Annotated in this window: 54 protein-coding genes (1 of these 54 cut by a window edge); 25 read left to right on the plus strand and 29 right to left on the minus strand. The window is 64.2% G+C overall.

What is annotated here, in order from left to right; translation table 11 throughout:
* The first annotated feature begins 178 nt into the window (after positions 1-178).
* A complete protein-coding gene (locus tag AC0L3H_RS13820) occupies positions 179-985 on the plus strand; it encodes an exodeoxyribonuclease III (protein WP_027155918.1) in 807 nt (268 codons plus the stop codon).
* Positions 986-1,184: 199 nt separating this feature from the next.
* Here AC0L3H_RS13820 and AC0L3H_RS13825 read toward each other — a convergent pair whose 3' ends face one another.
* Positions 1,185-1,640: a cyclic nucleotide-binding domain-containing protein gene (locus tag AC0L3H_RS13825; RefSeq protein WP_023800566.1), complete on the minus strand. Its 456-nt coding sequence runs from the start codon at positions 1,638-1,640 to the stop codon at positions 1,185-1,187.
* Between the two features lie 232 nt (positions 1,641-1,872).
* The gene (locus AC0L3H_RS13830) at positions 1,873-2,556 is read right to left on the minus strand and encodes a response regulator transcription factor (protein ID WP_027155919.1); all 684 of its coding nucleotides are present in this window, start codon (positions 2,554-2,556) and stop codon (positions 1,873-1,875) included.
* An 84-nt stretch (positions 2,557-2,640) separates the two neighbouring features.
* Between AC0L3H_RS13830 and AC0L3H_RS13835 the strand changes: the two genes are divergently transcribed.
* The gene (locus tag AC0L3H_RS13835; RefSeq protein WP_027155920.1) at positions 2,641-3,237 is read left to right on the plus strand and encodes a L,D-transpeptidase family protein; all 597 of its coding nucleotides are present in this window, start codon (positions 2,641-2,643) and stop codon (positions 3,235-3,237) included.
* Positions 3,238-3,354: 117 nt separating this feature from the next.
* Here AC0L3H_RS13835 and AC0L3H_RS13840 read toward each other — a convergent pair whose 3' ends face one another.
* Complete coding sequence (locus tag AC0L3H_RS13840; RefSeq protein WP_473585822.1) at positions 3,355-3,606, minus strand: hypothetical protein; 252 nt, start codon at positions 3,604-3,606, stop codon at positions 3,355-3,357.
* A 164-nt stretch (positions 3,607-3,770) separates the two neighbouring features.
* On the opposite strand from AC0L3H_RS13840, the gene gcvA reads away from it, so the two are divergent.
* On the plus strand, positions 3,771-4,706 hold the full coding sequence (gene gcvA, locus AC0L3H_RS13845; RefSeq protein WP_287218903.1) for a transcriptional regulator GcvA: 936 nt from the start codon (positions 3,771-3,773) through the stop codon (positions 4,704-4,706).
* A gap of 60 nt (positions 4,707-4,766) precedes the next feature.
* Here the strand turns inward: gcvA and AC0L3H_RS13850 are convergent, their stop codons facing one another.
* The 6 genes from AC0L3H_RS13850 to tsaD form a co-directional block, all read right to left on the minus strand.
* Entirely contained in the window at positions 4,767-5,189 is a 423-nt protein-coding gene (locus tag AC0L3H_RS13850; protein ID WP_473492581.1) for a DUF1761 domain-containing protein, read from the minus strand.
* Between the two features lie 134 nt (positions 5,190-5,323).
* The gene (locus AC0L3H_RS13855; RefSeq protein ID WP_287059049.1) at positions 5,324-5,923 is read right to left on the minus strand and encodes a class I SAM-dependent methyltransferase; all 600 of its coding nucleotides are present in this window, start codon (positions 5,921-5,923) and stop codon (positions 5,324-5,326) included.
* Positions 5,924-5,976: 53 nt separating this feature from the next.
* Positions 5,977-6,402 (minus strand): EVE domain-containing protein, encoded by a 426-nt coding sequence (locus AC0L3H_RS13860; RefSeq protein ID WP_027154811.1) that lies wholly within the window; start codon positions 6,400-6,402, stop codon positions 5,977-5,979.
* Positions 6,403-6,526: 124 nt separating this feature from the next.
* Entirely contained in the window at positions 6,527-6,823 is a 297-nt protein-coding gene (locus AC0L3H_RS13865; RefSeq protein WP_128168672.1) for a YciI-like protein, read from the minus strand.
* Between the two features lie 25 nt (positions 6,824-6,848).
* Complete coding sequence (locus tag AC0L3H_RS13870; protein ID WP_473585823.1) at positions 6,849-7,859, minus strand: NAD(P)H-dependent glycerol-3-phosphate dehydrogenase; 1,011 nt, start codon at positions 7,857-7,859, stop codon at positions 6,849-6,851.
* Positions 7,856-8,941: a tRNA (adenosine(37)-N6)-threonylcarbamoyltransferase complex transferase subunit TsaD gene (gene tsaD / locus AC0L3H_RS13875; RefSeq protein WP_473585884.1), complete on the minus strand. Its 1,086-nt coding sequence runs from the start codon at positions 8,939-8,941 to the stop codon at positions 7,856-7,858. Before tsaD ends, AC0L3H_RS13870 begins: the two co-directional genes overlap by 4 nt.
* Positions 8,942-9,173: 232 nt before the next feature.
* Here tsaD and hemC point away from each other — a divergent pair, with 232 nt between their 5' ends.
* The 6 genes from hemC to AC0L3H_RS13905 all read left to right on the plus strand — a co-directional run bounded on the left by hemC (position 9,174) and on the right by AC0L3H_RS13905 (position 15,288).
* The gene (gene hemC, locus AC0L3H_RS13880; protein WP_473585824.1) at positions 9,174-10,100 is read left to right on the plus strand and encodes a hydroxymethylbilane synthase; all 927 of its coding nucleotides are present in this window, start codon (positions 9,174-9,176) and stop codon (positions 10,098-10,100) included.
* Between the two features lies 1 nt (position 10,101).
* Positions 10,102-10,818, plus strand: coding sequence for a uroporphyrinogen-III synthase (locus tag AC0L3H_RS13885; protein WP_473585825.1), 717 nt, complete (start codon positions 10,102-10,104; stop codon positions 10,816-10,818).
* A 91-nt stretch (positions 10,819-10,909) separates the two neighbouring features.
* Positions 10,910-12,403 carry a COG4223 family protein gene (locus AC0L3H_RS13890; RefSeq protein ID WP_473585826.1) on the plus strand — a complete coding sequence of 498 codons (1,494 nt, stop codon included), beginning with the start codon at positions 10,910-10,912 and terminating at the stop codon, positions 12,401-12,403.
* 10 nt (positions 12,404-12,413) lie between these two features.
* Positions 12,414-14,015 (plus strand): heme biosynthesis HemY N-terminal domain-containing protein, encoded by a 1,602-nt coding sequence (locus tag AC0L3H_RS13895; RefSeq protein ID WP_473585827.1) that lies wholly within the window; start codon positions 12,414-12,416, stop codon positions 14,013-14,015.
* Positions 14,016-14,079: 64 nt separating this feature from the next.
* Positions 14,080-14,559 (plus strand): tellurite resistance TerB family protein, encoded by a 480-nt coding sequence (locus AC0L3H_RS13900; RefSeq protein WP_287218885.1) that lies wholly within the window; start codon positions 14,080-14,082, stop codon positions 14,557-14,559.
* Positions 14,560-14,571: 12 nt separating this feature from the next.
* Entirely contained in the window at positions 14,572-15,288 is a 717-nt protein-coding gene (locus AC0L3H_RS13905) for a glutamine amidotransferase (RefSeq protein WP_287218882.1), read from the plus strand.
* 37 nt (positions 15,289-15,325) lie between these two features.
* Here the strand turns inward: AC0L3H_RS13905 and AC0L3H_RS13910 are convergent, their stop codons facing one another.
* From AC0L3H_RS13910 to AC0L3H_RS13935, 6 genes are all read right to left on the minus strand, one after another.
* Positions 15,326-16,567 carry an MFS transporter gene (locus AC0L3H_RS13910; RefSeq protein ID WP_091592269.1) on the minus strand — a complete coding sequence of 414 codons (1,242 nt, stop codon included), beginning with the start codon at positions 16,565-16,567 and terminating at the stop codon, positions 15,326-15,328.
* A 300-nt stretch (positions 16,568-16,867) separates the two neighbouring features.
* Positions 16,868-17,329 carry a Ros/MucR family transcriptional regulator gene (locus tag AC0L3H_RS13915; RefSeq protein WP_023800548.1) on the minus strand — a complete coding sequence of 154 codons (462 nt, stop codon included), beginning with the start codon at positions 17,327-17,329 and terminating at the stop codon, positions 16,868-16,870.
* 147 nt (positions 17,330-17,476) lie between these two features.
* Positions 17,477-18,181 carry an ROK family protein gene (locus AC0L3H_RS13920; RefSeq protein WP_473585828.1) on the minus strand — a complete coding sequence of 235 codons (705 nt, stop codon included), beginning with the start codon at positions 18,179-18,181 and terminating at the stop codon, positions 17,477-17,479.
* 16 nt (positions 18,182-18,197) lie between these two features.
* The gene (gene zwf, locus AC0L3H_RS13925; RefSeq protein WP_473585829.1) at positions 18,198-19,574 is read right to left on the minus strand and encodes a glucose-6-phosphate dehydrogenase; all 1,377 of its coding nucleotides are present in this window, start codon (positions 19,572-19,574) and stop codon (positions 18,198-18,200) included.
* 16 nt (positions 19,575-19,590) lie between these two features.
* The gene (gene gnd / locus AC0L3H_RS13930) at positions 19,591-20,607 is read right to left on the minus strand and encodes a phosphogluconate dehydrogenase (NAD(+)-dependent, decarboxylating) (protein ID WP_473585830.1); all 1,017 of its coding nucleotides are present in this window, start codon (positions 20,605-20,607) and stop codon (positions 19,591-19,593) included.
* 120 nt (positions 20,608-20,727) lie between these two features.
* Positions 20,728-23,124: a glucan 1,4-alpha-glucosidase gene (locus AC0L3H_RS13935; RefSeq protein WP_473585831.1), complete on the minus strand. Its 2,397-nt coding sequence runs from the start codon at positions 23,122-23,124 to the stop codon at positions 20,728-20,730.
* 201 nt (positions 23,125-23,325) lie between these two features.
* On the opposite strand from AC0L3H_RS13935, the gene AC0L3H_RS13940 reads away from it, so the two are divergent.
* Genes AC0L3H_RS13940 through AC0L3H_RS13955 form a run of 4 tightly spaced genes read left to right on the plus strand, consistent with a single transcriptional unit; the run spans position 23,326 to position 27,791 of the window.
* Positions 23,326-24,339, plus strand: a complete 1,014-nt coding sequence (locus tag AC0L3H_RS13940) for a substrate-binding domain-containing protein (RefSeq protein ID WP_091592281.1) — start codon at positions 23,326-23,328, stop codon at positions 24,337-24,339.
* Between the two features lie 49 nt (positions 24,340-24,388).
* A complete protein-coding gene (locus tag AC0L3H_RS13945) occupies positions 24,389-25,858 on the plus strand; it encodes a sugar ABC transporter ATP-binding protein (protein ID WP_473585832.1) in 1,470 nt (489 codons plus the stop codon).
* Position 25,859: 1 nt separating this feature from the next.
* On the plus strand, positions 25,860-26,840 hold the full coding sequence (locus tag AC0L3H_RS13950; protein ID WP_473585833.1) for an ABC transporter permease: 981 nt from the start codon (positions 25,860-25,862) through the stop codon (positions 26,838-26,840).
* 3 nt (positions 26,841-26,843) lie between these two features.
* Positions 26,844-27,791 (plus strand): ABC transporter permease, encoded by a 948-nt coding sequence (locus tag AC0L3H_RS13955; protein WP_128181260.1) that lies wholly within the window; start codon positions 26,844-26,846, stop codon positions 27,789-27,791.
* A gap of 37 nt (positions 27,792-27,828) precedes the next feature.
* On the opposite strand, the gene AC0L3H_RS13960 is transcribed toward AC0L3H_RS13955, so the two are convergent.
* The 8 genes from AC0L3H_RS13960 to AC0L3H_RS13995 all read right to left on the minus strand — a co-directional run bounded on the left by AC0L3H_RS13960 (position 27,829) and on the right by AC0L3H_RS13995 (position 35,923).
* Positions 27,829-29,337, minus strand: a complete 1,509-nt coding sequence (locus tag AC0L3H_RS13960; RefSeq protein WP_473585834.1) for an aldehyde dehydrogenase family protein — start codon at positions 29,335-29,337, stop codon at positions 27,829-27,831.
* A gap of 19 nt (positions 29,338-29,356) precedes the next feature.
* The gene (locus tag AC0L3H_RS13965) at positions 29,357-29,701 is read right to left on the minus strand and encodes a cupin domain-containing protein (protein ID WP_023800538.1); all 345 of its coding nucleotides are present in this window, start codon (positions 29,699-29,701) and stop codon (positions 29,357-29,359) included.
* Positions 29,702-29,725: 24 nt separating this feature from the next.
* Positions 29,726-30,076: a cupin domain-containing protein gene (locus AC0L3H_RS13970; protein WP_473585835.1), complete on the minus strand. Its 351-nt coding sequence runs from the start codon at positions 30,074-30,076 to the stop codon at positions 29,726-29,728.
* 238 nt (positions 30,077-30,314) lie between these two features.
* A complete protein-coding gene (locus AC0L3H_RS13975) occupies positions 30,315-31,589 on the minus strand; it encodes a glycosyltransferase (RefSeq protein WP_473585836.1) in 1,275 nt (424 codons plus the stop codon).
* Positions 31,590-31,605: 16 nt separating this feature from the next.
* Complete coding sequence (locus AC0L3H_RS13980) at positions 31,606-32,679, minus strand: ABC transporter ATP-binding protein (RefSeq protein WP_473585837.1); 1,074 nt, start codon at positions 32,677-32,679, stop codon at positions 31,606-31,608.
* Positions 32,676-33,467 (minus strand): ABC transporter permease, encoded by a 792-nt coding sequence (locus tag AC0L3H_RS13985; RefSeq protein ID WP_473585838.1) that lies wholly within the window; start codon positions 33,465-33,467, stop codon positions 32,676-32,678. Before AC0L3H_RS13985 ends, AC0L3H_RS13980 begins: the two co-directional genes overlap by 4 nt.
* Before the next feature lie 183 nt (positions 33,468-33,650).
* Positions 33,651-34,493: an ABC transporter permease gene (locus AC0L3H_RS13990; RefSeq protein ID WP_473585885.1), complete on the minus strand. Its 843-nt coding sequence runs from the start codon at positions 34,491-34,493 to the stop codon at positions 33,651-33,653.
* A 365-nt stretch (positions 34,494-34,858) separates the two neighbouring features.
* The gene (locus tag AC0L3H_RS13995) at positions 34,859-35,923 is read right to left on the minus strand and encodes a polyamine ABC transporter substrate-binding protein (RefSeq protein ID WP_473585839.1); all 1,065 of its coding nucleotides are present in this window, start codon (positions 35,921-35,923) and stop codon (positions 34,859-34,861) included.
* A 240-nt stretch (positions 35,924-36,163) separates the two neighbouring features.
* Between AC0L3H_RS13995 and AC0L3H_RS14000 the strand changes: the two genes are divergently transcribed.
* The 8 genes from AC0L3H_RS14000 (at position 36,164) to AC0L3H_RS14035 (ending at position 46,033) form a co-directional block, all read left to right on the plus strand.
* Positions 36,164-37,102, plus strand: coding sequence for a GntR family transcriptional regulator (locus tag AC0L3H_RS14000; RefSeq protein WP_473585840.1), 939 nt, complete (start codon positions 36,164-36,166; stop codon positions 37,100-37,102).
* Between the two features lie 17 nt (positions 37,103-37,119).
* On the plus strand, positions 37,120-38,403 hold the full coding sequence (locus AC0L3H_RS14005; protein WP_473585841.1) for a glycosyltransferase: 1,284 nt from the start codon (positions 37,120-37,122) through the stop codon (positions 38,401-38,403).
* A 37-nt stretch (positions 38,404-38,440) separates the two neighbouring features.
* Positions 38,441-39,793: a glutamine synthetase family protein gene (locus tag AC0L3H_RS14010; protein WP_473492544.1), complete on the plus strand. Its 1,353-nt coding sequence runs from the start codon at positions 38,441-38,443 to the stop codon at positions 39,791-39,793.
* A 2-nt stretch (positions 39,794-39,795) separates the two neighbouring features.
* The gene (locus tag AC0L3H_RS14015; RefSeq protein ID WP_473585842.1) at positions 39,796-41,097 is read left to right on the plus strand and encodes an NAD(P)/FAD-dependent oxidoreductase; all 1,302 of its coding nucleotides are present in this window, start codon (positions 39,796-39,798) and stop codon (positions 41,095-41,097) included.
* 163 nt (positions 41,098-41,260) lie between these two features.
* Complete coding sequence (locus AC0L3H_RS14020; protein WP_473517136.1) at positions 41,261-42,292, plus strand: BMP family protein; 1,032 nt, start codon at positions 41,261-41,263, stop codon at positions 42,290-42,292.
* 233 nt (positions 42,293-42,525) lie between these two features.
* Positions 42,526-44,037 carry an ABC transporter ATP-binding protein gene (locus tag AC0L3H_RS14025; RefSeq protein WP_473585843.1) on the plus strand — a complete coding sequence of 504 codons (1,512 nt, stop codon included), beginning with the start codon at positions 42,526-42,528 and terminating at the stop codon, positions 44,035-44,037.
* Positions 44,037-45,089 (plus strand): ABC transporter permease, encoded by a 1,053-nt coding sequence (locus tag AC0L3H_RS14030; protein WP_128245863.1) that lies wholly within the window; start codon positions 44,037-44,039, stop codon positions 45,087-45,089. Before AC0L3H_RS14025 ends, AC0L3H_RS14030 begins: the two co-directional genes overlap by 1 nt.
* Positions 45,089-46,033, plus strand: a complete 945-nt coding sequence (locus AC0L3H_RS14035) for an ABC transporter permease (RefSeq protein ID WP_023800524.1) — start codon at positions 45,089-45,091, stop codon at positions 46,031-46,033. The genes AC0L3H_RS14030 and AC0L3H_RS14035 overlap by 1 nt, the downstream gene beginning before the upstream one ends.
* 20 nt (positions 46,034-46,053) lie before the next feature.
* Here the strand turns inward: AC0L3H_RS14035 and AC0L3H_RS14040 are convergent, their stop codons facing one another.
* The 4 genes from AC0L3H_RS14040 to AC0L3H_RS14055 all read right to left on the minus strand — a co-directional run bounded on the left by AC0L3H_RS14040 (position 46,054) and on the right by AC0L3H_RS14055 (position 48,930).
* Positions 46,054-46,374, minus strand: a complete 321-nt coding sequence (locus AC0L3H_RS14040) for a hypothetical protein (RefSeq protein WP_292483273.1) — start codon at positions 46,372-46,374, stop codon at positions 46,054-46,056.
* A 4-nt stretch (positions 46,375-46,378) separates the two neighbouring features.
* Positions 46,379-46,687 carry a YggT family protein gene (locus tag AC0L3H_RS14045; RefSeq protein ID WP_473585844.1) on the minus strand — a complete coding sequence of 103 codons (309 nt, stop codon included), beginning with the start codon at positions 46,685-46,687 and terminating at the stop codon, positions 46,379-46,381.
* Positions 46,688-46,795: 108 nt separating this feature from the next.
* Positions 46,796-48,661: a sodium:solute symporter family protein gene (locus AC0L3H_RS14050; RefSeq protein WP_473585845.1), complete on the minus strand. Its 1,866-nt coding sequence runs from the start codon at positions 48,659-48,661 to the stop codon at positions 46,796-46,798.
* 14 nt (positions 48,662-48,675) lie between these two features.
* Positions 48,676-48,930: a DUF4212 domain-containing protein gene (locus AC0L3H_RS14055; RefSeq protein ID WP_473517142.1), complete on the minus strand. Its 255-nt coding sequence runs from the start codon at positions 48,928-48,930 to the stop codon at positions 48,676-48,678.
* 302 nt (positions 48,931-49,232) lie between these two features.
* Here AC0L3H_RS14055 and AC0L3H_RS14060 point away from each other — a divergent pair, with 302 nt between their 5' ends.
* On the plus strand, positions 49,233-49,865 hold the full coding sequence (locus AC0L3H_RS14060; RefSeq protein ID WP_128181296.1) for a hypothetical protein: 633 nt from the start codon (positions 49,233-49,235) through the stop codon (positions 49,863-49,865).
* Positions 49,866-49,871: 6 nt separating this feature from the next.
* Here AC0L3H_RS14060 and AC0L3H_RS14065 read toward each other — a convergent pair whose 3' ends face one another.
* Positions 49,872-52,022 (minus strand): DUF294 nucleotidyltransferase-like domain-containing protein, encoded by a 2,151-nt coding sequence (locus AC0L3H_RS14065; RefSeq protein ID WP_473585846.1) that lies wholly within the window; start codon positions 52,020-52,022, stop codon positions 49,872-49,874.
* Between the two features lie 269 nt (positions 52,023-52,291).
* Between AC0L3H_RS14065 and AC0L3H_RS14070 the strand changes: the two genes are divergently transcribed.
* The 3 genes from AC0L3H_RS14070 to AC0L3H_RS14080 all read left to right on the plus strand — a co-directional run bounded on the left by AC0L3H_RS14070 (position 52,292) and on the right by AC0L3H_RS14080 (position 54,112).
* Positions 52,292-52,684, plus strand: coding sequence for a hypothetical protein (locus AC0L3H_RS14070; RefSeq protein ID WP_473585847.1), 393 nt, complete (start codon positions 52,292-52,294; stop codon positions 52,682-52,684).
* Between the two features lie 202 nt (positions 52,685-52,886).
* The gene (locus tag AC0L3H_RS14075; RefSeq protein WP_473585848.1) at positions 52,887-53,042 is read left to right on the plus strand and encodes a hypothetical protein; all 156 of its coding nucleotides are present in this window, start codon (positions 52,887-52,889) and stop codon (positions 53,040-53,042) included.
* A gap of 131 nt (positions 53,043-53,173) precedes the next feature.
* Positions 53,174-54,112, plus strand: a complete 939-nt coding sequence (locus tag AC0L3H_RS14080) for an LLM class flavin-dependent oxidoreductase (RefSeq protein ID WP_473585886.1) — start codon at positions 53,174-53,176, stop codon at positions 54,110-54,112.
* 52 nt (positions 54,113-54,164) lie between these two features.
* Here AC0L3H_RS14080 and fhuB read toward each other — a convergent pair whose 3' ends face one another.
* Positions 54,165-55,439: the 3' portion of a Fe(3+)-hydroxamate ABC transporter permease FhuB gene (gene fhuB, locus AC0L3H_RS14085; RefSeq protein WP_473585849.1), read on the minus strand. Its footprint extends 723 nt past the window's final position; only the last 1,275 of its 1,998 coding nucleotides appear in the window; its start codon lies off the right edge, out of view; it ends in the stop codon at positions 54,165-54,167.

The following is a 55,439-nucleotide window of genomic DNA, read 5'->3' on the forward strand; positions in this document are numbered from 1 at the left end:
CCCCCGCCGGCGGGCCTGGGGCGCGGGGGGGGTGGGGGGGGGCGGGGGGGGGCCCCCCGCCGCCCCCCGCCCCCCCCCCCCCGGCTTGTTTTTGCGATGCGCGGCTGGCAGTAGTTTCCGGGATTGACTTTCCGTCGGAGCCATCTGGCGGACCTTGCACTGTCCCGGAATCCCAAACATGCCCTTTTCGATCGCGACCTGGAACATCAATTCCGTCCGCCTGCGCATGCCGCTCGTCGAACGCCTGCTTGTCGAACAGGCACCGGACGTGCTCTGCCTGCAGGAAACCAAAGTTCCGGACGAACTGTTTCCCGAGAAGGCGTTTCGCAAGCTCGGCTATCAGCACATCGCCTTCCACGGCCAGAAGGGCTATCACGGCGTGGCGACGGTGGCGCGCCGGCCGATCGCGATTGTCGAAAAGCGCCGCTTCTGCGAGATCGAGGACTGCCGACATCTGTCGGTCACCGTGCGGGCCGGCGGCAAGGCGATCCTGCTGCACAATTTCTATGTTCCGGCCGGCGGCGACGAGCCCGACCCCGTTATCAACCGCAAGTTCAAGCACAAGCTGGATTTCGTCGCCGAAATGAACGCCATCCGCGCCGAGCACGACGAAGTGTCCGGCTCGATCCTGGTCGGTGACCTCAACATCGCGCCGCTCGAGCACGATGTCTGGTCGCACAAGCAGCTCCTGAAAGTGGTCAGCCATACGCCGGTCGAGACGGAAAATTTCGAGGCGATGCGGCTCGCCGGCGACTGGGTCGACCTGATGCGGCTCAACGTGCCTTACGAGCAGAAGCTCTACACCTGGTGGAGCTATCGCGCGCAGGATTGGCAAGCGTCGGATCGCGGCCGGCGGCTCGACCATGTCTGGTCGTCGCCGAACCTGGTGCCGAGCTTTGCCGGCTATGAGATCCTGCGGCCGGCGCGCGGCTGGCAACGGCCGTCGGACCATGTGCCTGTCATAGCGCGGTTCGACCTGGATTAGCCTCCACGGCTTCGTCATCCTCGGGCGGAGCGGGAGCGAAGCGAACCGCGCAGACCCGAGGATCCATGCCGTTCCTTTTGAGCGTCGCGACAGCGCAGAATCTCGCGATTTCGGCGGGACAGCGCCCCTCTGTCCTGCCGGACATCTCCCCCACAAGGGGGGAGATTGGCAGCTTCGCCATCTCACATCCTATCCCCGTTCAGTCGTCGAAACGCGGCGCCAGCTTCTCGATGCGGCGGATCATTGCCAGAAAATCCTCGGAGATGCGCTGGTGCAGGTGGACCGCGATATCGGGATATTCCTCCAGGATGCGGTGGAACATCTTGCGGCTGAGCCGCAGCACTTCCGAATCGATCTCGGCGGATGCGCTGGTCAGCCGGTTGGTGTCGGCGATCAGTGCCAGTTCGCTTAGCATCGTACCGGGGCCGGCCGTGCCTATCGGGACGCGGGCGCCATCCTGCTCGCGATACAGCACGATGCGCCCGCTGACCACGATATAGGCGCAATCGGCCTCGTCGTCCTCGCGGTAGAGCTTGTGGTCGGCCTGCAGCCTGGTGGTTTCCGCGCCAAAGGCGAGCAGACGCAGCTGTTCCTCCGTGAAGCTCTCGAAGAGCCTCACGGCGGACAGGATGCGGATGTCGTCATCCAACGCCATCTAGCTGTGTCCCCGAACGGCCAGTCCAATCCCTCCATTGGAGCGCCGAGCGTTCCTTTGGACGCGGCAAAGGACGCTCTAAACGCTTTGAAATCGACGCATCGGGCTTTCCAAAAAACGAATCGGGTTTTTGGGCCGTTGCGTCAGCGAGCTCGATCCAGAACCACCTCCAGTCTCAGGATCGTACCCGAAAGCGGCGCCTCCCCTAACCGCTGATTGAATGATTAAATGTTTAAGGAACCAGCTTGTAGCCACCACTTTCTGTCACAAGAATTTCTGCGTTGGAAGGATCGCGCTCGATCTTCTGGCGCAGTCGATAGACATGGGTTTCCAGCGTGTGCGTGGTGACGCCGGAATTGTAGCCCCACACTTCCTCAAGCAGCACGTCGCGCGTCACCACCTTCTGGTCGGCGCGATAGAGATACTTGATGATCGAGGCTTCCTTTTCGGTCAGCCGCACCTTGGCGCCGCGCTGGTCGATCAGAAGCTTCTGGCTAGGCTTGAAAGTGTAGGGGCCGACCGAAAAGGTGGCGTCTTCGCTCTGCTCATGCTGGCGAAGCTGGGCACGGATGCGGGCCAGGAGAACCGCGAAGCGGAACGGCTTGACCACATAGTCGTTGGCGCCGGCTTCGAGGCCGAGAATCGTGTCGGAATCGGTGTCGTGTCCCGTCAGCATGATGATAGGCGACTTGTAGCCGCCCTTGCGCAGTATCTTCACCGCCTCTCGGCCATCCATGTCGGGGAGGCCGACATCCATGATGAGCAGATCGATGATGCCGCCGCGGGCCGTGGCGATGCCTTTGGCGGCGGTTGATTCCTGCAGGACGTCGAATTCTTCATAGAGAGACAATTGCTCGACGAGCGTGCCGCGCAGGTCGTCATCGTCATCGACGATCAGAATGGTGCGTGAAGTCATGGATCAATCCGTTGTTTTGAAAAGAAAATTCAGTTGACCGCTGCCTGTTTATGCGGAAGCTGACCGGCACAACAGCCGATCACAATGATTTGTTCCGTGGCACGATCATACAAGAAAAAACGCGCGTGCAATGAGGCGAGCGCATTTTTGCGAAAAGGGCTTCGTGTTCTCACCGTGCGCGCCAGGCCCGGCCACCCCAGCCAGGGACTTCTGCAGGCTGGCAAACTGGTGTTTTCCTGTGCGCTGGGGCGCGGCGGCATATCGGCCGGCAAGCGCGAAGGCGATGGCGCCACGCCGCTTGGGTCGATGCGGATACTGTCGGGATATTTCCGTAACGATCATTTTCCCGGCGGCCGCAAAACCCGGCTGGCGATGGCGCCGATCGGTCGCGATCTTGGCTGGTGCGAAGTGCCTGAGGACCGCAACTACAACCGTCCGGTCAAGATTCCCTATGGCGCCAGCCACGAGCGGATGCTGCGCGCCGACCGCCTTTATGACGCCTGCCTGGTGCTCGACTGGAACATTGCGCCACGTCGCCGCGGACGCGGCAGCGCCATCTTCTTTCATTTGGCCCGCCCCGACTTCACACCGACGCAAGGCTGCGTCGCGGTGACAGCACGCACGATGGCCCGGCTGTTGCCGCTGCTGTCGGACCGCACGGTGATGAGGGTGGTGAGGTGAGGGAGTAGGGAGTAGGCAGTAGGCAGTAGGGCAGTAGGGCAGTAGGGCAGGAAGAAAGTGTCAGTAGGGTTGCGCAGGCGCGCCCACTTGCCTTTTTCTTTGCCTACTGCCTACTGCCTACTGCCTACTGCCTACTGCCCTATTCCTCTGCCAGCCGATGTCGAGCAGACCCAAGCGGCCGAGTTCCCGGTCCATCGCGCGCGCGACATCCTTGCGCTCGGCGCCGATGTCGCGCAATTGCCGGTCCGAAAGGTCGTCGACGTTCTCGGGCGGGAGGTTGACCGCCATTTTTGCATGGCGGAACCAATCAGACACCGCGCGCAGCCAGGCCGGGCGGATGGTTACAGGACTCAAGACGATGTGAGACATGGTGCAATCCGGCTTCTCCGGACATCAAGTCCGGTTTGATGCTTGTTCGATGGTCACATCATGACTGATTGAAATTAAAACGAGAAACGAGTAGTTTTCTCTGCATCTTCAAGTTTTGTTTGAGGATTGAAAATGCTCGACCGGCCTCTCCTCGTCCTATTCTGATGGCGCGCCTGCTGCCAGGAACCCGTGCACTGAGGACGCTGGAAGCAGCCGCCCGGCACCTCAATTTCACCCGCGCCGCGGACGAACTTGGCCTGACCCCGGCCGCGGTCAGCCACCAGATCAAGGAGATCGAGGATCAGCTCGGCATCGTGCTGTTCACGCGCACCAGCCGCACCATCCGGCTGACCGAGGCGGGCGCGGTGCTGTTCGAGGCCTCGACCGACGCGCTCGACCTGCTTGGCCGCGCCGTCTCACGGGCGCACAAGCTGGCGCGTGGAACGGCGTTGCTGAAAGTGACACTCGACGCCCAGTTCGCGACAAAATGGCTGATGCGACGCGTCGATGATTTTCGCAAGCAGCGACCGGGCATCGAGCTCCGCTTCGACATTGCCTCTGAATTGCGCGATTTCGACCTGGACGACGTCGATGTCGGCATCCGTTTCGGCGCGGGAAAATATCCCGGCCTTTGCACCCACCGGCTGTTCGACAACATCATCATCCCTGTGTGCAGCCCCAGCCTGCTGGCCTCCGGCCCGCCGCTGCGCGAGCCACGCGATCTCTTCCATCACACGCTCGCCCACATCGAGTGGGCGCGACAGGGCGTGACCTGGCCAAACTGGCGGATGTGGATGGCGGCGGCCGGCGTCGACGATTTCGACGACAGCCGGACGATCGTGTTCGGCACCTCGACCGACGCCGTTCAGGCCGCGCTCGACGGCAATGCCGTTGCGCTCGCCGATTTTGCCATGGTGGCGAGCGACCTTTCCGAGGGCCGGCTGATCCGGCCCTTCGAACTTGGCATCAAGGTTCCGCCCGACTTCGCCTACTTCCTGGTCTATCCCGTCGCATCCGCCAATGATCCCAGGATCGTGGCGTTCAGGGATTGGCTCCTCAACGAAGTTCACAACCCGCAGCCGGAGCCGACGCTTGGATGAGCTTCAGGTCGCCCTGAGTGATCAGCTGGCAGTCGTCGACCTATTTTCATGGCGGCAGCGTCAGCCCGCGACATCCGCCGCGCCGAACCAACCGATCACCGCGCCGATGATAAGCAGCACGCCGAGCCAGTGGCCGCAGTCGATGATGGTCAAGTCCCAGTCGAACCCTTGGTAGCGATGATTGACGGATAGCGTCGTGGCGACGAATCCGAACCAGAGAACGAAGCCGAAGACGAGCCCGGCAACGAGGCTCGGTTCGCCACCGGTCATCGCTGCGACGATCAGAGACATGACGAGCGCCATGACAATTTCCGCGACGAAGCTGATTACGAAGGGCAGCGGCGATTTACTCATGGTCGCCGGATCAAGCCTGGTGGCCTTTAGCCACTGCTTGCTCAGGCCCATGTACCAGGCAGCGCCGAACAACCACGCCACCACCGCGGGAACGATCACTGCCAGCCAGTTCACTGCTGAAAAATCCATGATTTCCTCCCCGGAAGCATGTCGCTCAAAAGCATGCCCCCGGGGCCCGAGCCGGGGGTGCCCAGCGGTTTTGGGACAACGGCATGTGTATTCTCAAAATCGAAGCGTGATGGAACGCCTGTTCGGCGATGCCGTCAAGAAAACCGCCAGACGGTGGTGCGTTTGACCAGCGCGTCTTCCAGCGCCCGGGTTACCGCCACCTCGTAGACGGCGAGCGGCTCCAGTCCAGCTTTCGGCAGATAGGAGCGGCCGGGATCGCCGACGAGGATGTCGGCTCCACGCGCCTTGAGCGTCGCGAACCATGGCTTCAGCCGGTCGGCGAAGGATTTGTCGTAGAAGACGTCACCGGCCAGGACCACATCCCAGCCCGCATCGGTTCCGATGCAGTCGGTGCCAAGAAACATTATCCCGACGCCATTGGCCTCGGCGTTGAGGCGGATCGCGGTCGCGCAGAACGGGTCGATGTCGGCGGCGATCACCTCTGCCGCGCCGGCCTTCACTGCCGCAATGGCGACAAGGCCGGAACCGGAGGCAAAGTCGAGCACGCGCTTGCCCTGCACATCAGACGGATTGTCGAGGATGTAGCGGGCAAGGCCCTGGCCGCCGGCCCAGGCGAAGGCCCAGAAAGGCGGCGGCAGACCGATTTCGGCCAGTTCGTCCTCTGTCCGCTGCCACAGATCATGCGCCTCGTCGGCCAGATGCAGCAGCATCTCCGGCACATGCGGCGGTGCCATCAGCGCCGTGTTGTCGAGGATGAAGTTTCTCGCGCTGTTTGGCGTCAGCGCCGTCACGGCGCCGGCGTTAGGTCGCCCATGCGGCAGACCTCTTTCCATTCGGCCGGCGTCACCGGCTGCACGGAAAGCCGTCCGAGTCGGACCAGCGCCATCTCGGCAAGCTTGGGGTTGGCCTTGACCTGCTCCAGCGTCACCGGCTTCGGCACATCCTTGACGGCGCGGATATCGACACATTCCCAGCGCGGATCGTCAGTAGTGGTGTCCTGATGGGCCAGCGCGCAGACCTCGACGATGCCGACCACGTCGAGCCCGTCGTTGGAATGGTAGAAGAAGCCGAGATCGCCGATCTGCATCGCCTTCATGTTGTTGCGCGCCGCATAGTTGCGCACGCCGTCCCATTGCGTGCCGGCCTTGCCCTTCGCCTTGAGGTCCTCGAAGGAGAAGACCGAGGGTTCGGATTTGAACAGCCAGTAGTTCATTTTTTTGCTCCTCCGCGGCTGGAGATCAGCTGCAGCGCCGCGCGTCTTTCAGACGCGCAAAGGACGCTGTAGCACTTTGATTTTGCGCATGATCCTTTCCGAAAATCGATTCCGATTTTCGGAGTCATGCACTCACTGGCTTGTTGAAGGTCCAATTCCATTGCCGGATTTCGACGCTTTCGAACAGCCCTGCCCTGGCAAAGGGGTCTGCCGCCGATAGCGCTTCTGCCGCCTCCAGATCGGGCGCCTCAACCACGACGAGGCTGCCGTTCGGCTTGCCGTCGGCATCGAGGAACGGACCGGCGAAGGCCAGCTTGTTATCGCCGTTCAGTCCCTCCAAAAAGGCAACATGCTCGGGCCGCGTATCGAGCCGCACCTGCAGGCTTCCAGGCTTGTCCTTGCAAATCAGCGCAAACAGCATCTTTCCATCTCCGGATTGTTCAACATTACACGTCGGTTTCGGTCTTCAGCGGCCTTGTCATCAGCGCCGACACAGCCTGGCGGATGGTGATCGTGCCGTCCAGTATGGCGGCGACGGCGGTGATGATCGGCGCGTCGATGTTGCGCTCGGTGACGATGCGGGCGGCGATCGCCGCCGTCGGCACCCCTTCGGCCAGTGGCAGCCCGGCAAGCGGCTTGCCTTGCCCCAGCGCCAGCCCGTAGGCGAAATTGCGCGACTGGGCGGACGAGCAGGTGAGCAACAGGTCGCCGAGACCGGAAAGTCCCATCAGCGTTTCCGGCCTCGCGCCGAAGGCGGCGCCGATGCGGCGCAATTCGACAAAGCCGCGCGTCACCATTGCGGCCTGGGCGCTGGCGCCGAGCTCGGCGCCGGTGACCGCACCGGCGGCAATGGCGAAGACGTTCTTCAGCGCGCCGCCGATCTCTACGCCGATGAGGTCGTCGCTCGAATAGCAGCGCAGATTCTGCGCCGAAAAGCGCGCGGCCAGGTCGGCCGCCAGACCCTCATTGCCGGCGGCGACCACCACGGCCGTCGGCAGCCCCCTGGCGACGTCAGTGGCGAAGCTCGGCCCGGACAAGGCGGCGACCGGATTTTTAGGCAGGATCTCTCCAGCGATCGCCGACAGCAATGCGCCGGTGTCGCGCTCGATGCCCTTGGCGCAGAGGACCAGCGGGACGTCCTTCGGCATATGGGCTTTCGCGGTGGCCAGCATGGCGCGCAGCGACTGCGCCGGCGCCACCGCCAGAACGCAGTCGGCGCCGTCGAGCGCAGCCTCGATGTTGCTCGTTGCCACGATGCCGGCCTGGAGCGCGATGCCCGGCAGATAGCGCGGATTTTCGCCACGGTCGATCGCGGCGACGGTCTCCGGGTCGCGCGCATAGAGGCGGACGAAATGACCGGCGCGCAGCATGGCCAGCGCCAGCGCCGTGCCCCAGGCACCGCCGCCGAGCACGGCAATGCGCCAGCCGCTTGGTACCTTGTGCCCGCTGCCGCTCACGCCTTGGCTCCGCGCCGGCCCGAGCCGACCATCGGAGCCGAGATGCTGTCCAGCGGCCAGCGCGAACGCGGCACGAAATCAGCGGTGTTTTCACCCGATATGCCGGCGCGCAGCCGCTCGATGCCGGCCCAGGCGATCATCGCCGCATTGTCGGTGCAAAGCTTGAGCGGCGGCGCGACGAAGGCAAATCCGGCCTTCTCGCACAGGGCTTCGAGTGTGGTCTTGATCGTCCGGTTGGCGGCAACACCGCCTGCAACGACGAGCGCAGGCTTCAGCTCGCTCGGAAACTCCTGGCGGAAACGGTTCAGCGCCCTCGAAACACGGTCATCCAGCGCATCCGCAACCGCCGCCTGGAAGGAGGCGCAGATGTCGGCGACGTCCTGGTCGCTCAAAGGGGCAATGGCCGTCGCTGCCTGGCGCAGGGCGGTCTTCAGCCCGGAAAAGGAAAAATCGGGCTGCGCCGAGCCCTTCATCGGCCGCGGGAAGGCGAAGCGCGCGGCGTCGCCGGTCGCCGCCGCCTTCTCGACATTCGGCCCGCCTGGATAGGGCAGGCCGAGCATCTTGGCCGTCTTGTCAAAAGCTTCGCCGAGCGCATCGTCGATGGTCGTCGCCCAGCGCTGGTAGTCGCCAACGCCACGCACCGCGACGATCTGCGTGTGGCCGCCGGACACCAGCAGCAACAGATAGGGAAAGTCGAGCCCGTCGGTCAGCCGCGCGGTCAGCGCATGGCCTTCGAGGTGGTTGATGGCAATCAGCGGCTTGTTCGCCGCGGCTGCAATCGCCTTGGCCGTCATCAGCCCGACGATCAGACCGCCGACGAGGCCGGGGCCGGCGGTCGCAGCGATCGCGTCGATATCGGCGAGATCGACGCCTGAATCGGCAAGCGCGGCCTCGATGATGCCGTCCAGCGCCTCGACATGGGCGCGCGCGGCGATTTCCGGGACGACGCCGCCGAAGGCGGCATGCTCTTCGATCTGGCTGAGCACGATACCGGACAGGATTTTCGGCGCGCCGCCGCCGTCCAGCGCTACGACGCTGGCGGCGGTCTCGTCACAACTCGTCTCAATGCCCAGAACGCGGATCAATTCGTTGCCATCCCTGGAGATTGTGCAACCAGGCTTTCCCCGTTAGGAGAAAGCCCAAGGTCTGTTGATATTCAGGTGATACCGGCCTGCAAATGGCGGGTTCCTGCGCTTCCGGTGCTCACGTACTCAAAGTACGCTCCGCTCCGGTTCTCGGAAACCACCATTTTCGGCTCGGCCTGACCTGAATCTCAACAGACCTCTATCTGCCGGTTATCACGGACAGCGCGCCATGCAAACAACCTTGAGAATCGGAACACGCGGCAGCCCGCTGGCGCTGGCGCAGGCGCATGAAACGCAGGCGCGGCTGATGGCCGCTCACGGCATGCCGGTTGAGGCATTCGAGGTGGTCGTCATCTCGACCAGCGGCGATCGCATCCAGGACCGGCCGCTGTCGGAATCCGGCGGCAAGGGGCTGTTCACCAAGGAAATCGAGGAGGCGCTGCTGGCGCGCCGCATCGACATCGCCGTGCATTCGTCGAAGGACATGCCGACGGTGTTGCCCGACGGGCTGGAACTGTCTGCCTTCCTGCCGCGCGAGGATGCCCGCGACGCCTTCGTCGGCAAGGCGGCCAAAACGATCGCCGGATTGCCGCACGGCGCGAAGGTCGGTTCGTCGTCGCTCCGGCGTCAGGCGCTGATCCGGCGGATGCGGCCGGATCTCGACGTGGTGATGTTCCGCGGCAATGTGCAGACGCGGCTGCGCAAGCTCGACGAGGGCGTCGCCGACGGCACCATCCTTGCCTATGCCGGGCTGAAGCGGCTCGGGCTCGAAGATGTCATCACCGACCTGATGCCGCTCGACAGCTTTCCGCCGGCGCCGGGGCAAGGCGCGATCTGCATCGAAAGCCGCATCGGCGATCTCGATGTGGAAAGGATGCTGACGGCAGTCCACGACGTGCCGACCGGGCAGGCGCTGGCCTGCGAACGGGCTTTCCTGGCGGCGCTCGACGGTTCCTGCCGCACGCCGATTGCCGGCCATGCGACAATATCGGCCGAAACGGTGTTCTTCGGCGGGCTGATCATCTCGCCGGACGGCGCGCAATCCCATGAGGTCAAGGCGGAAGGCCCGGCGCAGGATGCCGCGCGCATCGGCGACGAAGCTGCCAGGACCGTGCGGGCCAAGGCCGGCGAAAAATTCTTCGACGGCTGGGCCTGACATGCGTCGCGTCCTGGTGACGAGGCCGGAGCCGGGCGCCTCGCGCACGGCACAGCGGCTCGAGGACGTGGGTTTTAAGCCGATCCTGCTGCCGCTGACCGAAACGGTGGCGCTGCCGGTTGATCCGGACAGGGTCGCAGCCAATGCCGCGGCCGTTGCCGTCACCAGCGCCAATGCCGTGCGCCATGCGCCGAAAGAAATCAGCGCGGCGCTCGCCGGTTTGCCTTGCCATGCCGTCGGCAGACGGACAGCGCAGGCCGCCCGTGCGGCCGGGGTTCTGTCGGTCAGCGAAGGGCCGGGCGATGCCGAGGCGCTGGCGGATGCGCTGGCTGGCGATTACGCCGGACAAACCATCGTCTATTTGTGCGGGCGGGTGCGTTATTCGGGTTTCGAGCAGCGGCTGCAGTCGGCAGGCGTTCAGGTTCGCGCCGTCGAGACCTATGACACTGTCGCGCTGGATTATTCCGATGGGGCCGTTCTTGCGCGCTTGTCCGGCCTGCCCGTCGAGGCAGTGCTGCTCTATTCGGCCAAGGCCGCCACAGCGCTGCAGGCACTGGCTGGGCGGCCGGCGCTGCGTGAGCTGTTTAAAAAGACATGTTTTTTTGCGCTGTCCGGACGTATCGCCGCAGCCTTGGAGACTGTTGCCTCAGAAAAGCTCCGCGTTGCGCCGGAGCCCAGCGAGGAGGCGCTGCTGGAGCTTTTGCGGACGTCGCCTTGACCCCGTGTCATCACGCCGCCCCTTTTCACCGCTTGGTGATGTGCTAGACCCTTTCTGAACCATCCCGAAGCGAAATTTGCGGAGCCCAAGCATGGTCAAGACGCCGAAGATGCGGCATTCGAAAAGCCGTCGCGAGCCGGTGACCATCGAGCTCGAGCCCGGCGCTGTCTCGCGTGTTGCCGACGAGGATGCCGCCAACGGGCGGACCGACGAGGCGAAGGCGGAGGAGGCGGCAAGCGCGTCGCAGCCAGAAGCGCCTGAAGAACCCGTCCATGCCGACCAGACCGACATCGAGCCGTGGGAACATGCCGAAGCGGCCCCGCCGGCCGGCTCGGAACAGCCGGCAGAGGGCGACGCCAAAGGTCCCGAAGGCCCCAAACCGACTTATCCGGCCGGCTTGGAGGCATCGGCGAAGCGGGGCTTCGACTACAGTTTCGACGACGCATCGGCCAAGGACGCTTCGGCCAAGGCGGGCGCCGCGGACGCGGCGAAGGAAACCCAGACAGGGACTGAAGATATGGCAGCACAGCCGAAGCGTGGCGGCATCAACGGCATCGCCGCCGGCATTATCGGCGGCGTCATCGCGCTGGCTGCCGCCGGAGGGCTGCAGTATGCCGGCCTGCTCGGCGCGCCAGGGGCTGGCGATTTGTCCTCGGGCGGCGTGTCGCTCGATGGCGTCAATAGCGAAATCGCTGCGCTGAAGAGCGAGATTGCCGGACTCAAGGAAACAGCCGGCAACAATGACGCCACGGCCAAGGTGGACGGGCTGTCGTCAGCGCTGGATCAGGTCAAGACGGATGTCGCGGCGCTGAAATCGGCCATCGAGCAGGGCGGAGCAGGCGACACAGCCGGGCTTGCAGCCCTCGGCGACAAGGTCAGGCAGATCGAGACGGCTGTTGCGGCGCTTGGCCAGACCGGCAACACGGCGCCGGTCGATCTCGGACCGCTCAACGAAAAGCTGGCCGGGCTCGACGCGGCGGTGAAATCCGCCGGCGAGACGGCGAAGGCACAGGACGGCCGGCTTGCGGCGCTGGAACAGTCGGTGTCGCAGCTTTCCGACAAGGTCGAGGCACAGGCCGGGCAGCCCAAGGTTGCGCTCGCCATCGCCGCATCGGCGCTGAAGGCAGCACTCGACCGTGGCGCGCCATTCGCCGCCGAACTCGAAACCTTTACGGCGATTTCGCCGGATGCTCCAGAGATCGCAGCCTTGCGTGCCTACGCCGAAAAGGGCGTTCCGACCCGGTCGGAGATCGCAACCGAAATGCCTGCCGCCGCCAATGCCATGGTCGCTGCCTCCGAGCCCGTCGACCAGAATGCCGGCTTCCTGCAAAGCCTGCTGTCGAGCGCGCAATCGCTGGTCAGGGTCAGGCCGATTGGTGCCGTCGAAGGCGCTGGCGCACCGGAAGCCGTCGCCCGCATGGAGGTAGCGGTCAATCAGGGCGATTACGCCAAGGCGCTCAGCGAATACGATACGCTGCCCGAGGCGGTGAAGGCTGCCGGCGCCGAATTTGCCGGCAAACTGAAGGCGCGAATCGAGGTCGAGAAGCAGGTCGACGCGTTGATCGCCAGTGCGATGAAGGCGTGAGGGAAACCCGATGATTCGCATTCTGCTTTTCCTAGTCGTGGTTTTCGCGCTCGGGCTGGGTTTCGCCTGGCTGGCCGACCGGCCGGGCGAGATGGTCGTCACCTTCAGCGGCTACCAATACCAGGTCAGCCTGATGGTGGCGGCGGTGGCGGTCGTTGCCGTGGTTGCCGCGGTGATGATCGCCTGGTGGCTGCTCAAGGCGCTGTGGAACAGCCCCTATACCATCTCGCGCTATTTCCGCGTGCGCCGTCGCGATCGTGGCTATCAGGCGCTGTCGACGGGCATGATTGCCGCCGGCGCCGGTGACGGGGCGCTCGCCCGCAAGAAGACCAAGGAAGCGGCAAAGCTGATCCGCTCCGACCAGGAGCCGCTGATCCAATTGCTGGAGGCGCAAGCCTCGCTGCTCGAAGGCGACCATGAGGGTGCCCGCGAAAAGTTCGAGACCATGCTCGACGATCCCGAAATGCGGCTGCTCGGCCTGCGCGGGCTTTATCTCGAGGCCGAACGCCTCGGCGACCGCAACGCGGCGCGGCACTACGCCGGCCGCGCCGCGGCGATGGCGCCGCAGTTAGCCTGGGCCGCCGAATCGACGCTGGAAGACCTGACCGGGCGCGGCGACTGGGACGGCGCGCTGAAACTGGTCGAGGCGCAGAAATCGACGCGGCAGATCGAGCGCGATGCCGCCAACCGGCGTCGCGCCGTGCTGCTCACCGCTAAGGCGCAGGGGCTGATCGACAGCGATCCCAATGCCGCCAAAACCGCTGCTCTGGAGGCCAACCGGCTGCGGCCGGATTTCGCGCCGGCGGCGGTGAACGCAGCCAAACTGCTGTTCAGACAGAATGACGTGCGCAAGGGCGCGAAGATCCTCGAAACGGCGTGGAAAGCCGAGCCGCATCCAGAGATCGCCGAGCTTTACACCCACGCCCGGCCAGGCGATGCCGTGCTCGACCGGCTGAACCGGGCGAAGAAGCTGCAGGAGATGAAGAAGAACCACGCCGAATCGTCGCTGGCGGTGGCGCGCGCCGCGCTCGACGCGCAGGACTTTTCAACCGCCCGCAAAGAGGCCGAGGCGGCTATCCGCATGGATCGCCGCGAAGGCGCCTATCTGCTTCTGGCCGACATCGAGGAGGCCGAGACCGGCGATCAGGGCAAGGTGCGGCAGCTTTTGTCCAAGGCAGTGCGTGCACCGCGCGATCCGGCCTGGGTCGCCGACGGCGTCGTTTCCGAACGCTGGGCGCCGGTGTCGCCGATCACCGGCAAGCTCGACGCCTTCGAGTGGCGTGCGCCGATGGAGCGGCTCGGCCAGCTCATCGACAGTGACGAGGATGCGCCGGCCGCCGCGGTGCCGACAATTGCGGCGCCAACGAAGCCGGCAAAGGAAAATGTGATCGAGCTGAACCCCGCTGGTTCGGCCGAAAGGCCGACCGCCGCGGCGGCATCGGAAACTGGCGAAGACGATGTTGCGCCGGTCACCGCCACGGCGTCTGCCGCAGTGCCGCCGGATGGCGACGCTGCCGAACCGGCGGAGGAAATGGCTCGGCTGCCCGACGATCCCGGCGTCGATCCGGACAACGAAGAGCAAAAATCACCACGCAGGTTTCGATTGTTTTGATTTGGCTGAGCTTGAAAAGTTTGGCTGAGCTTGAAAGTTTTGGCGGATGGGAAGTAGGAACCACATGTTCGAACGCGTTCTGTCGTTTCTGAAGGACCTGCCGGGAGACGGCCGCGCCCGCAACAACGCCGATGATCCGCGCGTTGCCGCATCCGCCCTTCTCTACCATGTGATGAGTGCCGACGGCGTGCGCCAGGATGCCGAATGGGAGCGGTTCAAGGCGGTGCTGGCGGAAAGCTATTCGATCAGCGGCGACGAGCTCGACGCGCTTGCCGCTGCCGGCGAGCGGGCCGACAATGAGGCGATCGACCTCTACGCCTTCACCAGCGTTTTGAAGCGTCAGCTCGATCCGGACGCGCGAAAAGCCTTCATCGGCCTGATGTGGGAAATCGTCTATGCCGATGGCGAATTGCACGAGCTCGAGGACAATATCGTCTGGCGCGTCGCCGAGCTGATGGATGTCGAACGCCAAGACCGCGTCGAGGCACGCCGCAAGGCGGCCGCCGAAGTGCCGGGCGCGGCTGGAACATCGAGCGACGAATAGACGGGATTCCCCATGCCATCCACGCCGAGGCCGAGACCAAAAATCCTGATCGTGCTGCATCAGGAGAGTTCGAGCCCCGGGCGCGTCGGCCACATGCTTATCGAAGAAGGCTTCGACCTCGATCTCCGCTGCCCGCCGCTCGGCGACGCCTTGCCGGAAACACTGGACGGTCATGCCGGAACCGTGGTGTTCGGCGGGCCGATGAGCGCCAATGACGAGGACGATTTCGTCCGCCGTGAGACCGATTGGCTGAAAGTTCCGCTCCGGGAGAACCGGCCCTTGCTCGGCATCTGCCTCGGCGCGCAGATGCTGGTCAACCATCTTGGCGGCAAGGTCGAGGGTCATGGCGAGGGGCTGGTCGAGATCGGCTGGTATCCGCTGACAGCGACCGAGGACGGCAAGAAGCTGATGCGCTGGCCCGAGATGGTCTATCAGTTTCACCGCGAGGGCTTTTCGCTGCCGAAGGACGCGACGCTGCTGGCGACGGCCGAAACCTATCCAAACCAGGCCTTTCGTTATGGCGACAATGCCTGGGGCATCCAGTTCCATGGCGAATTGACAAGGGCGATGATGCAGCGCTGGGTCGTTCGCGGCGCGCATCGCTTCGAGTTGCCCGGCGCGCAGCCCGGTCGCGATCATCTCGGCGGCCGGCTGATCTGGGACATGCATCTCAAGCGCTGGCTCGGCGAATTCCTGCAGACGATCTTCGGCAAGCCGGCGCTGTCCTGATCTGATCAAGTTTTGCCCGGATCAGTGCGCCCTGGGATCAGTTTCGCCCGTTGAGGTGGCGCACCTTGCGCAACTGCGGGAACAGCACCGCCCACAGCCCGGCGACAACGACTGCGCCGACGCCGCCGATCACCACCGCGGGCACGGTGCCGATCAATGCCGCCATGGTGCCGGCGCGGAATTCGCCGAGCTCGTTGGAGGCGCCGACGAAAACCTGATTGACGGCGTTGACGCGGCCGCGAACCTTGTCCGGCGTCCACAGCTGGATCAGCGTCTCTCTGATATAGACGCTGAACATGTCGGCGGCGCCGAGCAAGGCGAGCGCTGCGATCGACAGCCAGGTGATGGTGGATAGGCCGAACAGCACCGTGAAGGCGCCGAACAGCGCGACGAAGCCGAGCATGACCACGCCGGCATGGTTGCGGATCGGGTGTCCGGCAAGCCAGATGGCAACGCAGATGGCGCCGATGCCCGGCGCCGAACGCAACAGTCCCAGGCCCCAAGGGCCGAGTTCGAGGATGTCGCGCGCATAGACCGGCAGCAGCGCCGTGGCGCCGGACAAAAGCACGGCGAACAAATCGAGCGAAATGGCGCCGAGCACGATCTTCTCGCTCCAGATATAGCCGAAGCCGGCAAACAGGGTCTGCATCGTCGGCCGGTCGGTCTCGCTGCGCTGGGCAGGCTTGGGGATGGTGAAGACCAGCACCGCGGCGACAAACATCAGAACGGCAGCGGTGCCGTATGCCGCTTGCGCCGAGAGCCCGTAGAGCAGGCCGCCGGCGACCGGTCCGACGATGGTCGCCGTCTGCCAGGCGGACGAATTCCAGGCGATCGCGTTGCCGAAATCCTCCGGCGGCACGAGGTTGGCGAACAGCGACGCCGCGGCCGGTCCGAAGAAGGCGCGCGCGATGCCGAACATGGCGAGCACGCCGAAGATCAATCCCGGTCCGCTAAGACCGCGCAGCGTCAGCAGCAGCAGGGCCAGCGCGCAGATCGCCTCCAGCAGCACCATCAGCGCCATGATCAGGCGGCGGCCGAAACGGTCAGCGACCACCCCGGTGATCAGCACCAGCAGCAGCGAAGGCAGGAACTGGACAATGCCGACAAGGCCGAGATCGAACGGATCGCGGGTCAGGTCGTAGACCTGCCAGCCGACGGCGACGGACACGATCTGGGTGGCGAATGTGGCGAGGAAGCGTGCCGCCCAATAGCTCAGGAAGGGTTTGTGCCGGAAGGCGGCATAGCGCCGGTCGGGCGGTGCGTGAGGTTCGGGTGTCATGAAACAGGCCCCGTGGCAAGGAAGTCGGCCGGCGGGGCACTTCCACGAGGGCGCTGGTCCGACCACAGCGCTTTTAACGCAGTTCGGTGCGAGGCGCGCGCAAAAATCGGCTCTGGATCAAGGATTTCCGGCTACCATGCTAATTGCACAGCTCGGCGGAGGTGGAAGGGTTATTAGGCGCGCAGGTCGAGTTCTCCCCGCGCGCCCCTCTTGTCCTGCCGGACATCTCCCCCTCAAGGGGGGAGATTACGTCGCGGCGGCTTTCGCCAATCTCGAGCGTCAAGGGCGGCTTCGAGCGCGTCAGACCGTGGCCTTTGGCTTCCTGGTCTTCTTGACCGGCGCCGGCGGGGCGGCCTTGCGGCCAAGGCCGATCGCCTTCGCCAACTGCGAGCGCGAGGCTGCATAGGTCGGGGCGACCATCGGATAGTCAGCCGGCAAGCCCCATTTGGCGCGGTAGGCATCCGGCGTCAGTCCGAAATGAACGCCGATATGGCGCTTCAGGGATTTGAACTTCTTGCCGTCTTCGAGGCAGATGATGTAATCCGGCGTCACCGATTTCTTGGGATTGACCGCCGGGATCAGCGGTGCTGCGACCGGAACGGCGGGCTGGCCGAGCCCACCTATCGACGCGCTGACGCTGGCGATGAGATCGCCGAGGCCGGAAGCGGGCAAGCGGTTCTTCTCGACGTAAGCGGACACGATGTGAGCGGTCAGCTCGAGAAGGTCGATGTCCTTGCGGGCTTTGTTGCTGTCGTCGGTCAATCTATTTTCTCCGTTAGTGGGGTCGCAGAATTCCTAGTCGGCAAATCTGCATAACGCAATGACGCCGCACCACGCTACACATTATTTTGAATAACAATACTAACGGCCGGGCCAGATCAACAGGTTTGGCCTCGAACCGCTATAATATCAGACAATCAGGGATTTGTCGCGCCACAGTCGAAATCCCCCTTCGAAGGCGCGTGTGTTGTCGCCACGCTCGCAACCGGCAGGCAATTCGTCGAGTTTGTCGACATTGCCGCCGCCGATGATCACATAGTCAGGCTGAAGGGCGGCGCGCAGCCGCTCGACGACGTCGAAAACGTGTTTGCGCCATTTCTTCTTGCCGCGCTTTTCAAGGCCGCGTTCGCCGACATAGTCCTCGAAGCTGCTGCCCTTCTTGTAGGGAAGATGCGCGAGCTCCATCGGCTGGGCGACGTTGTCGAGGATCATCGCAGCACCGAGTCCGGTTCCGAGACCCAGGAACAGCATGCGCCCGCCTTCATAGCTGCCGACGGCTTGCATCAGCGCGTCGTTGACCAGCTTCACCGGCTTGCCGAACTGCGTTGCGAAGTCAAATCCGACCCAACCCTTGCCGAGATTGGCGGGGTCGGCCAGTGGCCTGTTGTGGTGCACCGGGCCGGGATAACCGATCGACACGACATCGTAGGGCAAGCCATCGGCGAGCGTCTGCACGACGGCGATCATTTGCTGCGGCGTCAGGCAGGGCCCGGAATCGGCTCTGCGCTCCTCGCCGCCGGCGCTGGTGAGTATCTTCACATGGGAGCCGCCGATATCGATCGCAAGCACGATCTTTTCGCTGTCCGGTGCTTGCTTTTTCGCCGCCTTGGCCATTGCGTCGCTTTCGAGTTCATTTCGCCGGGTTGATCCAGCCGTTCGGCGGTCCGAACCCGGCCATCGCCTCGGCGGGACCCCATGCTCCCGGCTCATAGAGGTGTGGCGGCGTGGTATCGCCGAGCACCGGGCCGACGATCCGCCAGGCAAGCTCGCTGGCATCCTGGCGAGTGAACAACTGGCCGTTGCCGTTGATGGCGTCGCCGATCAGCCGCTCATAGGGCGGCATGTCGCCCTTGCTGTCGTCGAGCGCGGTGAGTTCGACCTGCTCGCCGATCATGTCGTCACCAGCGGCCTTGCGCTGGGCGCCGATCGAGATCGCCACCTGCGGGTCGATGCGGAAACGGACGTGATTCGCATCTCCGGGTTTGATCGGGTCGAAGACGTCAAGCGGCGGCCGCTTCAAACGCACGATGACCTCGGTGGCGTGCACCGGCATGCATTTGCCGGCGCGGATGAAGAAGGGCACGTCGCGCCAGCGCCAGGTGTCGACGAAGAAACGCACCGCCGCGAAGGTCTCGACCGGCGAATTCGGCGCGACGCCCGGCTCGCTGAGATAGCCTTTGAACTGGCCGCGCACGACATCGTCACTGGTCAGCGTCCGGATCGCCCGCAGCACCTGCACCTTCTCGTCGATCAGATCGTCGGCCGAGCGGCCAACGGGTGGCTCCATGGCCAGCAGCAGCAGGATGTTGAGCAGATGGTTCTCGATGACGTCGCGGATGCAGCCGACCTCGTCGTAGAAGCGGCCGCGGCCTTCGACGCCGAAATCCTCGGCCATGGTGATCTGCACGCTCTCGACGAAATTGCGGTTCCAGATCGGCTCGAGAAAGGAATTGGCGAAGCGGAAATAGAGCAGATTCTGGATCGCCTCCTTGCCGAGATAATGGTCGATGCGAAAGATCGACTGCTCGTCGAACACCAGATGCAGGACCCGGTTCAGCCAGCGCGCCGATTGCAGATCGTGACCGAACGGCTTTTCCACCATCAGGCGCGCGCCCTGGGCCGCGCCCGACTGTTCCAGGCCCTGGATGACCGTCTCGAACATGGTCGGCGGCACCGCCAGATAGTGCAGCGGGTGCTGTGCGGTTCCGAGCGCGCTTTTCAGCTTCTCGAAGGTCGCGGCGCTGCGGTAGTCGCCGCTGACATAGCGAAGCAGCGAAGCAAGTTTCGCAAAGATCTTTTCGTCGACCTTGCCAATGGCCTTGGCGATGCCGTCGCGGGCCCGCGCTTGCAACTGCTTCAGGTCCCAGGCGTCGAAAGCGACGCCGATCACCGGTTCGGTGAGCGTTCCCTTGGCGACCATGGCATAAAGTGCCGGGAAGATTTTTTTGTGGGCGAGGTCGCCGGTCGCCCCGAAAAGCACCAGCGTGTCGGACCGTTCCTGGTTCATGAGCGTGTCTTCCCCGTCACGAGCCGATCTTCGGCTTTTCGACATGGCCGCCAAAGGCATAGCGCATGGCGGATAGCAGCTTGTCGGCGAATTCGGATTCGCCTTGCGAGGCGAACCGGTCGAACAGGGCCGAGGACAGAACCGGCGCCGGCACGCCGGTGTCGATCGCCGCCTTCAGCGTCCAGCGGCCTTCGCCGGAATCCGAAACCCGTCCGCCGAACTGCGTCAGCCCCGAATCGGCCTTCAATGCGCCCGCCGTGAGGTCGAGCAGCCAGGAGCCGATGACGCTGCCATGCCGCCAGACCTCGGCAACCTCGGCGATATCGATGTCGAACTGGTAATATTGCGGGTTTTCCAATGGACTGGTTTCGGCGTCGGCCGTCCGCTGTCGCTTGCCGGCATTCGCCGACTTCAGGATGTTCATGCCCTCGGCATAGGCGGCCATGACGCCGTATTCGATGCCGTTATGGACCATCTTGACGAAATGGCCGGCGCCGCTCGGTCCGCAGTGGAGATAGCCGAACGGGGCGGTTCCGGCATCCTTGCCGGGGGCGGGCACCCCGGCATCGGCGCCTGGAGCCAGGGTGGCGAAGACCGGGTCGAGATGCTGGACCGCGCTGTCGGGGCCGCCGATCATCAGGCAATAGCCGCGCTCGAGGCCCCAGACGCCGCCGCTGGTGCCGACATCGACATAGTTCAAGCCTTTCGATGCCAGGCGCGCGGCATGGTCGACAGCCTCGTGATAATAGGAATTGCCGCCGTCGACGATGATGTCGCCCGGCTCCATCAGGTCGGCCACCTGGTCGACGACCCGGCTGGTGATCGCCGCCGGCAGCATCAGCCAGGCGCTGCGCGGCTTGGTCAGCTTGCCGACGAACTCCTCCAGCGAAGCGGCTCCGATCGCGCCAGCCGTCACAAGGGCTTCAACGCTGGCCGGGTTGATGTCGTAGACCACGCATTCATGGCCATCGCGCAGCAGGCGCCGCACCATGTTGGCGCCCATCCTGCCCAGTCCCATCATTCCGATCTGCATGTTTTTCGTCCTGCTTCTTGAGGGATAGAAGATCTACTGGCTCTATTGTTGGAGCATGATCTTTTCCGAAAACCGGTTTCCACTTTTCGCTAACGCGGACCTTCGGTTCGGGATCATGCTCTAGTCCGGCTTGTCGATAGCGACGGAAAAGTCGACATTCTCCCAACGGCCGGCATCGGGCCAGAAAAAAGTAAAGACGATCCTATTGCCCGGCGGGACATCGGCAACGGGCAGGTCCGTGAGATGGATGCCGAAGGCGTTCTCGATCGTCGCGGCGTCATGGATGGTTGCCCAATTATCGTTGCTCCAATGGACCACCGCCCGCGTCAGCAGTTCGACGCGCAGCAGCTTGCCGGCGGGCATGGCGCGGAGCTTGTGATTGAAGCGCCATGTCCGGCGCGGCGTCACGGTCCTGTCCTCGATGTAGCGTTTCACGCCTTGTGGCGGCATGTCGAAGACGGCGCCGTCTTTGAGCGAGCGCAGCAGCTTGATATGCTCCGAATGCGCCCAGACCAGAGGCATGGCGCTGCCCGATGGTCGGCCGTGCCGCAGTTCGTGTTCGGCGATGTCGGGACCATCCCAGACCTGCTCCGGCAGCAGGCCGCCAGACCCGGCAGAATCCTCCAAGGTCTTTAACAGGCTCGCTGCCTTGTCCTTGCGGTTCGCCGCCAGTTCGTAATGGGCGCGTTCGCCGACCAGCAGCGGCCAAGGCCGGCCCTGGCCGGTCCCGTCGAAGGGCGCGCCGTCGGCGTGCTCGCCATAGCCGTCGCTGGTATAGCGATACCAGACGGGGCCCTGCGGCAGGTCGCAGCGCAGCCGCGCATCGATGACCTTGACGGTGCCGACTATGCGCGGATCGTCGGCGGCCCTGAGGCCGAAGCGGACGAGCGCCAGCGCATCCGGGCTGACGATCGCCTCGGCTGGCCGGTCGCTATCGCCCGGCGGCCGGTTCTTGATCGGCACATAGCCGTCCTTCGGCGACGCCGCGCCGGCGGTGTCGGGCGGCGCGATGCGGACGTAATAGCCCTCGACGCCGACCTCTTCGCCGAGTGGAGTGCCGGTGCCATAGGTCCAGCGCTCGATCTGGTCGTTCCAGACATCGGCGGTTTCCCGCAGATAATTTGCCGGCTCTGCTTTGCCGCAAGTTTCGAACATGTCGGCCGCGGCCAGCAGAGCGGCGATCTCGACGGCCAGCGTGAACGGGCTGTAGCCGGCGTCCTCTTCCCAGCGGTCTTCGCCGGTGACCGGACCGTTGCGCACGACGTAGGAAGCGGCGCGCTCGATCATCGGCATGAAGGAGCGCAACGCTGCGTCTGCCAGATGCCCAGCCCGGCGCAGCGCATCTGCGAGCAGCAGCGGAAACGCGCATTCGTCCATCTGGATGCCCGGCCAATAGGCTGATCCGTCGAGCCAGGCGTTCTGCGGCCAATGCCCATCCGGCTGCTGGATCGAGCGAAGATAGGCGAGGATCTCAAGCGCTTGCGCCGGATCGCCGGCGGCGAGGAAGCCGCCCGCGGTTTCGACCAGGTCGCGCGGCCAGACCAGATGATAGCCGCCGATATCGTCGTCGCCCTTGCTGAAGCCCCACGGGATCGACAGGCTGGCGACGGCCGCGCCGGTGGATGAGCGATGCGTTGCCAGAACTGCCGTACTGAGGCGATAGGTGTTGATCCCCGCACCACGCCGGTCCAGCGGCAGCAAGCCAGCCTGCCACTCCCGCCATTTTTCGACATACGATTCGGCTGCGGGCTCAAAACCCCGTTTCAGGCTGGCCGAGGCATTTTCCGCCGCCTCTTGCGGCGTCGTTCCGAAACCCAGTGCTAGCAGCGCCTTCGGGTCCGCGGCCGAGAAGCCGATCTCGCCGGTCAGCGCGACATTGCCGTCCTCGGCCCTGCGGCAAGCCGGGTCGAGCCGGCCGTCACGACGGAGCTGCTGCCAGCCGTCAGAGACACCGACATAGCCGGCCGAGCATGCTCCCCAGGGCAGCGACGAGGCGAGCGCCAGGCAAACGCCACGTCCCGATGCAAACAGGACAGGCCTTCCCTCGTGGTCGCCGACCCAGGCGGTGTTGGCCATGCCGGCATTGACCAGATGCGGCGCCAGCAGCGCGTAGACGCGGTGGTCCGCAACTGTGCCGCTCAGCGGCGTGAAGCTGATTTCCTGCAGCAAAACAGGATGTTCCGGATCCGTAACGATGCGCTTTTCGATCCGGTAGCTGGCGGCGGTGTTGACCAGCCTGTAGGCGGGCACCCCATCCTCGAACGGCTCGAGGCTGTGCACGGCATCGTGCTTTTCTTCCGAGAAATAGAAGCCGGGGCCGGTGACGACCAGTCCCATGTCTCGCGTGCAGGCGCTGTCGAGGCGGGGATAATAGACCTCGTTGAGGATGCCGTGGCTGATCGTGAACCAGACAGGGCAGGCCGGCGAAAGCGCGGTTCCAACGCCGCTCTTGGCGCTCGACGTCCAGCGCGCCGGAATTCCGGGTGGGCCCAGCGCATCAGTCGGCGTCGCTGCCATCTTGATTTTGGTCTCCTGCCCCATCCCTAGACCAGGAGCCGAAGCCTTTTCAATCATTGCACCGCAAGTTGATCGTCAAACCGTCATCGATCGCTGTTGACAAGTGCGCCCATCTAAATTTGTCTGACAATATTGAAACGAGGGTCGTCATAACAGCCGCCAGCAGCCAACAACGACCAGCAATCCATGGGAGGATAACAGATGAAGAAGATACTCGTCTTGAGTGCGCTTGCGGCGATGCTCGCGTCAGGCGCCGCGTTTGCCGACACCAGCGACAAGAAGATCGCCTTTTCCAACAATTATGCCGGCAATTCGTGGCGACAGGCGATGCTCGACAGCTATGCCATCGTCACCAAGAAGGCGGTCGCCGACGGGGTGGTCGCTGCCGCGGACATCTTCACGACGGCCGACAAGGAAGTGCCGACCCAGGCAGCCCAGGTTCAGAACCTGATCCTGCAAGGCTATGACGCCATCGTCATCAACGCCGCCTCGCCGGACGCGCTCAACGGCGCCGTCAAGCAGGCCTGCGATGCCGGCATCGTCGTCGTCTCCTTCGACGGCATCGTCACCGAGCCCTGCGCCTACCGCGTCGTCGTCGACTTCAAGGACATGGGCAGGCAGGAAGTCGAGCAGATGGCCAAGTTCCATCCCGAGGGCGGCAATCTGCTGGAAATCCGCGGCCTTGCCGGCACGTCGATCGACGACGCCATCCACGCCGGGATTCTGGAGGGCGTCGCCGCCCATCCCGAGTTCAAGATCGTCGGTTCGGTGACCGGCGACTGGGACCAGACCACAGCGCAGAAGGCGGTCGCGACGATCCTGCCGTCGCTGCCGGAAATCGTCGGCGTCGTCGATCAGGGCGGCGACGGCTATGGCGCGGCACAAGCCTTCGCCGCCGCCGGCAAACCGCGCCCGACCATCATCATGGGCAACCGCCAGGACGAATTGCAGTGGTGGAAGGAACAGAAGGACAAGGATGGCTACCAGACCTGGTCGGCGTCGATTGCGCCGGGCGTGTCGTCGCTGGCCTTCTGGGTGGCGCAGCAGGTGCTCGACGGCCGCACCGATGTGCCGCATGACCTGTTGGTGCCATACCTCGCCTTCACCCAGGATAATTTCGAGGCCGAGCTGCCGAACATCCCCAAGGGCGGCGTCGCCAGCCACGAATACACGCAGGAAGACGCCATCGCGGCGATCAAAGCCAACATCAAGTGAGCGTGGCACATCCAATGCCGCGCGCGTCATCGACCGGATATCGCTAGGGATGCCCGAGACCGATGCAGACATCATCAGACTGGACGGAGCCGAAAAACGTTTCGGCGCCGTCCGGGCGCTTGCCGGGGTGGATTTCCACGTCGGCGCCGGCGAATGCGTCGGTCTCGTCGGCCACAATGGCGCGGGCAAGTCGACGCTCATGCATATGGTGGCGGGCACGCTCGTGCCCGACAGCGGTCGGATCGCGGTGCGTGGCGGCATCGAGGACAATTATTCGGTGCTGCGCGCCCAACAACTCGGCATACGCTGCGTATTCCAGGAACTGTCGCTGTGCCCGAACCTCAGCGTTGCCGAGAACACCCGAATCAACCACCCGGCGCTGCGCGGCCTCGGCTGGCGGCGCAAGGCGGCCGATCTGATCGCCGCCAAGCTCGACGAGATATTTCCGGGCCACAGCATCTCCGCCGCCGATATCGCCAGCGACCTTTCCATCGGCAGGCGGCAGATGGTCGAAGTGGCGCGCGCCTTCACGGTGACGCAGGATCCGCTCGAGCTGGTCATCCTCGACGAGCCGACATCCTCGCTCGACGCGCACACGGCCGGCCAGTTGCTGGGTTTCGTCCGGCGCTTTGTCGCCGGGGGCAAGAGCTGCATTCTGATCTCGCATGTTCTGGGCGAGGTGCTCGGGAATGCCGACCGCATCGTGGTGATGCGCGACGGCAAGGTCGTCGCGTCGGATGCGGCTAAGGCTTTCGATCGCGGCAGGCTGGTGACGACCATGGGCGGAGCGGCAGCGCGTGAGAAGATCGCGGCCGAAATCGCGACCCAAAAGCCGGAGACCGGCCCGTTACGGGTCCGGGCCCGCCCGGCGCGGCAACAGGACGGCAACGAACTTGTGGCGCATGCCGGCGAGATCATCGGCCTTGCCGGGCTTGCCGGTCACGGCCAGACCGACCTGCTGCTGGCGATTTTCGCCGCCGCGGCGCGCGCCAAGACCGGCATCGAGGTCACCGCGCCGGTGGCGCTGGTGGCCGGCGACCGCCAGTCTGACGGGATCTTTCCGCAATGGTCAATTGCGCAAAACATCGGCATCCGTTCGCTGGCGCGATTGCGCAATGGCCTGCTGATCTCGCCGCGGCGCGAAGCCGAACTCGCCGACTTTTGGCAAAAGAAAATCGGCATCCGGACGCCCGACATGAACAACAACATCTTTTCGCTGTCCGGCGGCAACCAGCAGAAGGTCCTGTTTGCCCGGGCGCTCGGTTCCGACGCCAAGATCGTGCTGATGGACGACCCGATGCGCGGCGTCGACATCGGCACCAAGCTCGAAGTCTACGACCTCGTGCGCGAAGAGGCTGGCCGCGGCCGCACCTTCCTCTGGTACACCACGGAAACCGAAGAGCTCGACAATTGCCACCACGTCTATGTCTTCAAGAACGGCCGGATCGTCGCCAAACTTGGTCGCGACGAGCTGACCGAGGAAAAGATCATCCAGTCCTCGTTCGGCGACGCGGCCTGAGATGACGGCAGCACCCGTCGAGAGCAGTCCCAAGAGTTCTTCCGAGCGAAGCGCGCTGGCGCGGGCGCGCCTGCTGCGCGGGCTGCTGCCAGCGATGTCGCTGATGCTGGTGCTGCTGGCGATCGCCTGGCTCAACCCGCGCGCCATCAGTTATTTCGGCTTCAGCCTGATGCTCAATTTGGCGGTCCCGATCGCCCTGGCGACGATCGCGCAGATGTTCGTCATCGCCGGCAACGAGCTGGACCTGTCGATCGGCACCTTCGTCGGTTTCGTCGGCTGCGTCACGGCGACGTGGCTGAAGGACGCGCCGCTGGTCGGTGTCTTGATCCTGCTCGGGTCGATCGGCGTCTATGCGCTGCTCGGCGCGCTGATCCATCTGCGCAACCTGCCTTCAATCGTGGTGACGCTCGGCATGAGTTTTGTCTGGCAGGGTCTGGCCATCCTCATCCTGCCGAAGCCCGGCGGCAAGGCGCCGGACTGGCTGCTGTCGCTCATGGCCTTCAAGCCGCCCTTCGTTCCCTTCCCGATCATTGCGGCGCTGCTAATTGCCGCGGTCGTCCATTTCGGGCTGATGCGCACCTCGTATGGTGTGATCCTGCGCGGCTCCGGCGGCAATGCCGCAGCCCTCAGCCGTGCCGGCTGGTCGCTGCTCAAGACCAAGATCGTGCTGTTCGCATTGACCGGTCTGTTCGGCGTTTTGTCCGGCATGGCGCTGATCGGCATCACCACCTCGGCCGATGCCAATATCGGCAATGGCTACACGCTGCTGTCGATCGCCGGCGTCATCCTCGGCGGCGGCGAATTCGTCGGCGGCCGGGTATCGCCGATCGGCGCGGTAATCGGCGCGCTGACGCTGGCGCTCGCCGCCTCGCCGCTGCTGACCTTCATGCACATCCCTCCCGATTGGCAGGTGGCCGCCAACGGCGCCATCCTCATCATCGTGCTGGCGGCCCGGGTGCTGATCAGCCGCAGGGAGAGGTGAGCGATGGCATCGTTGCGATTGCTGCTCGCCAAACCCTGGATCTGGTCATTCATCGGCGCGCTGCTGGTGTGGCTGGCGACGATCACCTTCACCGGCGGATATGGCGGCGGCGGCATGATCACGGCAGCACTTTCGCTCGCCGTCTTCACCGTCATCGTCGGTGTCGGCCAGATGTTCGTGATCACGCTCGGTCCCGGCAATGTCGACCTGTCGCTGCCCGCCAATATCGGCCTCGCCAGTGCCGTCGCCATGAAGGTGATGGACGGCAATGATTCGATGATCGCGGTCGGGCTGCTGGCGGCGCTGGCCTGCGGCATGGCGATCGGCGCCGCCAATTATCTGTTGATCTGGGCGCTGCGCATTCCACCGATCATCGCTACACTGTCGGCGAGCTTCATCATCCAGTCGATCGACATCAGCTATGGCCGCGGCTTGCAGATCAAGCCGCCGCCGGGCTTTGCCAGTTTCACCAACTGGCAGATTCTTGGCATTCCGGTGCTGGCGATCCTCACCGTGCTGTTCTCCATCGGCGCTGCGATCGCGCTGCAGCGCATGATCTATGGCCGTTCGGTGCTGGCGATCGGCCAGAACATCCGCGCGGCGTGGCTGGCCGGCGTCAATGTCGGCCGCATCCGCTTTCTTACCTACACGCTGTCGGGCGCGCTCGGCGGCCTCGACGGGGCGCTGCTCGCCGGCTATTTCCGCGGCGCCAATGTCGATATCGGCAACGAATACCTGCTGGCCTCGATCGCCGTCGTCGTCATAGGCGGCACGTCGGTGGCCGGCGGCAAGGCCAACGTGCCGGGTGTCTGGGGCGCGGCCCTGTTCCTGGTGCTGCTTTTGACCATGCTCAACACGTTCGGCGTCAGCGCCGGCGTCCGTCTGTTGCTGACCGGGCTGATCATCGTCGGCGTCATCACTGCCGCCGGCGGGCAGAAAGCGCTGCGCTAGCAAGCGGCGGCCCTTGGCGGCGCTGACCTGTGTCATCTCATACGTGCTTGCGCCCGCCAGATTCGCGGAACCAGCTGTCGGGATAGGGATACCACCAGTCCTGGATCGCTGGCCTGTGGTCGATGATGACCATCTTCGAGCGGCGGAAGGCATCCAGCCCCTGGCGACCAAGTTCGCGGCCGAGGCCCGACGCCTTCCAGCCGCCGAACGGCAGTGCGTCATTGTCGATCAGCGGATTGTTGACCCAGACCATCCCTGCCTCAAGCCGCTCCGCAGCCTCATGCGCCTCGGCAAGATCAGTGGTGAACACCGAGGCGCCGAGCCCGAACGGGCTGTCATTGGCAAGTTCTATCGCCTCGTCGAAATCCTTGACCCGGCAGATCGCGGCGACGGGCCCGAAACATTCTTCGCGCACGATCGCCATGTCGGGGGTGACGCCGGTCAGGATCGTCGGCTCGTAGAACCAGCCGACATTGTGCGCCGGCGGAATACGCCCGCCGGTGATCGCCTTGGCACCATTGCGTACGGCATCGTCGACCAGCCGCATGACTTTCGCCCGCGCCGCCTCGCTGACCAGCGGCCCGATCTCGGTCTTGTCGAGGCCGTTGCCGATGCGCAGCGCCCGTGTCTTCTGCGCAAACAGCTCGACAAAGCGGTCATGGACGGCATCGACGACGAAAAAGCGTTCGGCCGAGGTGCAGACCTGGCCGGTGAGATGGAACGCGGCGGTGACGCTGCCGGCGGCCGCGACGTCGAGCGGGGCGTGTCGGCTGATGATCAGCGGATCGCTGCCGCCGGCCTCGATGACGCATGGCTTCATGCGCTCGGCGCAAGCGACGGCGACAGCCTTGCCGGCGGCGACCGAACCGGTGAAGGCAACCGCATGGGTGCGATCGGAGGCGATCAAAGCCTGCGCCGTGGCCGCCGCGCCGGGCAGGCAGGAAACCAGGCCCTCCGGCAGTGAGCGGAACACGGTCATGTAATCCAGCGTCGACAGTGTCGTCGCTTCGGCCGGCTTGATGACGCAGGCATTGCCGGCGGCAAGCGAGGCGGCAACGGTCCAGCACATCAACAGGATCGGGAAATTGTAGGGCATGATGTGCACAGACGTGCCGTAGGGCTCGCAGCGCGCATACTGGAACGAACCCGCCTGCGTCGTGCCGGCGATCTTGCCGGCATCGTCGCGCGCCATTTCGGCGTAGTAGCGGAAGATCGGCGCGCAATTGGCGATCTCGCCGATTGCTTCCGGATAGGGCTTGCCCATCTCGCGCACCATCAGTTCGGCGCAGCGCGTGAAGTCGGACGCCTCGATGGCGTTGGCGACTGCATGCAGATGCCTGGCGCGGCTCTTGGCGTCGAGCTTTTTCCAGGCAGCTTGCGCCCTGGCCGCAGCGGTGAGCACGGCGTCGATTTCGCCGTCGGTTGCAGTCGCGATGGCGCCGACGCTTTCCAGTGTCGCCGGATCGATCACCGGTTTTGCCGCGCCGGTCATCGGCCGATAATCCGGATTGACGAAGAAGGCCGGCCGGTCAGGTGAAAAGTCCATGGTCGTCCTTTCAAGTCGCTCAGCGGATCATGTAGACCTTCTTGATGGTCTCGTGGACGGTGCAGACGCCCTTCCAGTCCTGCGGAAAGAACGCCGCGGTGTCGGGTTCGATCTCGATCACCTCGCCGGATTCGTGGACATAGGTGCAGCGGCCCTCTAGGAAATGGCAGAATTCGTCGCGGGTGACGTGGCAGTGCCATTTGCCTGGGGTGCAGACCCACAGCCCGCATTCGGAGCGGCCTTCCGGCCCCTTGTGCAGCAATTTGCCGGAGGTACGGGATTCGCCCTCGATCATGGTGGGGATGACGCCCCAGTCGACGAGGTCGGTGAGGGCAAGCGGCGATTTCATGATCGGGGTTGGCATGTCGTGAAGCTCCAGTGGCTGGCTTCAGGCCAGCATGTAGATATTGCGGATGGTCTCGTGGACAGTGCATTCGCCCGCCCAGCCGGCCGGGAACATGACCACCGTGGCAGCGGAGACTTCTATCACCTCGCCGTTGTCCGATCGGTAGGTCGCGCGGCCGGCAACGAAATGGCACAGTTCGTCGCGCGGGATCGCCAGCCGCCAGCGGCCGGGCGTGCAGACCCAGATGCCGGATTCCGGCTGGTTGTTCGGCCCCTTGTGGACGAGCCTGCCGGTGGAGTGCGAAGCACCTTCCAGCGCATTGGACTGTGCGCCCCAGTCGACGAGGTCGGTGCGGGTCGAGGCTTGGTGGAGATGTGGCACAGAGGAGGTCATGTGGGTGCTCCGCCGGCGCGATGCATGACTTCGCGATCGTCTCGCTCTACGGCGCCCCCCTCTGTCCTGCCGGACATCTCCCCCACGAGGGGGGAGATTGGCAGCTCTGGCGGCGGCACTCTTCTTGCGACATTTGTGATTGGCGAAATCAGTGATGACGGCCAATCTCCCCCCAAGTGGGGGAGATGTCCGGTAGGACAGAGGGGGGCGCGAAGGAACGCCATACCCATCCGCCCGGTCACAGCAGCTCCTCCAGCAGCCCGGCCGCCTTCTCCGGGCCGTTCTGCGATTGCATCTGGGCCGATGTCTTCGCCAGCTTGACCTTGATTGCCGGGTCGGTCAGGCAGGTTTCGATCTTGGCGATCAGCTCGGCGTCGCTCCAGTCGTAGCGCGGCATGCCGAAGCCGTGGCTGGTCTCCTCGACCCGGGTCGCGTTGTCGTGGCCATCCCAGACATAGGGCATGATGATCGCCGGCTTGCCGAAGTAGAGACACTCGGTGAACGAGTTGTTGCCGCCATGGTGGATAACCGCATCGACCTGCGGGATCACCGAGGGCTGCGGAAACCAGCTCTCGACGATGACATTGCCGGGCACTTGCGCGTATTGGTCCTTGTAGCCGCCGACATTGACCAGCGCCCGGTAGCGAGTCTCGGCCAGCGTCGCGATGATGCGCTTCAGGAGATCGACATCGCTGGCGCCAAGGCTGCCGAACGAGACGTAGAGCAGCGGCCCGTCATTATTCTCAGCAAAGGTCGGCACGGTGTAGGGCTTCTCCTGCCGCACGCAGCCTTCCAGATACTGGAACTTTGCCGGGTCGAGCGGATGGCGGCGCTTGAACTTTGCCGCCTCGGGATAAAGCAGCAGGTTGAGGTAAGGCGAGGCCTCGAAGAACTGGCCGATCGGATACGGCGCTTCGTTGTTGGCTTTCAAAAACGTATTGAAGTCGTCATGGATCGGCTTGATGACCGCGTTGAAATGGTCGCGGTAGCGCTGATGGCAGGCGTGGTCGTTCTCGCCGCAGCCGGACAGATGCGGCGGGATGTCCTCGTCCTCGATCTCGTTTTCCGAGCAGGAGATGACGCGCACCCATGGCTTGCCATACTGCTTGATCGCCGGGAACAGGATGACGTTGTCGACGCAGATGACGTCGGGCTTGATCGTCGCAAGCACGCCGGGCAGGTCCTTCTCAGCCCATTTGGCGCTGTCGACGATCGCCGTCCAGCAGTCCTTCACGTAATTGTCGACCTGGTCGTAGGGCGATTTGCGAAAATTCGGGATGTGGCCGTTGATAAAGTCTTCCCAGAACTTGGCCATCTGCTCGGGCGGCATCGGCTCGGACAGGTTCACCGGATGCGCCTCGAAGCCGTAGCCCTTGTAGACGTCGACGAAGCCGGGGTCCGACAGGAACACCGCTCTGTGACCGCGCGCCTCGACCGCCTGGGCGATACCGACGGAGTTGAGCGCCGGGCCGTAGGCCGCTTCCGGAAAAAACGCGATGGTCTTCTGCGCCATGAAAGTTCTCCTTCAATCAATCTGCGAAAATTCTGACGTCGGCGGCATCCCAGCCGAGTTCGACCGCATCGCCCGACGCGACCGGGCGGCGGTCGGCGGCGTCGGCGGTGACGCGCACCAGGAACGGTTTTTGTGACAGAGCGGTGCGGACATGCAGCTGCAGGTCGAGCCCGTGATAGGCGAGCGCCTCGACGATGCCGGCAACACGGTTGGCCGTCTCTGGCGGCGGGAACAGCCGGATGCGCTCGGGCCGCACCGAAGCGACCGCCGCAGCGCCGGGCGAAAGTATTTCGGGAACCATGCCTGATATCCGCGCACCATTGGCTGCCAGCACGCCATCGTTGGCGGCTTTGCCCGGCACGAAATTCATGACGCCAATGAAGTCGGCGACGAAACGGTCGGCCGGATGTTCGTAGACCGCATGCGGCGTGTCGCATTGCAGCAGCTTGCCGTCCCTCAGCACCGCCATGCGGTCGGCCATAACGAGCGATTCCTCCTGGTCATGGGTGACGATGACGAAGGTGATGCCGACTTCGTGCTGCAGCCGCTTCAGCTCCAGTTGCATGGCGCCGCGCAATTTCTTGTCGAGCGCACCGAGCGGCTCGTCGAGCAGCAGCAGCCGCGGCCGCTTGACCAGCGCCCGGGCAAGCGCGACGCGCTGCTTCTGGCCCCCCGACAATTGCTCCGGCTTGCGGTCGGCGAAGGCGACAAGCTCGGTCGTCGCCAGGATGGCGTCGACGCGGGAGCGGATTTCGTTTGCCGGCAAGCGCTCCATTTCAAGGCCGTAGGAAACATTGGCCCGGACGCTCATATGCGGAAACAGCGCGTAGGACTGGAACATCAGGTTGACCGGCCGCCTGTTGGGCGGGGTTTTGGCGATGTCGCGGCCGTCGAGCAGGATGCGCCCCTCATTGGGCGTCTCGAAACCGGCCAGCATGCGCAGCAGCGTGGTCTTGCCGCAGCCGGAAGGTCCGAGCAAGGCGAAGAACTCGTTCTCGCGGATATCGAGCGAGATGCCGTCGACGGCCGTCACCCGGCCGAAGTACTTCGACACCTTGTCGATCGCCAGCAGCGTGCGGGGCTCGCTCATTGGCCGATGACTCCGCGGTTGAGCCGCTGCGACAAGGTCAGCGCGGTGATTGAGACCGCCATGACTATGGTCGCCAATGCATTGATCTCCGGCGTGATGCCGAAGCGGATCATCGAATAGATCTGCATCGGCAGCGTAGTCGAGGCGCGGCCGGCGCCGGCCGTGAAGAAGGCGATGATGAACTCGTCGACCGAAAGGGTGAAGGCGAGCAGCGCGCCGGCGACGACCGCAGGCAGGATGACCGGCAATGTCACCCGCCTGAAGGTGGTGAGCGCGGAAGCGCCGAGATCGGCGGAGGCCTCGACGATCGACCAGTCGAAGCTTTTCAGCCGCGCGCGCACCACCGAGCAGACGAAGGCGAGGTTGAAGACGACATGGGCGAGGATGATGGTGTGCAGGCCGAGCGTGAAATCGAGCATGGAAAAGAAGCTGAGCAGCGCCACCGCCAGCACGATGTCGGGAATGATCATCGGCGCAAAGATCAGCGCCTCGAGGCCGCTTCCGTACTGCCGGCGCATTTCGACGCCGATGGCCAGCAAGGTGCCGAGCAGCGTGGCGATGGCAGTCGAGACCAGCGCCACGATCAGCGTGTTGAGGGCGGCGGAAAGGATCGCGGCGTTTCCGGCGAGCGAGGCATACCATTTCAGCGAAAAGCCCGACCAGATGGTCGGCAGCCCGCCTTGGTTGAACGACAGCGCCACCAGTACGGCGATCGGAATGTAGAGGAAGGCGAAGACGAGGACGAGTATCGTTCGCAGGCCGAAGATGCGCGCTGGCGATGAAGTCATGGCTGACGTCCGATGGTCTGGAGGCAAGCGAGCGGCGAGCGTCCTTCTCCCGGTTTATGGGGAGATACCGGCAGGCAGATGAGGGGCAGCGCCCAACGTTGCCGGCATTTGCGCCGCCCCTCATCCGCCCCTTCGGGGCACCTTCTCCCCGTGAACGGGGAGAAGGGAAAGAAAGGGGAGCGCTCAGTCATCGGCGCCTGCTTTCGCTTCGGCGATACGGCCCGCGGCGCGATCGGCGGCCAAGGCCTGCGCCGTCAGCACCAAAAGCATGATGGCGATCAGCGCCATCGCCAGCGCTGCGCCAAACGGCCAGTCATTGGCGGTCAGGAATTGGTCGTAGACGAGATTGCCGATCATCTGGAAGCGGCCGCCGCCGAGCAGTGCCGGCGTGACGAAATTGCCGATCGACAGCACGAAGACGAACACCGCCCCAGCGGCGATGCCCGGCACCGTCAGCGGCAGGATAACCCGGCGAAATGTGGTCATGGCCGAAGCGCCGAGATCGCGCGAGGCCTCGGCCAGCTCCGGATTGAGCCGCGACAGCGGCGCGTAGCAGGCGAGGATGACGAAAGGCAGGTAATTGTAGACCAGACCGGCGATGACGGCGCCTTCGGTATAGAGCATCGACGGCGGCTCGTCGGTGTAGCCGAACCAGCGCAAGAGCTGGGTGATCAGGCCTTCGCGGTTGAGCAGCACGATCCATGCATAGGTGCGGATCAGGTAATTGGACCAGAAAGGCAAGACGGCGAAGAACAGGAACACCGGCTGCCACCGGCGCGGTGCTGCCGCGATCGCATAGGCAGCGGCATAGCCGATCACCACCGCGAACAGCGTTGCCGTGCCGGCGATGCGCGCCGAATTGAGGAAGATGCCGGCATAGAGCGGGTCGAGCACCAGCCCGAAATTCTCCAGCGTGAAGGTGTATTCGATGCCGCCATAAATGCCGCGCCGGAAGAAGGCGAGCGCCAGCACCAGCGCGCATGGCACCACCATCAAGGCAGTGAGCCAGGCCAGCGCCGGCGCCATCAGCAAGGAGGAGCGGGAGGGTGCGAACGATCTCATGTCGCACCCTCCTCTGGCCTTGAGGCCATCTCAAAGGCATCGAAATTGTGTTTGGACAAGCGCCCCCTCACCCGGATTGCCAACCGAATTGCGAAGGGCAATTCGGGGCAATCCGACCTCTCCCCGAGGGGAGAGGAGGTCGCCGACCTTGGCGTCAGCCTCTTCTCCCCAGCGGGGAGAAGGTGGCCGCGAAGCGGCCGGATGAGGGGGTGCTGCGCCGGAGATTGGCGAGCGGCTGCAAGCCAGCCGATCTCCCCCCTTGAGGGGGAGATGGCCGGCAGGCCAGAGGGGGGCGTGAAGGAACGCAAGCCTGATTCCAGATGCCGAAACTACTGCGCCGCCTTGATCTCGCTGACGATCTTCGAATAGTCACGCTGGGCGTCGCCGACGTCGCGCAACTGCTCGAACTTGACCAGCTCGGCCACAGGCATGCTCATATTTGGGAATTTGGCGAGGAAATCCGCCGGCAGGCTTTCCATAGCCGGCTTGTTCGGCACCTTGTAATCGATGTTCTGAGCCGCCCAGGCGTGGTTCTTGGCGTCCAGCATGAAGTTGATGAACTGGAAGGCGGCGTCCTTGTTGGCCGATGCCTTCATCACCACCATGGTATCGACCCACAGGTCCGAGCCTTCCTTGGGTATGGTGAATTTAATCTGCGGATTTTCGGCGATGCCATAGTTGCACCAGCCATCCCATGCCTGCACCATCAGCGCCTCGCCAGAAACCAGCTTCGAATAGAAGGTGGTGTCGTCATAGGCGAGCAAGGTCTTCTTGGCCGAGATCAGCAGGTCCTTGACCTCGGCGAGCTTGGCCGGATCGGTTTCGTTGACCGAATAGCCCTTGGCGAGCTGCCCGGCGGCAAGCAGCCAGCGGTCGGTCGCCAGCATCGTGGTCTTGCCCTTGAGCGCCTCGGACGGGGCGAGAAGATCGTTCCAACTGGCCGGCTCGGTCTTCACCAGATCCGAGCGGTAGCAGAGGCCGGTGGTGCCCCAGGTGTAAGGCACGGAAAAATTGTTGCCGACATCGTGCGGCAGCTTGGCCGCCTCGGGATAGAGATTGGCGAGATTGGGGATCTTGGCGTGGTCGATCGTCTCGATCAGGCCGAGATTGTTCAGCACTTCTGCGAACGGCGAGGAAACGAAGACCACGTCATAGCCCTTGCCGCCCGAAGCAACGAGCTTGCCCATGATCTCCTCATTGGTGGCGTGAACGACGACCTCGCCGGAAACGCCGGTCGCTGCTTTGAAGGCGGCCATGGCGTCCGGCGCCATGTAGCCGTCCCAGTTGGAAATGACGAGGTCGGCGGCGGCCGCCGGCGCCGACAGCGCCATAGCGAGGCCAAGCGCGATCGCGGAAGTTTTTAACGAACGGTGCCGCAGGGTGGTGGCGGTCATGACAGACTCCCATTCTGGTTGATCGTCGAATTCAATCAATCGTCGGACCAGCGCTTGCGACCATGCCGCCGCTTCGATCCTGTTCCCCGGTCTTTTTATTGCCGATTGAACTCACAGTACTATTGCAGAAAAAAGTACGTCAATCCATAATTTGTCAAAATCGCCGCGAAATCCAGCCGATCGCGCCCGCAAGGGCAATCGGTCAAACCGCGGCGGTCGAGCCCGTTCACGAGAAACGCCATGCAAGCCGTTGCCAGACGCCCGCGCACCAATCATCTTGATCTCGCGCAGCGCATTCTCGACGTGGCCCGGCAGCGCGGCTTTACGGCCGGCGCCCATCTCCCGGAACAGCAGATCGCCTCGCTCTGCAACGTCTCGCGAACCCCGGTGCGGGCCGCGCTGCGCCTGCTCACCGAAAAAGGCGTCGTACGCTGGGAAGCCGAATCCGGCTATCGGCTGGCCGTCGACCTCACCAAGCAGGCGACCCTTGCCACTGACCTGCCAAGCGCCGAGGAGGACGAACTCGCGGAGATGATCCTGCGTGATCGGTCGGCGCGCCGGCTGGATCAGACGGTGACCGTCGGCGCGTTGATGCGGCGCTACAGTGCCGAACGAAAGACAGTACTAAAAGCGCTAAAGAAACTGACAGACGAAAATCTTCTGGATCGCGCACCGGGACAGGCCTGGCTGTTCAGGCGGGCGCCTGACGATCCGGAGGCGCAAGGGGAAAGCTACGAGTTCCGCCTGCTGCTCGAACCCGCCGCCATTCTGGCGCCTGGCTTTCGGTTGGACGGGACCCGCGCGGCAGCCTTGCGCCAGGGCATGGAGGCGCTGCTGGCGCTGCCCGACGCCACATTCGATATAAGAGAGTTCCAGCGGCTGGACATCGACTTTCACGGCATGATCGCCGACGGCTCCAGCAACCGCTTCGTCACCGACGCGCTGTCGGACCATCTCAGGCTGCGCCGGCTGCCGGGGACTTATGCCGGCGTCAACGTCTTCCGGCTGAAGCAATCGCTGCGCGAGCACCTGACCATACTCGACCAACTGGAAAGCCGGCAGTATGAAATTGCAGCCGATCTGCTTCGCGTCCATCTGCGATTGTCCCGCAGCCAGCGACCGCAGGCGGCCAGTCGCGGCGCCCCCGCATTGTTCGGCATGATCAGCCGGCCGGATTGACGAGGACCACGAGAACAGTGACGCGCAAAACCAGCCCGACTATCGCGTTGTTTCCCGAAGCGAGCTTCGGTGCCGCGCTCAATTGCGTCGGCATCGCGCAGGCCTTGCGCGCAAGGGGCGCGCGGCCGGTGTTCATCTGTCACGCCGGCTTTTCCGGTGTGTTCGCCGACTACGGGTTTCAGGAATATCAGTTGCCGACCGACGATCCGCTGACCGACAGCGAACGCCAGAGCTATTGGCAGGCTTTCGTGCGCCGGCATCTGCCGCATTTCAGGCTGAGCCCGATCGACCAGCTCGAAACCTATGTCGCCCCGACCTGGGAAGCGATCGTCGATACCGCGGTCAATGCCGAGGCGCCGCTGCGCCAATTGCTGACCCGGTTGAAGCCGGACGCCGTGGTGCTCGACAATGTCATCATGTTTCCAGCACTTGCTGCCGCCGGCTGCCCATGGGTGCGCGTCGTCTCCTGCGCCGAGACCGAGCTGCCCGACGCCGATGTACCACCCTATCTGTCCGGTCTCGCCGCCGACGACCCCGATCGCGCGGCCTTCGAGGCGCGCTACCTGGCAGCCGTCGCTCCGGCTCATGACCGGTTCAACCGGCTTCGGACCGACGCCGGTCTTGCACCCTTGCCGAGGGGCCTTTTTCTCGAAGCTTCGCCCGATCTCAATCTGCTGCTGACCCCGACGATCGTGCGCAGGCAGCGCGCCGTGCCGCTCGACCCGGCCCGCTTCGTCTATCTCGAAGGCTGCGTCCGTTCGGAAGGGCCGTTCGACGTGCCGGTCTTTCCACGCAATGACGGGCCGCTGGTCTATCTCAGCTTCGGCAGCCTGGGCGCGATGGATGTCGGCCTGATCGAGCGCATGCTCGCCGTGTTCGACCGGCTTCCGGCCCGCTTCATCGTCAATGTCGGCGGTCTGCGCGACAGCTATCGCGCGGTTCCGGACAATGTCTATCTCGACGCCTGGTTTCCGCAGCCGTCGGTTGTCGCCAAATCCGATCTCTTCATCCATCACGGCGGCAACAACAGCTTTTGCGAAGCGCTGCGTTTCGGCGTGCCGTCGCTGATCATGCCCTATTGCTGGGACGGGCACGACAATGCGCAACGCGCCGAGGAAACCGGCGTTGGCCGCCACCTCAGCCGCGATGGCTGGAGCGACGACGAACTGGAAAACGCCATCCTTGGCCTAATGGCCGATGGCGAGATGCGCTTTCGTCTCAAGGAGAATGCAGCCACCATGGCACGGGCGCGGGGAACCGAAATCGCCGCCGAATCCATTCTCGCCCTCGTAAGGACGTGACCTGATGCTCAACACCACGACAACGGGTGCACCGCAAATGACCCCAACGGACGATCCGAAGCGATGGCTGGAGCAGCAGGGGATCAGGGAAGTCGAATGCCTGGTGCCGGACGTGAATGGCGTGTTGCGCGGCAAGGCGTTGCCAACGGCCAAGTTCCTGAAGTCGCTCGAAGACCGCGCGCTCTACCTGCCGAGCAGCGCCTTCCTGGTCTGCATAGACGGCCGCTATTCCGGTTCCAACGACGAGGGCTTCGCCTATCAGGATCCCGACATGCGGATGGTGCCGGATGTCGCGACGCTCTGCCTTGCGCCCGGCGCTGGAGCTGAAAAGGCCTATGTCTTCGCCGATGCGTTTCACATGGACGACCGGCCGTGGATGGCCTCGCCACGTCATGTGCTGAGGGCCGTGCTCGATCTCTATCACCAGCGCGGCTGGCGGGCAGTGGTGGCGCCGGAGCTCGAATTCTACCTGACTGCGCCCAATCCCGATCCCGATCGGCCGCTGATCGCGCCGGTCGGGCGCAATGGCCGCTCCGAAACCGTGCAGCACCCCTATGACATGGCGGCGCTGGAGGAATTCGAGTCGGTGATCCAGCGGCTCTACGACTATGCCGCAAAGGCCGGGTTGCCGCTCGATACGCTGATCCACGAATCAGGCACGGCGCAGCTGGAGATCAATTTCCTGCATGGCGACGCGCTGCCGCTGGCCGACAAGGTGCTGCTGTTCAAGCGGATGACGCGCCAGGCCGCGCAGGACAATGGCATGCATGCGACCTTCATGGCCAAGCCGATCGCCGCACAAGCCGGCAGCTCCATGCATCTCCACATGTCGGTCATCGACGAGGCCGGGAATACGCTGTTCGCCGGGCGTGACGATGCCGACACCGAGATGTTCGGGCATTTCATCGGCGGCCTGCAGAAATACATTCCGGAGGTGATGCCGCTGTTTGCGCCGAACGTGAATTCGTTCCGCCGCATCCGGCCGAACCACAGCGCCCCCGCCAACATCGAGTGGTCGCATGACAATCGCTCCTGCGGCCTGCGTGTGCCGGCCGGCGGGCGGGCCGCACGGCGGGTGGAAAACCGGCTGCCCGGCGCTGATGCCAACCCCTATCTGGCGATGGCCGGCTCGCTGCTCTGCGGCTATCTCGGCGTCGAGGAAAAGCTCTCGCGTTCGCCCGAGGCATCGGGCAACGCCTATCGCAGCAAGAGCACGCTGCCGAAAACCATGGAGGAGGCGCTCGACCGTTTCGCCGCCTGCAGTCCGGTTCGGGACTTGCTCGGCGAGGATTTCGTCCAGACCTATTTGCGCGTCAAAAGCGTCGAGCTCGACCTGTTCCAGAGCGTCGTCACCAGCTGGGAACGCGACCACCTGCTGCTCAAGGTCTGACTATGAGCTTGGATTCTGGGGGCTTCAATTCCGGCCTGGACATCGGCAGATCCTACTATGTCGCGACCGCCAATCCGGCCCCTGATCATTCGGCGCTGCAGGGCGACGTCGACGCCGATCTGGTGGTGGTCGGCGGCGGCTGCACCGGCCTGTCCGCGGCCCTTCATGCCGCCGAGTGCGGGCTGAAGGTGGTTCTCCTCGAAGGCGGTAAGATCGGCTGGGGGGCGTCGGGGCGCAATGGCGGCCAGATCATCCCCGGCCTGCGCAAGGGCGCCAAGGGCCTGGTCAAGCTTTATGGGCCCGAACGGGCGCGGGCGCTTTTCGCTCTCGCCCTCGAGGCGCGCGGGCTGGTGCTGGACCTGATCGAGCGCCATGCCATCGATTGCGACCTCCGGCTCACCGGCCATCTGGCTGGTGCGGTCAACGGCTCCGACCTGCGCGATCTCGAGGAAGAGGCCGAGTGCCTTGCCAGCGTGATGAATTTTCATGACGTCGAGATGCTGTCGGCAGCGCGGGCGCGTGAAATGGTGAACACACCCTATCACGGCGCCATGTACGAGAAGCTCGGCGGCCATATGCATCCGCTGAACTACACGCTGGGTCTTGCCCGCGCCACGGCAGCGGCAGGCGTCACCATCCACGAGAATTCGGTGGCGCTGCGGCTGGAGCGGGAACCTTCCATCCGGGTTTCCACGGCCAAGGGCACGGTCCGGGCCCGGCATGTCGTGTTGGCCGGCGACGCCCTGCTTCAGGGGCTCGAACCGCGCGTCAACAGCCGCATCATGCCGGTCGGCAACTACATCATCGCCACCGAGCCGCTTGACGACACCAGCGACGTCATCCCAAGCAATGCCGCCGTTTCCGACACACGCTTCGTCGTCAACTACTACCGGCTGTCGGCCGACGGCCGCCTGCTGTTCGGCGGTGGCGAGCGCTACACGCCGTCGCCGCCCGCCGACATTGCCGGCTTCGTGCGGCCGCTTATGGAAAAGACCTTTCCGCAATTGCGCGGCCGCCGCATCGAGCATGCCTGGGGCGGGCTGGTCTCGGTGACGACATCGCGCCTGCCGGATGTCGGCCACTATGGCGAGGTCTATTTTGCGCATGGCTATTCAGGCAAGGGCGTGATCCTGTCGACGCTGTCGGGAAAGCTGCTTGCCGAGGCGATCACCGGCGATGCGTCGCGGCTCGATCTGTTTTCGACGCTGAGGCCAATGCCGTTTCCCGGCGGTACCGCACTGCGCGGCCCGCTCTATGTCCTCGGCATGCTCTGGTACGCCATGCGCGACCGCATCAAGCATTGAGCAAGCGATCCACTGCCGCCGTGGTCTTGCGACGGAGGGCGGCAACGCAGCTTCGCGACAAATTTGACCATGTGGACAAAGGTCGGACGCCGTTCCATAGTTCCCTCGCCTGATATCCAAAGAAACAGCCGGCTCGACACGGCGCCAATCAGAGGGGCATGCAATGGAAAACGGGAAGAGCAAAATCCAGTCGAAACGCGAAGGACTTTCGCGACGCAATTTGCTGGAACTCGGCGCGCTCGGCCTGGCGGCAGCCATGCTGCCGGGCAGTGCCTTGGCGCAGGACAAGAAGCTGAAGGTGGCGGCGATCTTCGCCACGCCGACCGAGGAGCCATGGGTCCACCAGATCCATGTCGCCCTGCAGAGGGCCGAGAAGGAACTCGGCATCGAGTACAAATGGTCGGAGAAGGTGCAGACGGCCGATTTCAGCCGTGTGATGCGCGAATATGCGCAAGGCGGCTATGAGCTGGTGCTGGGTGACGCGTTCGCTGCCGAACGCGAATCCCGCCGCACCGCCAAGCAATTTCCGAAGGTCGCCTTCCTGTTCGGCTCCGGCGCCGGGCCGGCCGAGCCGAATTTCGCTGTCTTCGACAACTGGATCCACGAGCCCGCCTATCTCTCCGGCCTGATCGCCGGAAAGATGTCGAAATCAGGCACCATCGGCGCCGTTGCGGCGATGGGCATTCCGGAAGTGAACCGGCTGGTCAATGCCTTCTTTGCCGGCGCCCGCGAGGTCAATCCTGACATCAAGAGGAAGGTCGCATTCATCGGCTCCTTCTTCGACCCGCCCAAGGCCAAGGAAGCGGCTATCGCCCAGATCGACGCCGGCGTCGACGTGATCTATGCCGAACGTTTCGGCGTCATCGAAGCGGCGGTCGAGAGGAAGATCCTCGCCATCTCCAATATGTCCGACCAGTCCAACCTCGGCCCGGACACGGTGATCACGGGTCCGGTCTGGGATATGTATCCGACGGTCGAGCATGCGATCAAACTGGTCAAGGCCGGCGTGTTCACCGCGCAGGATTACGGCGATTTCTCGCGCATGGCCAAGGGCGGCTCCTTTCTGGCGCCCTATCACAAATTCGACAAGACGCTGCCCGCCGACGTCAAGGAGCTGGTCGAGAAGAAAAAGGCCGAAATCCTCGACGGCAATTTCCGTGTCGTCGTCGACGAGAACACGCCGGTTTCGGATTGAGCGCAGTTTTTTTGGGGTTGGCGCTGCACCCCCCCCCTCTGGCCTGCCGGCCATCTCCCCCTCAAGGGGGGAGATTGGCAGCTTCGCCGACAGCGCCTCTTCTTCAGTGTTGACGATTTGCGAAAGCCGAAGTGACATCCGATCTCCCCCCTTGAGGGGGAGATGGCCGGCAGGCCAGAGGGGGGTGCAGCGCATCCCTCAAATCATAAGCCAATTCAGGAGCACCCTCGCCTTTGCCCGCCCCTCTCATCGAAATGCGTGGCATCTCCAAGAGCTTCGGCGCCGTCATGGCGAACGAGGCCGTCGATCTCAGCGTCGCGCCGGGCGAGATTCTCGGGCTGCTCGGTGAAAACGGCGCCGGCAAGACGACGCTGATGAACGTGCTGTTCGGCGCCTATGCGTCCGACGCCGGCGAGATCCTGGTTCAGGGCCGGCCGGTGACGATCAACAGCTCGGCCGATGCGCTCGCCGCCGGCATCGGCATGGTGCACCAGCATTTTCACCTGGCGCCGCGGCTTTCGGTGCTGGAAAACCTGCTGATCGGCATTCCCGGCAAATCGGGCCGGATCGACCGCGCCGGCGGGCTAGCGCGACTGGCGGATATCGGCCGCCAGCATGGCCTCACGCTCGATCCGGATCGTTCCGTCTCGGCGCTGTCGATCGGCGAGCAGCAGCGGCTCGAAATCGTCAAGGCGCTGTTTCGCGGTGCAAGGCTGCTGATCCTCGACGAACCGACGGCGGTGCTGGCGCCGACAGAGGTCGACGGGCTGTTTTCGGCGCTGCGGTCGATGACGGCCCAGGGTCTCGGCATCATCTTCATCTCGCACAAGCTCAACGAGGTCAGGGCGTTGACCCATCGCTGCGTCGTGCTGCGGCACGGCCGCGTAACCGGGCGCGTCGATGCACCTGCCAGCACGACATCCCAGGACATGGCGCGGCTGATGTGCGGCCACGAGATCGTTCCGCCGGGCAGGGGACCGTCGACACCGGGTGCCGCGGTGCTGACCCTGGACGGCATCTCGACGTCGCGCCATTCCGGTATGGCGCTGCGCGACGTGTCGCTCTTTGTCCGTGCCGGCGAGATCCTCGGCATTGCCGGTGTCTCGGGCAATGGCCAGCGGGCGCTTGCCGAAGTGATCTCCGGCGTGCTCGCACCCGATGCCGGCCGGATGACGATAGCCGGCAAAGCTGTCTCGCGGTTCTCGCCGCGCGAGGTGCAGGCGCTCGGTCTCGGGCGCATCCCGGAAGACCGCATGACGACGGGACTGGTCACCAACCTGCCGCTTGCCGATTCGATGGTGCTGCCGCGCATCGGCACCGGGGCGTTCAGCCGCAACGGTCTGCTCAGGCCCGATGCGATCCGCGCCTTCGCCGAAGAACAGATCAAGGCCTATGACATACGCTGCCCCGGGCCGATGACGCGGGCCGGAGCGCTGTCCGGCGGCAATCTGCAAAAGGCGCTGCTGGCGCGTGAGCTCGCCTTCGACCCCAAGGTGCTGATCGTGTCGCAGCCGACGCGCGGCCTCGACATTGGTGCGGCGCGCTTCATCCACGAAAAGTTCCTCGACATGCGTGCCAGGGGCTGCGGCATCGTCGTCATCGGCGAAGACCTCGAAGAGCTGCTGATGCTCTGCGACCGCATCGCGGTGATGTATGAGGGGCGCATTGCCGGCACGCTGGCCAGCGCCGACGCCACCATCGCGCGGCTCGGACTGATGATGACCGGGGCGGGGGGCGATAGTTGATGTTCCGCCTCGAAGCCCGCACCTCAACGCCCGCCTGGTTCAACCTAGCTCTGCCGTTGCTGGCCATCGGCGCGACATTGGTGCTATGCAGCGGCCTCATTGCCCTGGCCGGCGCCGGGGTGATCGAGGCCTATGGCGTGATGTTCTCGGCGTCGCTGGGCGACAGCTACGCGATCACCGAAACGCTGGTGCGCGCAACACCGATGATCTTCACCGGCCTTGCCGTAGCGGTTGCCTTCCGCGCCAAATTCTGGAATATCGGCGCCGAGGGGCAGTTGCTTGCCGGTGCGGTGGCGAGCTGTGCGGTCGGCGCCATCCCGATGCCGGGACCGCTAGCCATGCTGCTGATGGCGCTCGCCGGCGCCGCCGCCGGTGCTGCGGTCGCCCTGATCCCGGCAACGCTGCGGGTGAAATTCAAAGTCGATGATGTCGTTAGTTCACTGCTGCTCAACTCGGTCATCTTCTACGCGTTGATGGCGCTGATCGAAGGCCCTTGGAAAGACAGTTTCAGCGGCTACCCGATCTCGCCGCCGATCGAGGATTCGGCGAATTTCCCGGTGCTGCTCGAAGGCACGCGGCTGCATCTCGGCGTCGTGGCGGCTTTCGTGGCCGCACCGGTCATCTGGTTCCTGATTGCGCGCACGACGCTCGGCTTCAGGATCAGGGTGATCGGCGAAAATCCCGAGGCCGCGCGCTATGGCGGCATCCATGTCGAGCGGGTGCTGATCTCGACGGCGCTGCTGTCCGGGGCGCTCGCCGGCCTTGCCGGCGTCAGCGAAGTCGGCGGCGTGCATTTCCAGGTGATGAGCGACATCTCGCCGGGCTATGGCTATTCCGGCATCGTCGTCGCCATGCTGGCGAGGCTCAACCCGCTTGGCGTGATGCCGGCGGCGCTGTTCCTCGCCGCCGTCATGACCGGCGCCGAGGCGATGTCGCGGGCCACCGGCGTTCCGGCCTTCCTCAGCGACGTCATCCAGGGCACCGCGCTGCTCGCCATGCTGGTGGCGCTGCTGTTCACGGCCTATCGCATCCGCCGCGTCGGAGCCGCATGATGAGCGTCGTGCTCGAACAGATTTTTCAGGTCGGCTTCCTCGCCGCGATCATCCGCATCGCCACGCCTTTGGCTTTCGCGACGCTGGGCGAGATGTTTTCGGAGCGGGCCGGCGTGCTCAATCTCGGCATCGAAGGCATCATGCTGTTGTCGGCGATGACCGGCTTCACCGCGACCAGCCTCAGCGGCAGCCTGTGGCTCGGCGTGCTTGCGGCGGTGCTGACCGGTGCGCTGATGGGTGCCGTGCATGCGCTGTTCACGGTGGCTCTCGGCCTCAGCCAGCATGTCTGCGGCATCGGCGTGACGCTGTTCTCGTCGGGCCTCGCCTATTTCCTTTACCGGCTGATCTTCGGCCAGCAATCGGTGCCGCCCAGCATCAAGAGTTTCGAAACGCTGCCGATCCCTGTTCTCTCCGACATCCCGGTGCTCGGACCAGCCGTGTTCAACCAGTTTTCGCTGGTCTACATGGCGATGGCAGCCGTTCCCCTTGCCGCCTTCGTGCTCTATCGGACTCCGTGGGGCCTGTCGGTGCGCATGGTCGGCGAAAATCCGCGCGCCGCCGATTCGGCCGGCGTCGGCGTCATCGCCACTCGCTTCCAGGCGGTGATCCTTGGCGGTGCCCTGATGGGGCTGGCCGGGGCTTTCCTGTCGATGGTGCAGTTCAACGCCTTCACCTTCGGCCTCGTCTCCGGGCGTGGCTGGGTGGCGATCGCGCTCGTCGTCTTCGGCCGCTGGGATCCCTGGCGTTCGGCAGGGGCCGCCCTGCTGTTCGCCTTCGTCGATGCCCTGCAACTGCGCATGCAGGCGAGCGGGCTCGGCCATATCCCCTATGAGGCGTTCCTGATGCTGCCCTTCATCTTCACCATCGTCGCGATGGCGGTGATGTCACGCAACGCCGTCGCGCCTTCGGCGCTCCTCAAGCCGTTCCGCCGCGAAGAACGCTGACAGGGCGGGGAAGGGAATTCTCAGCCACCGCTTAGCGCCCGCATCACATTCGGCAGCGCCGGCAGCGTCAGCAAAACCGTGCCGGCAAGCCAGATCGACGCGACGACGATGCTCCTGGGGCGCGCCGACCAGCGCTCATAGAGAGCGGCCGGCACGCCGGCGAGCATGATGGTCATCGTCGACAGGATCAGCGCACTTGCCATGTAGACGATCTGGCTCAGGGGAGGCGCCCAGCCCGGATACCAGACCGGATAGAACAGGAACACCATCAGCACCCACGGTGAAAAGATGCCGTTGACGATGGCGACCGCCATGACCGGCACAAGAGCATTTCTGTCCATTGCCTCACCCCCCCTGCGAAGCCATCGGCGCAATGCCGAAATTGATCAGCAAGACGAGATAGAACACGCGCAAGGCCATAAGCCAGAGCACGCTGAAGACGATCACCACCGGCTGGGTCAGGATCGACGGCGTAATGCTCCGCACGGCCCGCAGGAACGGGTCCGTGACACTCTTGAAGAAGCGCCAGATGTAGTTGTCCCAGCTTTCGGGCACGAAGAAACCGAGCACGAGGCGACCGATCAGCGTGTACATCACCGCGGCAAGGACGAAATTCGGGATGTGGAAATACCAATAGGACCAGAAATCGTTCATGGGGGAGTTTCCAAGCAGCGGCGGCGCCGCGTTATGCCAGCGACGCCCCCGAAATGAAAGCGGGGTCCGTCACCGGACCCCGCCTTGAGCGCCGATCGCTATGCGCGATCAGGCAGTCTTTTCTTCCATCATCTGCTTGCCGCGCGGCACGCGGATTTCCTCGATGAAATCCTGCATATCCCGGGACGGCGCCCTGGTGAGAAGGCTGACGATGATCATCACGACGAAGCCCACCGGCAGACCGAAGGCCGCCGACGAAATGTTCTTCACGCCCCACCACAGTTCCATATTCGGCGTCGCCTTGTCGAAGTCGGCGCCGTACTGGGTCATGACAAGGTAGAAGATGGTGATGCCGAAGCCCGCGATCATGCCGGCGACCGCACCGGCCGAGTTGGCGCGCTTCCACCAGACGCCGAGCACCAGCGCCGGGAACAGCCCGCCGGCGGCAAGCGAAAACGCCCACGACACCATCGACAGGATGTCCGACGGCTTGGTCGACGCGACGTAGGCGGCCAGCACGGCGACCATAACCAGCAGGATGCGGGACACGATCAGGCGCCGCGACGTCGGCGCATTCTGGTCGATCATCCTGTAGTAGATGTCGTGGCTGAGCGCGTTGGCGATGGCTAGCAGCAGGCCGTCCGCCGTCGACAGCGCGGCGGCAAGACCGCCGGCGGCGACGAGGCCCGAGATGACGTAAGGCATGCCGGCCATTTCCGGCGTCGCCAGCACGATCATGTCGGCGTTGAGGTTGATGTCGGCAAACGAAAGTGCCGTCACGCCCTTTTCGGCGCAGGCCGCGACGATCGCCGCGGAGTCTGTCGCCGCCTTGCCGCAGATCTGCACGAGCGTATTGTCGGCAGCGGCCCAGCGCATCATCCATCCGGCTTTCTCGGCGATGTTCTCGGGCGTCAGACCCGACGCCACCAGGTCGAGCATCGTCCACTTGGCGAACGCCGCATAGGCAGGCGCGGTGAAGTAGAGGATGAAGATGAACAGCAGCGACCAGGCGACCGAGACACGCGCTTCACGCACCGACGGGGTGGTGAAGTAGCGCATCAGGACATGCGGCAATGACGCCGTTCCGACCATCAGGCAGAGGATGAGCAGGAAGTAGTTCTTGGCATCGTAGCCGCCATGCACGAATGGGGTGATGTGATGCACGGTGATGCCCTGCGCCGTCTCAAGCGCGGTGATGTTCGCCAGCGCCTGGCCTTGCATCAATTGTGGGATCGGCACGCCGGTTTTCACCGTCGACATCCAGATGACAGGGATGAGATAGGCGATGATCAGCACGATGTACTGGGCGACCTGCGTCCAGGTGACGGCGCGCATGCCGCCCAACATGGAGCACACCAGGATGCCGGCCAGTCCGACATAGACCGCGACATTGAAGTCGATGCCAAGGAAGCGGGCCGAGATCAGCCCGGTGCCGAAAATCTGCGCGACGACATAGGTGAACGAGCAGGAGAACAGAACGATCACGCCGATGAAGCGGGCAAGATTGCCGCCGTAGCGCGCCGACAGGAAGTCGGGAACCGTGTAGGCGCCGAACTTGCGCAGATAGGGCGCAACGAGGATGGCCACGAGCACGTAGCCGCCGGTCCAGCCGAGCACGAAACCGAGGCCGTCATAGCCGAGCAGATAGAGTGAGCCGGCCATGCCGATGAAGGAGGCCGCTGACATCCAGTCGGCGCCGGTCGCCATGCCGTTGTAGAGCGCCGGTACGCGGCGCCCGGCGACGTAATATTCGCCGACGTGCATGGTGCGGCTCAGGATGCCGATCACCGCGTAGATGACGATGGTAAAGCCCATGAACAGGTAGCCGATTACAACATTTTCGACGCCCATGGCGCTCAAGATGGCCATCAAGATGATGAAGGCTATGAAGCCGCCGGTGTAGATGCCGTAGATGCGGCCGAGATTGGAGGTGAAGTCGCCTCCGCCTGCGGTGGTAGATGTCGTGTTAGCCATTGACGTTCCCCCGATCAATCTTCATGGACGCCATGCTCTTCGTCGATCGCGTTCTGGCGCCGTGCGAACCAGAACAGCATGACGACGAAGGCGATGAGCGAACCCTGAGCGGCCATGTAGAAGCCGAGCGGAAAACCAAAAATGACGATGCTGTTGAGTTGCTCCACGAACATGTGGATGACGTAACCGAAGAATACCCACAGGCCCAGCATGGTGAACATGAGGCCCTTGGTCTTGTTCCAATAACTTACGCGGTCTGGCGTCGCCATAGCTTGAACCCTCCCTTGGTTGGCAGCTTGCGAACCGTCTTGACCGCAAGGCGCCGTTTAACGCTTGCCTCTTCCGCTGACGCGGAAGCCCTCCGGCATATGTCGCGGCCAGGTATAGAATCAGCCGACCGTAACTTTGTAGGAGTATCACTTCTTGTCGCGCCTGTTCATACGACTTTAGAATCGGTGAGAGGACTGGAGAATCGGTGGGAGGACTTGATTCGGTAAGAGGGCTGGCGGCGCGGCGTCGCGGAGGCTAAACGGTCAACATCGGTTGGAAACAAGACCGAAGGGAGAGCGCCATGGGCCTGCTGAACAATTTGTTGCCCGAGTTCCTGCGCAAGCCGCAGCCGATCGTCAGCGTCGGCGAACTGGCTGACTTCATGGATTCGCGCGCCGCCTTCCTGGCGCAGAAAAGCATCGTCGAGTTCTGCCGCGTCAGAGCAGGAGTTTATTGGCAGAAGCTGTTCAGCGAGAAGGAGTTCCAGGCGGCGCTCAACCATTCACGCTGGCGCGCCTACCCTGCGTGTTACGCGATGGTGGCGGAAATGGTGGAGGGTGCGCTGCGCGAACCCGCCGGCTTGCGCCAGCGAGGCCTGCCAGCGGCGCTGGAAAAAGTCGCCCTGGCAAGCTTCTCCAAATATGCCGTTCCGGCGGGCTCGCCCGCCACTTTCTGGGAGGACGCCGCCGAGCTCACCCGCCAGCGCCTCGCCGCCACCCAGATCGGCCCGCCGCGCCCGGTGCGCGAGATCCCCGAGCCGCTGGCGCGAACGGTTTTCGAGATGGTCCCGATCCACCCCAATCTGCTGACCAACGATTACGACTATATCTTCAATTTCCTGAGAATGAATCTGCTGCGCGCGCATGAGGATTTCCTGGTGCAGGCCGACCGCAGCGCCCTCGTCGACCAATTGCTTGGCGCCGCGCGCAGCTGAGTTTGTTTACTGTCCGAGCGTCGCCGGCGATGCGAACATCAGGTCCCGCACCAGGTCGGGTGCCGACTGAAGGCGCTTGATGAGTGTCTTGAGCTGCGCCTGCTGCTCGCGCGCCAGCGCATTGATCTCGACGCGGTTGGATACCGGTATACCGGCGTAGATGTCATGCGTCTGCTGAGCGAGCAGCAAGCCGACCAGCATGGCGTGGCCGGCCAGCATCGCCTTCATGTCGGGCTCGCCGCCAATATCCAGGGCGATCAGTTGCTCGAGCCGGGCACGCGTGCTCCGCTCGCGGATGCCGTGGCGAATTGCGAGCGTGCGTGCGGTCGCGACGATTGGAAAAAGGCCATGCTTCTTGATGTCCAGCCGGCCATTTTCAAGCTGAAGGCCGCCAAAGACAGTGAAGGGATTGCCGGTCGTCATCTGCTCGCCGAGCAGCTTCGCGAACGCCGGCTCGGCGTGGGCACGGTCATAGGCATATTCGACGAACTGCGCGGCCAGCGTGGTGTCGCCATGCACCGGTCGCAGGTCGTAGACGATATCGACGTTGAGCAGGTCCTGAGGCCGCAGGCGGCGAACCCAATCCTCGACGCGCCGCTTCCAGGTGGAGAGGCTACCGCGGAATGCGGCATTCGAGGCCATTACCCCGCCTTTGCAATATGGCACGCCTGAGATGTCGAGCATGTCGGCGAGCCTGGCGCCGAGGTTCTTGAACCAGCGATCTTCGGGCCCATCCGGCTCGCCAGCTGCAAAGACGATTGCGTTGTCCTGGTCGGGGGCCATCAGGCTTTCGCCACGGCCGCCTGAGCCGAGCACGAGCACGGCGTAGGCGCAGGGCGGCGGGCCGTGGCCTTCGATCTGCATCTGCTGTTCGGCAAGCACGGCGGCGCGGCGGGTAAGCGAGCAAAGTTCGTCGCTGATGATTTCCGCCACCACGCGCGGGTCGATTGCTTCGCCGAGGAGCGAACGTACCACGCCCGGCAGCATCGACCAACTGGCCGCCAGTTCGGCGGCATCCCTGGCATGTTCGATGGTGTCGTCGAGATCGATGGCAGCGGCGGCGCGGAGCCTCAACAGGTCGCGCGCCGAAAGCACGCCGACCAGCATGCCACCGTCGTCGCGGACGGCGAGGTGGCGGACTTTCAGCCGATCCATGCGGCCGATCGCCCGGTAAGCGAAGGCGGCGGCGCGGATGCTTATCAGCGGTCGCGCTGCGATGTTTCCGACCGGCATGTCAAAAGCCTGCTCGGCGTCGGACGACATGCGGCGCAGCAGGTCACGCTCGGTAACGATGCCATACGCCTCGATCGCTTGATCCGGCGTTCCACGCTCGGACACGAGGACCGAGCTGATCTTGCGCTTGACCATGAGGTCGATGACCTGCCTTGTCGGTTTGGTCGACTTCACCACGACTGGCGGGCTGCTCATGAGGCTGCCGACGCGATGGCGATAGGCATAGGGATCAACCGGCTGAAACGCGGGAGCCTGGGGTCGCGACACCGGCTCGGCCCAGCCCGCGCGATGGCCGGCTTCGAGAGCGTCCGAAAGGGCAAGGCAGGCAACCTCGGCCTCTCCAAGTGTTCGGATGTTGCGCTTACGCAACTCCGGAATCAGCGCGGCAAAGATGTCCCCGGCCGCAATCGCATCGCCCAGAGCCGAATGCCGGCCGGTTATCTCCAGGCGAAGCCACCCGGCGATCGTTTCCAGAGAATGGTCTGCCAGATTGGGATTTGCTATGGTCGCAAGAAGCCGGACGCACAGCGCCCGAGGCTTTTTCCAGGGCAAACGGGCGCTTCGGCATTCGCGCTCCAATACCGCCAGGTCGAAGCCGATCGAATGGCCAACGAGGATGCGGTCGCCGACGAACTCCTGGAATTGTGCCCATGCATCCGGGAAGCTGCCGGCTCCGTCAACATCGGCATCGGTGATGCCATGGACGAGCGAAGCCTCGGACGGGATTGCTTCACCGGGATCGATGAGCAGATCGAGCTGAGCTTGCCGTACGACCTTGCCATGCGCGATGCCGATCGCGCCAATCTGGACCACGCGCGCCTTGGTGGCGTCGGGCCCGGTTGTTTCGGTGTCGACGGCGGCAGCCGCAATTGCTATCAGCGGTGTCGCGCCGCTCGGCGGCTTCAATTCCGTCTCCTTCGGCATAGCCGATAGCCTTCCTCTGCCGGTTGTCTTGCCCAGACAATGCCTGTCCGAGGCAGCGCCTGTCGGTGCGAAAAGGTTCGATCCGGCTTGCCATGCAACATAGAGCGCGCCGGCGGGCCGCGTCGATGGCCGAAGTCAGGCCATGGCGTTCGCAATGTTGCGCCGGGGAGTAGCGCGCCTGCACGTCCAGGCGGCACATTCGCCTTAAAGTGATTTGATACGGTCGCAGCGCTCGCACATTGTCGGCGAGCTTGCTGCCGAGGGCGCCGATGGATGAGATCAGGCGGGTTGCTGTGGGGTGCATCGGGCGCGCCGTCATGTTCGGCTCGCTTGCCATTGGCTGTGTCATGGTCGGATTCTCCTTCAACCCGGTGTCTGCATTTCGCTCCGGCGCGTTCCTCACGCTGACCATGGTTCTGGCGCTGATGTGGAAAGCCACGACCGCAGCCTTCAAAAATCCCAAGCACACCGAAGTCTGGCTCTACCTCAATGAGAAATCGCGCCCAGCCGATGCCTCGGCACGACGGGTGTTCGGCACCATCATGGGCGACGTTTATAGACTCTACGCCCGGATCGCGCTCGGCGTCGCGGTCGGGTTCTTCCTTGTGTCGCTCGTGCTGATGCTGTTCGGCCTGGAAGCTTACAGGCCGCCCGCCAACTAGGCCGCCGCTCCGCCCAATCCCTGCCCGCCCGCACGACCGGGCGTTTTGCCATCGGGCCGATCGGCCTCGGAAAGTGCCGCGCTAAGCAGCAAACAAACCAAATTGTCCTCAGGTTGGAGAAAAACATTCTAAGGATCGCTGGAAAATAGCAATCGACAAAGTCTACTAAATTAATAGATTAACTGCCGAGACGGAGGTCGATATGTCCTATTTCCAGAACGCCCACACTGCCCACAAAGGCCAAAGGCTCGGTTCCGAGCAGACTTGGCGGCCGGCCTATGCGGGCGCCTTTGCCTATCTCGTCTTTGCCCTTGCGTTCGTGTTCACCGGGGCGGTCGTTCTGGGTTTTGTTCCCTGACTGTGGAGCCCGCGAGTCATCGGGCCTGACTAAAGGGATAGCTGTCTGCCGTTTCGCGATATCGGAGTTGAATGAACCGAGTCCCGGTGCGCTTTCGCGCGCCTGACCCCAACGTGATGGAGGAGATGGCAATGCCGTTCGAGTTCACGCATGTTCCCGATAAAACTCACCCGGCCGACCCAACCGCCCCGTTTTTCTACGATTTCGCGGAAACCGCGACAAAGCTGTCGCTGATCGAGGACATCGGTTTCCAGAAAATCGTCGTCGACGATCCGGCTGGGCTGCTGACCAATATGGATATTGCCGCCCGGGCGCTGGACCGCACTTCTTCGCTCGAGATCGTTCTCACGCATTGGGCTGGTGTGATCGACCCGACGGTGGCGGCACGGCAATTGGCGGCCCTCGACGCGAAAAGCGGCGGTCGGCTGTCGCTCAGGATGCTCAGCGAGCCGCTGAACGACGACGATGCCGAAACGCGTCCGGTCGGTCATACGGTCGTCTGGCAGCGCGTCGATGAATATCTGGTGCTGCTGAAACGGTTGTGGTCGAACGACAGGCCGTTCGACCATGAAGGCGCCTTCTACAGCGTCAGCGGCGGCTATGTGCCGCGCAAGGGGCCGCGTAGCGCCGGCGTGAGCGTCCGCATGGGCGGACGGTCCGGAACGGCGCTCAGGGTCGCCGGGCGGCATGCCGATGTCTTCGAGCTGACGCCGGGTTCGCTCGACGAGATCCGGCAACTGATGGAGCGGGTGCGCAATGCCGCCGCCGAACACGGTCGGGCCGGCAAGCTGCGTTTCGCGCTTCCCGTCCGGATCCGTTCGGAGGGCAACGTTTCCGGCCAGAAGGCGGTCGAAGTTGTCGGACCGCCGGCACAAGTCGCGCTTTCCCTGCTTCCTTATGCTGCCCTGGGAATCGAGGAATTCATGATCGTCGGCGTCGACAGGCCACGCGAGATCGCAATGGCTGGCCGTGAAACGATCGCGCTGCTGCGCAACACTCTGGCGCGCCGCGAGGCTCCACCGCCCGGGGCGATTGCGCCTCGCGTGATCCGCGAAGCACGCGCCGGCTGAGCGCGTGCTATGCGCTTTGTGGTCGCCAACCCGAAGCGCGTGGCGGGGCCGCTCATTGCCGGCCTTTCCACATCAGCACCATGAAGTAAGGCCCGCCAACCAGGGCAGCAAGCAAACCCGCCGGAATCTGCCACGGGAAAATCAGCATCCGGCCGGCCCAGTCGGCCGAGACAAGCATCATCCCGCCAAGCATCGCGGAAGCGAAAAGCTGCGGCAAGGCGCGTTGAAGACCGAGCATGCGGGCCAGGTGCGGCGCCATCAATCCGACGAAGCTCAGCGGCCCGATGACCAGCGTGGCTATTGTCGTCGGCACCGAGATAAGCACCAGGAGCACGAACCGCACGCGAAACAGGCCAAGCCCGAGCCCGCGCGAGGCGGCTTCTCCAAGCGGCAGGATTTCCAGCCAGCGGCTGGTGAGGGGCACGATGGCGAGCAGAGCAGTCGCCGCCACGGCGGCGATTGTGGCATCGGCGGCGGTGGCCCGGTAGGCGGAGCCGGACAGCCAGCCGATCAGCGTATCGAGCCGAGGATCGCCGCTGGCGAGCATCACCGCCGAGAATGCCGACGCCATCGTCGCCACGGCGACCCCGGAAAGCAGCAACCGATCAGGCGCGAGAGGCTGCTGGCGGCCGGCCGGCGAAACCATCGCCAGGCTGACCAGCGCCCCGACGAGACCGGCCGCGATCATCGCCGGACGGTTGACATCAGAAGTCGCGACGAAGAGCAGCAGGATGCCTAGCGAGGCGCCGCCTGAGATACCCAGCACCTCGGGCGCCGCCATCGGATTGCCGGTCATCCGCTGCATCAGCGTGCCGACCACGCCCAGCATCATACCAGCGCAAACCGCTACGACGATGCGAGGCGCTCTGAGCGGCAGCAGGTCGGCAAGTTCGGCGGCCGAGGCCACGTGCCAGCCGGTCGCGCCTCGCCCGACAACAAGCGCGGCGCAGAGAAGAAGCGCCATCGCGACGAGCCCCAGCAGCAGATAGGCCCACCCGCTGCGCCTGCGCACGGAAGCCAGCATGGTGCCGTCCCGATCCGGGCTGGTGCGCAATTTCGGCAGGAGAAGAAACAGCAGCGGCGCACCGAGGAAAGCAGTCGCCACGCCTGCCGGGATTTCGGAGGTAAACGGCAGGACCTGCACCAGCCGGTCGGTCAGCCACAACAGCATGGCGCCCGCAAGCGGCGCCCAGATCATGCGCTGGCGCAGGGTCCGTGCGCCGGCGAGCCTGACCAGCGCCGGCGCCGCAAGCGCCACGAAGCTGATGACGCCGACGGCTGCGACCACCATGCTGCTCAGCGCGACGGCGACGGTCATCCCGGCCAG

This window comes from Mesorhizobium sp. WSM4816 (genome assembly GCF_055811535.1).

What these genes read in the sequence shown, in the direction of transcription:
- AC0L3H_RS14060 (WP_128181296.1), top strand. Translation starts at nt 49,233, where the DNA reads ATGGGCCTGCTGAACAATTTGTTGCCCGAGTTCCTGCGCAAGCCGCAG.
- AC0L3H_RS13935 (WP_473585831.1), bottom strand. Translation starts at nt 23,124, where the DNA reads ATGGCAGCGACGCCGACTGATGCGCTGGGCCCACCCGGAATTCCGGCG.
- AC0L3H_RS13980 (WP_473585837.1), bottom strand. Translation starts at nt 32,679, where the DNA reads ATGAGCGAGCCCCGCACGCTGCTGGCGATCGACAAGGTGTCGAAGTAC.
- AC0L3H_RS14045 (WP_473585844.1), bottom strand. Translation starts at nt 46,687, where the DNA reads ATGAACGATTTCTGGTCCTATTGGTATTTCCACATCCCGAATTTCGTC.
- AC0L3H_RS13890 (WP_473585826.1), top strand. Translation starts at nt 10,910, where the DNA reads ATGGTCAAGACGCCGAAGATGCGGCATTCGAAAAGCCGTCGCGAGCCG.
- AC0L3H_RS13920 (WP_473585828.1), bottom strand. Translation starts at nt 18,181, where the DNA reads ATGGCCAAGGCGGCGAAAAAGCAAGCACCGGACAGCGAAAAGATCGTG.
- AC0L3H_RS13995 (WP_473585839.1), bottom strand. Translation starts at nt 35,923, where the DNA reads ATGACCGCCACCACCCTGCGGCACCGTTCGTTAAAAACTTCCGCGATC.
- hemC (WP_473585824.1), top strand. Translation starts at nt 9,174, where the DNA reads ATGCAAACAACCTTGAGAATCGGAACACGCGGCAGCCCGCTGGCGCTG.
- AC0L3H_RS13955 (WP_128181260.1), top strand. Translation starts at nt 26,844, where the DNA reads ATGGCATCGTTGCGATTGCTGCTCGCCAAACCCTGGATCTGGTCATTC.
- AC0L3H_RS14015 (WP_473585842.1), top strand. Translation starts at nt 39,796, where the DNA reads ATGAGCTTGGATTCTGGGGGCTTCAATTCCGGCCTGGACATCGGCAGA.
- AC0L3H_RS13885 (WP_473585825.1), top strand. Translation starts at nt 10,102, where the DNA reads ATGCGTCGCGTCCTGGTGACGAGGCCGGAGCCGGGCGCCTCGCGCACG.
- AC0L3H_RS14075 (WP_473585848.1), top strand. Translation starts at nt 52,887, where the DNA reads ATGTCCTATTTCCAGAACGCCCACACTGCCCACAAAGGCCAAAGGCTC.
- AC0L3H_RS14040 (WP_292483273.1), bottom strand. Translation starts at nt 46,374, where the DNA reads ATGGACAGAAATGCTCTTGTGCCGGTCATGGCGGTCGCCATCGTCAAC.
- AC0L3H_RS14055 (WP_473517142.1), bottom strand. Translation starts at nt 48,930, where the DNA reads ATGGCGACGCCAGACCGCGTAAGTTATTGGAACAAGACCAAGGGCCTC.
- AC0L3H_RS13895 (WP_473585827.1), top strand. Translation starts at nt 12,414, where the DNA reads ATGATTCGCATTCTGCTTTTCCTAGTCGTGGTTTTCGCGCTCGGGCTG.
- gcvA (WP_287218903.1), top strand. Translation starts at nt 3,771, where the DNA reads ATGGCGCGCCTGCTGCCAGGAACCCGTGCACTGAGGACGCTGGAAGCA.
- AC0L3H_RS13835 (WP_027155920.1), top strand. Translation starts at nt 2,641, where the DNA reads ATGATTTGTTCCGTGGCACGATCATACAAGAAAAAACGCGCGTGCAAT.
- AC0L3H_RS13860 (WP_027154811.1), bottom strand. Translation starts at nt 6,402, where the DNA reads ATGAACTACTGGCTGTTCAAATCCGAACCCTCGGTCTTCTCCTTCGAG.
- AC0L3H_RS14000 (WP_473585840.1), top strand. Translation starts at nt 36,164, where the DNA reads ATGCAAGCCGTTGCCAGACGCCCGCGCACCAATCATCTTGATCTCGCG.
- AC0L3H_RS13820 (WP_027155918.1), top strand. Translation starts at nt 179, where the DNA reads ATGCCCTTTTCGATCGCGACCTGGAACATCAATTCCGTCCGCCTGCGC.
- AC0L3H_RS13940 (WP_091592281.1), top strand. Translation starts at nt 23,326, where the DNA reads ATGAAGAAGATACTCGTCTTGAGTGCGCTTGCGGCGATGCTCGCGTCA.
- AC0L3H_RS13960 (WP_473585834.1), bottom strand. Translation starts at nt 29,337, where the DNA reads ATGGACTTTTCACCTGACCGGCCGGCCTTCTTCGTCAATCCGGATTAT.
- AC0L3H_RS13840 (WP_473585822.1), bottom strand. Translation starts at nt 3,606, where the DNA reads ATGTCTCACATCGTCTTGAGTCCTGTAACCATCCGCCCGGCCTGGCTG.
- zwf (WP_473585829.1), bottom strand. Translation starts at nt 19,574, where the DNA reads ATGAACCAGGAACGGTCCGACACGCTGGTGCTTTTCGGGGCGACCGGC.
- AC0L3H_RS13905 (WP_287218882.1), top strand. Translation starts at nt 14,572, where the DNA reads ATGCCATCCACGCCGAGGCCGAGACCAAAAATCCTGATCGTGCTGCAT.
- AC0L3H_RS13945 (WP_473585832.1), top strand. Translation starts at nt 24,389, where the DNA reads ATGCCCGAGACCGATGCAGACATCATCAGACTGGACGGAGCCGAAAAA.
- AC0L3H_RS14065 (WP_473585846.1), bottom strand. Translation starts at nt 52,022, where the DNA reads ATGCCGAAGGAGACGGAATTGAAGCCGCCGAGCGGCGCGACACCGCTG.
- AC0L3H_RS14010 (WP_473492544.1), top strand. Translation starts at nt 38,441, where the DNA reads ATGACCCCAACGGACGATCCGAAGCGATGGCTGGAGCAGCAGGGGATC.
- AC0L3H_RS13855 (WP_287059049.1), bottom strand. Translation starts at nt 5,923, where the DNA reads ATGGCACCGCCGCATGTGCCGGAGATGCTGCTGCATCTGGCCGACGAG.
- AC0L3H_RS13825 (WP_023800566.1), bottom strand. Translation starts at nt 1,640, where the DNA reads ATGGCGTTGGATGACGACATCCGCATCCTGTCCGCCGTGAGGCTCTTC.
- AC0L3H_RS13830 (WP_027155919.1), bottom strand. Translation starts at nt 2,556, where the DNA reads ATGACTTCACGCACCATTCTGATCGTCGATGACGATGACGACCTGCGC.
- AC0L3H_RS13910 (WP_091592269.1), bottom strand. Translation starts at nt 16,567, where the DNA reads ATGACACCCGAACCTCACGCACCGCCCGACCGGCGCTATGCCGCCTTC.
- AC0L3H_RS13965 (WP_023800538.1), bottom strand. Translation starts at nt 29,701, where the DNA reads ATGCCAACCCCGATCATGAAATCGCCGCTTGCCCTCACCGACCTCGTC.
- AC0L3H_RS13950 (WP_473585833.1), top strand. Translation starts at nt 25,860, where the DNA reads ATGACGGCAGCACCCGTCGAGAGCAGTCCCAAGAGTTCTTCCGAGCGA.
- AC0L3H_RS13900 (WP_287218885.1), top strand. Translation starts at nt 14,080, where the DNA reads ATGTTCGAACGCGTTCTGTCGTTTCTGAAGGACCTGCCGGGAGACGGC.
- AC0L3H_RS14030 (WP_128245863.1), top strand. Translation starts at nt 44,037, where the DNA reads ATGTTCCGCCTCGAAGCCCGCACCTCAACGCCCGCCTGGTTCAACCTA.
- AC0L3H_RS14050 (WP_473585845.1), bottom strand. Translation starts at nt 48,661, where the DNA reads ATGGCTAACACGACATCTACCACCGCAGGCGGAGGCGACTTCACCTCC.
- AC0L3H_RS13850 (WP_473492581.1), bottom strand. Translation starts at nt 5,189, where the DNA reads ATGGATTTTTCAGCAGTGAACTGGCTGGCAGTGATCGTTCCCGCGGTG.
- AC0L3H_RS14035 (WP_023800524.1), top strand. Translation starts at nt 45,089, where the DNA reads ATGAGCGTCGTGCTCGAACAGATTTTTCAGGTCGGCTTCCTCGCCGCG.
- AC0L3H_RS13975 (WP_473585836.1), bottom strand. Translation starts at nt 31,589, where the DNA reads ATGGCGCAGAAGACCATCGCGTTTTTTCCGGAAGCGGCCTACGGCCCG.
- AC0L3H_RS13990 (WP_473585885.1), bottom strand. Translation starts at nt 34,493, where the DNA reads ATGGCGCCGGCGCTGGCCTGGCTCACTGCCTTGATGGTGGTGCCATGC.
- gnd (WP_473585830.1), bottom strand. Translation starts at nt 20,607, where the DNA reads ATGCAGATCGGAATGATGGGACTGGGCAGGATGGGCGCCAACATGGTG.
- AC0L3H_RS14080 (WP_473585886.1), top strand. Translation starts at nt 53,174, where the DNA reads ATGCCGTTCGAGTTCACGCATGTTCCCGATAAAACTCACCCGGCCGAC.
- AC0L3H_RS13865 (WP_128168672.1), bottom strand. Translation starts at nt 6,823, where the DNA reads ATGCTGTTTGCGCTGATTTGCAAGGACAAGCCTGGAAGCCTGCAGGTG.
- AC0L3H_RS13985 (WP_473585838.1), bottom strand. Translation starts at nt 33,467, where the DNA reads ATGACTTCATCGCCAGCGCGCATCTTCGGCCTGCGAACGATACTCGTC.
- AC0L3H_RS14070 (WP_473585847.1), top strand. Translation starts at nt 52,292, where the DNA reads ATGGATGAGATCAGGCGGGTTGCTGTGGGGTGCATCGGGCGCGCCGTC.
- AC0L3H_RS14020 (WP_473517136.1), top strand. Translation starts at nt 41,261, where the DNA reads ATGGAAAACGGGAAGAGCAAAATCCAGTCGAAACGCGAAGGACTTTCG.
- AC0L3H_RS13970 (WP_473585835.1), bottom strand. Translation starts at nt 30,076, where the DNA reads ATGACCTCCTCTGTGCCACATCTCCACCAAGCCTCGACCCGCACCGAC.